This is a genomic window from Solirubrobacter phytolaccae (assembly GCF_027587195.1).
Lineage (GTDB): Bacteria > Actinomycetota > Thermoleophilia > Solirubrobacterales > Solirubrobacteraceae > Solirubrobacter > Solirubrobacter phytolaccae.
In genome coordinates, this window is sequence record NZ_JAPDDP010000038.1 from 1 (window position 1) to 53,615 (window position 53,615).

Annotated in this window: 60 protein-coding genes and 1 riboswitch; of the genes, 35 read left to right on the forward strand and 25 right to left on the reverse strand. The window is 71.0% G+C overall.

Annotated elements, in window-relative coordinates:
* Positions 1-52 precede the first annotated feature (52 nt).
* Together OJ997_RS19750 and OJ997_RS19755 are read right to left on the reverse strand one after the other, a co-directional pair.
* A complete protein-coding gene (locus OJ997_RS19750) occupies positions 53-1,027 on the reverse strand; it encodes an aminotransferase class I/II-fold pyridoxal phosphate-dependent enzyme (RefSeq protein WP_270026931.1) in 975 nt (324 codons plus the stop codon).
* The gene (locus tag OJ997_RS19755; RefSeq protein ID WP_270026932.1) at positions 1,027-1,500 is read right to left on the reverse strand and encodes a hypothetical protein; all 474 of its coding nucleotides are present in this window, start codon (positions 1,498-1,500) and stop codon (positions 1,027-1,029) included. Before OJ997_RS19755 ends, OJ997_RS19750 begins: the two co-directional genes overlap by 1 nt.
* A gap of 27 nt (positions 1,501-1,527) precedes the next feature.
* Between OJ997_RS19755 and OJ997_RS19760 the strand changes: the two genes are divergently transcribed.
* On the forward strand, positions 1,528-1,983 hold the full coding sequence (locus tag OJ997_RS19760) for a hypothetical protein (RefSeq protein ID WP_270026933.1): 456 nt from the start codon (positions 1,528-1,530) through the stop codon (positions 1,981-1,983).
* 24 nt (positions 1,984-2,007) lie between these two features.
* Positions 2,008-2,445, forward strand: a complete 438-nt coding sequence (locus OJ997_RS19765; protein ID WP_270026934.1) for a VOC family protein — start codon at positions 2,008-2,010, stop codon at positions 2,443-2,445.
* A gap of 29 nt (positions 2,446-2,474) precedes the next feature.
* On the opposite strand, the gene OJ997_RS19770 is transcribed toward OJ997_RS19765, so the two are convergent.
* Positions 2,475-2,771 (reverse strand): hypothetical protein, encoded by a 297-nt coding sequence (locus OJ997_RS19770; protein ID WP_270026935.1) that lies wholly within the window; start codon positions 2,769-2,771, stop codon positions 2,475-2,477.
* A gap of 318 nt (positions 2,772-3,089) precedes the next feature.
* Positions 3,090-4,337, reverse strand: coding sequence for an aminotransferase class I/II-fold pyridoxal phosphate-dependent enzyme (locus OJ997_RS19775; RefSeq protein ID WP_270026936.1), 1,248 nt, complete (start codon positions 4,335-4,337; stop codon positions 3,090-3,092).
* Positions 4,338-4,447: 110 nt separating this feature from the next.
* Here OJ997_RS19775 and OJ997_RS19780 point away from each other — a divergent pair, with 110 nt between their 5' ends.
* From OJ997_RS19780 to OJ997_RS19795, 4 genes are read left to right on the forward strand one after another with little or no spacing between them, the layout of a single operon-like run.
* Positions 4,448-5,479 (forward strand): GNAT family N-acetyltransferase, encoded by a 1,032-nt coding sequence (locus OJ997_RS19780; RefSeq protein WP_270026937.1) that lies wholly within the window; start codon positions 4,448-4,450, stop codon positions 5,477-5,479.
* Between the two features lie 10 nt (positions 5,480-5,489).
* The gene (locus OJ997_RS19785) at positions 5,490-6,104 is read left to right on the forward strand and encodes a sterol desaturase family protein (RefSeq protein WP_270026938.1); all 615 of its coding nucleotides are present in this window, start codon (positions 5,490-5,492) and stop codon (positions 6,102-6,104) included.
* A 12-nt stretch (positions 6,105-6,116) separates the two neighbouring features.
* On the forward strand, positions 6,117-6,407 hold the full coding sequence (locus tag OJ997_RS19790) for a hypothetical protein (RefSeq protein WP_270026939.1): 291 nt from the start codon (positions 6,117-6,119) through the stop codon (positions 6,405-6,407).
* Positions 6,408-6,409: 2 nt separating this feature from the next.
* Positions 6,410-7,480, forward strand: coding sequence for a DNA-3-methyladenine glycosylase family protein (locus tag OJ997_RS19795; RefSeq protein WP_270026940.1), 1,071 nt, complete (start codon positions 6,410-6,412; stop codon positions 7,478-7,480).
* Here OJ997_RS19795 and OJ997_RS19800 read toward each other — a convergent pair.
* From OJ997_RS19800 to OJ997_RS19810, 3 genes are read right to left on the reverse strand one after another with little or no spacing between them, the layout of a single operon-like run.
* The gene (locus OJ997_RS19800; RefSeq protein WP_270026941.1) at positions 7,395-8,480 is read right to left on the reverse strand and encodes an ABC transporter substrate-binding protein; all 1,086 of its coding nucleotides are present in this window, start codon (positions 8,478-8,480) and stop codon (positions 7,395-7,397) included. The genes OJ997_RS19795 and OJ997_RS19800 overlap by 86 nt on opposite strands.
* Positions 8,477-9,217 carry an ABC transporter permease gene (locus OJ997_RS19805; protein WP_270026942.1) on the reverse strand — a complete coding sequence of 247 codons (741 nt, stop codon included), beginning with the start codon at positions 9,215-9,217 and terminating at the stop codon, positions 8,477-8,479. Before OJ997_RS19805 ends, OJ997_RS19800 begins: the two co-directional genes overlap by 4 nt.
* Complete coding sequence (locus OJ997_RS19810) at positions 9,214-9,909, reverse strand: ABC transporter ATP-binding protein (RefSeq protein WP_270026943.1); 696 nt, start codon at positions 9,907-9,909, stop codon at positions 9,214-9,216. The genes OJ997_RS19805 and OJ997_RS19810 overlap by 4 nt, the downstream gene beginning before the upstream one ends.
* A gap of 44 nt (positions 9,910-9,953) precedes the next feature.
* Positions 9,954-10,069: riboswitch (TPP riboswitch) on the reverse strand.
* A 41-nt stretch (positions 10,070-10,110) separates the two neighbouring features.
* On the opposite strand from OJ997_RS19810, the gene OJ997_RS19815 reads away from it, so the two are divergent.
* The 4 genes from OJ997_RS19815 to OJ997_RS19830 are packed head-to-tail and all read left to right on the forward strand — an operon-like array spanning position 10,111 to position 12,638.
* Complete coding sequence (locus tag OJ997_RS19815) at positions 10,111-10,695, forward strand: hypothetical protein (protein ID WP_270026944.1); 585 nt, start codon at positions 10,111-10,113, stop codon at positions 10,693-10,695.
* On the forward strand, positions 10,695-11,126 hold the full coding sequence (locus OJ997_RS19820; RefSeq protein ID WP_270026945.1) for a nuclear transport factor 2 family protein: 432 nt from the start codon (positions 10,695-10,697) through the stop codon (positions 11,124-11,126). Before OJ997_RS19815 ends, OJ997_RS19820 begins: the two co-directional genes overlap by 1 nt.
* Positions 11,126-11,518, forward strand: coding sequence for a nuclear transport factor 2 family protein (locus tag OJ997_RS19825; protein ID WP_270026946.1), 393 nt, complete (start codon positions 11,126-11,128; stop codon positions 11,516-11,518). The genes OJ997_RS19820 and OJ997_RS19825 overlap by 1 nt, the downstream gene beginning before the upstream one ends.
* Before the next feature lie 19 nt (positions 11,519-11,537).
* Entirely contained in the window at positions 11,538-12,638 is a 1,101-nt protein-coding gene (locus tag OJ997_RS19830; RefSeq protein ID WP_270026947.1) for an adenylate/guanylate cyclase domain-containing protein, read from the forward strand.
* Here OJ997_RS19830 and OJ997_RS19835 read toward each other — a convergent pair.
* The 4 genes from OJ997_RS19835 to OJ997_RS19850 are packed head-to-tail and all read right to left on the reverse strand — an operon-like array spanning position 12,619 to position 16,048.
* The gene (locus OJ997_RS19835) at positions 12,619-13,221 is read right to left on the reverse strand and encodes an HAD-IA family hydrolase (RefSeq protein WP_270026948.1); all 603 of its coding nucleotides are present in this window, start codon (positions 13,219-13,221) and stop codon (positions 12,619-12,621) included. The genes OJ997_RS19830 and OJ997_RS19835 overlap by 20 nt on opposite strands.
* Positions 13,214-14,587: a vWA domain-containing protein gene (locus OJ997_RS19840; RefSeq protein ID WP_270026949.1), complete on the reverse strand. Its 1,374-nt coding sequence runs from the start codon at positions 14,585-14,587 to the stop codon at positions 13,214-13,216. The genes OJ997_RS19835 and OJ997_RS19840 overlap by 8 nt, the downstream gene beginning before the upstream one ends.
* Positions 14,588-14,591: 4 nt before the next feature.
* Positions 14,592-15,461 carry an AAA family ATPase gene (locus OJ997_RS19845; protein ID WP_270026950.1) on the reverse strand — a complete coding sequence of 290 codons (870 nt, stop codon included), beginning with the start codon at positions 15,459-15,461 and terminating at the stop codon, positions 14,592-14,594.
* A 5-nt stretch (positions 15,462-15,466) separates the two neighbouring features.
* The gene (locus OJ997_RS19850) at positions 15,467-16,048 is read right to left on the reverse strand and encodes a TetR/AcrR family transcriptional regulator (protein WP_270026951.1); all 582 of its coding nucleotides are present in this window, start codon (positions 16,046-16,048) and stop codon (positions 15,467-15,469) included.
* 93 nt (positions 16,049-16,141) lie between these two features.
* Between OJ997_RS19850 and OJ997_RS19855 the strand changes: the two genes are divergently transcribed.
* On the forward strand, positions 16,142-16,690 hold the full coding sequence (locus OJ997_RS19855; protein WP_270026952.1) for a YceI family protein: 549 nt from the start codon (positions 16,142-16,144) through the stop codon (positions 16,688-16,690).
* A gap of 5 nt (positions 16,691-16,695) precedes the next feature.
* The gene (locus tag OJ997_RS19860; protein WP_270026953.1) at positions 16,696-17,259 is read left to right on the forward strand and encodes an NADPH-dependent FMN reductase; all 564 of its coding nucleotides are present in this window, start codon (positions 16,696-16,698) and stop codon (positions 17,257-17,259) included.
* On the opposite strand, the gene OJ997_RS19865 is transcribed toward OJ997_RS19860, so the two are convergent.
* Genes OJ997_RS19865 through OJ997_RS19885 form a run of 5 tightly spaced genes read right to left on the reverse strand, consistent with a single transcriptional unit; the run spans position 17,234 to position 22,388 of the window.
* The gene (locus OJ997_RS19865; RefSeq protein WP_270026954.1) at positions 17,234-18,772 is read right to left on the reverse strand and encodes a globin-coupled sensor protein; all 1,539 of its coding nucleotides are present in this window, start codon (positions 18,770-18,772) and stop codon (positions 17,234-17,236) included. The genes OJ997_RS19860 and OJ997_RS19865 overlap by 26 nt on opposite strands.
* Before the next feature lie 56 nt (positions 18,773-18,828).
* Positions 18,829-19,572 carry a hypothetical protein gene (locus tag OJ997_RS19870; RefSeq protein WP_270026955.1) on the reverse strand — a complete coding sequence of 248 codons (744 nt, stop codon included), beginning with the start codon at positions 19,570-19,572 and terminating at the stop codon, positions 18,829-18,831.
* Positions 19,569-19,910, reverse strand: coding sequence for a hypothetical protein (locus OJ997_RS19875; RefSeq protein WP_270026956.1), 342 nt, complete (start codon positions 19,908-19,910; stop codon positions 19,569-19,571). Before OJ997_RS19875 ends, OJ997_RS19870 begins: the two co-directional genes overlap by 4 nt.
* On the reverse strand, positions 19,903-21,075 hold the full coding sequence (locus OJ997_RS19880; protein ID WP_270026957.1) for an ArsA family ATPase: 1,173 nt from the start codon (positions 21,073-21,075) through the stop codon (positions 19,903-19,905). The genes OJ997_RS19875 and OJ997_RS19880 overlap by 8 nt, the downstream gene beginning before the upstream one ends.
* A 14-nt stretch (positions 21,076-21,089) precedes the next feature.
* Positions 21,090-22,388: a D-glucuronyl C5-epimerase family protein gene (locus tag OJ997_RS19885; protein ID WP_270026958.1), complete on the reverse strand. Its 1,299-nt coding sequence runs from the start codon at positions 22,386-22,388 to the stop codon at positions 21,090-21,092.
* Between the two features lie 82 nt (positions 22,389-22,470).
* Here OJ997_RS19885 and OJ997_RS19890 point away from each other — a divergent pair, with 82 nt between their 5' ends.
* The 5 genes from OJ997_RS19890 to OJ997_RS19910 all read left to right on the forward strand — a co-directional run bounded on the left by OJ997_RS19890 (position 22,471) and on the right by OJ997_RS19910 (position 27,476).
* Positions 22,471-23,328 carry a hypothetical protein gene (locus OJ997_RS19890; protein ID WP_270026959.1) on the forward strand — a complete coding sequence of 286 codons (858 nt, stop codon included), beginning with the start codon at positions 22,471-22,473 and terminating at the stop codon, positions 23,326-23,328.
* A gap of 361 nt (positions 23,329-23,689) precedes the next feature.
* Positions 23,690-24,820 (forward strand): calcium/proton exchanger, encoded by a 1,131-nt coding sequence (gene cax / locus OJ997_RS19895; protein ID WP_270026961.1) that lies wholly within the window; start codon positions 23,690-23,692, stop codon positions 24,818-24,820.
* A gap of 57 nt (positions 24,821-24,877) precedes the next feature.
* Positions 24,878-25,543 carry an HAD family hydrolase gene (locus OJ997_RS19900; protein WP_270026963.1) on the forward strand — a complete coding sequence of 222 codons (666 nt, stop codon included), beginning with the start codon at positions 24,878-24,880 and terminating at the stop codon, positions 25,541-25,543.
* Positions 25,540-26,826 (forward strand): aminotransferase class III-fold pyridoxal phosphate-dependent enzyme, encoded by a 1,287-nt coding sequence (locus tag OJ997_RS19905; protein ID WP_270026964.1) that lies wholly within the window; start codon positions 25,540-25,542, stop codon positions 26,824-26,826. The genes OJ997_RS19900 and OJ997_RS19905 overlap by 4 nt, the downstream gene beginning before the upstream one ends.
* Positions 26,826-27,476 (forward strand): GntR family transcriptional regulator, encoded by a 651-nt coding sequence (locus tag OJ997_RS19910; protein WP_270026965.1) that lies wholly within the window; start codon positions 26,826-26,828, stop codon positions 27,474-27,476. The genes OJ997_RS19905 and OJ997_RS19910 overlap by 1 nt, the downstream gene beginning before the upstream one ends.
* Here OJ997_RS19910 and OJ997_RS19915 read toward each other — a convergent pair.
* Positions 27,451-28,095: a TetR/AcrR family transcriptional regulator gene (locus tag OJ997_RS19915; protein WP_270026966.1), complete on the reverse strand. Its 645-nt coding sequence runs from the start codon at positions 28,093-28,095 to the stop codon at positions 27,451-27,453. The genes OJ997_RS19910 and OJ997_RS19915 overlap by 26 nt on opposite strands.
* Positions 28,096-28,163: 68 nt before the next feature.
* On the opposite strand from OJ997_RS19915, the gene OJ997_RS19920 reads away from it, so the two are divergent.
* Positions 28,164-28,817 (forward strand): DUF4386 domain-containing protein, encoded by a 654-nt coding sequence (locus OJ997_RS19920; protein WP_270026967.1) that lies wholly within the window; start codon positions 28,164-28,166, stop codon positions 28,815-28,817.
* Here OJ997_RS19920 and OJ997_RS19925 read toward each other — a convergent pair.
* Together OJ997_RS19925 and OJ997_RS19930 are read right to left on the reverse strand one after the other, a co-directional pair.
* Complete coding sequence (locus OJ997_RS19925) at positions 28,814-29,128, reverse strand: hypothetical protein (protein ID WP_270026968.1); 315 nt, start codon at positions 29,126-29,128, stop codon at positions 28,814-28,816. The genes OJ997_RS19920 and OJ997_RS19925 overlap by 4 nt on opposite strands.
* A gap of 10 nt (positions 29,129-29,138) precedes the next feature.
* The gene (locus OJ997_RS19930; protein WP_270026969.1) at positions 29,139-29,411 is read right to left on the reverse strand and encodes a hypothetical protein; all 273 of its coding nucleotides are present in this window, start codon (positions 29,409-29,411) and stop codon (positions 29,139-29,141) included.
* A gap of 90 nt (positions 29,412-29,501) precedes the next feature.
* Between OJ997_RS19930 and OJ997_RS19935 the strand changes: the two genes are divergently transcribed.
* Positions 29,502-30,662, forward strand: a complete 1,161-nt coding sequence (locus OJ997_RS19935; RefSeq protein WP_270026970.1) for an acyl-CoA dehydrogenase family protein — start codon at positions 29,502-29,504, stop codon at positions 30,660-30,662.
* On the opposite strand, the gene OJ997_RS19940 is transcribed toward OJ997_RS19935, so the two are convergent.
* Together OJ997_RS19940 and OJ997_RS19945 are read right to left on the reverse strand one after the other, a co-directional pair.
* Positions 30,659-31,393 carry a dienelactone hydrolase family protein gene (locus OJ997_RS19940; RefSeq protein WP_270026972.1) on the reverse strand — a complete coding sequence of 245 codons (735 nt, stop codon included), beginning with the start codon at positions 31,391-31,393 and terminating at the stop codon, positions 30,659-30,661. The genes OJ997_RS19935 and OJ997_RS19940 overlap by 4 nt on opposite strands.
* Positions 31,394-31,404: 11 nt before the next feature.
* Positions 31,405-31,989 carry a hypothetical protein gene (locus OJ997_RS19945; RefSeq protein WP_270026973.1) on the reverse strand — a complete coding sequence of 195 codons (585 nt, stop codon included), beginning with the start codon at positions 31,987-31,989 and terminating at the stop codon, positions 31,405-31,407.
* Positions 31,990-32,025: 36 nt separating this feature from the next.
* On the opposite strand from OJ997_RS19945, the gene OJ997_RS19950 reads away from it, so the two are divergent.
* The 6 genes from OJ997_RS19950 (at position 32,026) to OJ997_RS19975 (ending at position 39,413) form a co-directional block, all read left to right on the forward strand.
* Entirely contained in the window at positions 32,026-32,898 is an 873-nt protein-coding gene (locus tag OJ997_RS19950; protein WP_270026974.1) for a DUF8832 domain-containing protein, read from the forward strand.
* Positions 32,899-32,909: 11 nt separating this feature from the next.
* Entirely contained in the window at positions 32,910-33,485 is a 576-nt protein-coding gene (locus tag OJ997_RS19955) for a DUF1775 domain-containing protein (RefSeq protein WP_270026975.1), read from the forward strand.
* The gene (locus tag OJ997_RS19960; RefSeq protein WP_270026976.1) at positions 33,482-35,119 is read left to right on the forward strand and encodes a copper resistance CopC/CopD family protein; all 1,638 of its coding nucleotides are present in this window, start codon (positions 33,482-33,484) and stop codon (positions 35,117-35,119) included. Before OJ997_RS19955 ends, OJ997_RS19960 begins: the two co-directional genes overlap by 4 nt.
* 157 nt (positions 35,120-35,276) lie before the next feature.
* On the forward strand, positions 35,277-37,556 hold the full coding sequence (locus OJ997_RS19965) for an LVIVD repeat-containing protein (protein WP_270026977.1): 2,280 nt from the start codon (positions 35,277-35,279) through the stop codon (positions 37,554-37,556).
* 67 nt (positions 37,557-37,623) lie between these two features.
* Positions 37,624-38,787 (forward strand): branched-chain amino acid ABC transporter substrate-binding protein, encoded by a 1,164-nt coding sequence (locus OJ997_RS19970; RefSeq protein WP_270026978.1) that lies wholly within the window; start codon positions 37,624-37,626, stop codon positions 38,785-38,787.
* Positions 38,788-38,801: 14 nt separating this feature from the next.
* The gene (locus tag OJ997_RS19975) at positions 38,802-39,413 is read left to right on the forward strand and encodes a hypothetical protein (protein WP_270026979.1); all 612 of its coding nucleotides are present in this window, start codon (positions 38,802-38,804) and stop codon (positions 39,411-39,413) included.
* Here the strand turns inward: OJ997_RS19975 and OJ997_RS19980 are convergent.
* A complete protein-coding gene (locus OJ997_RS19980; protein ID WP_270026980.1) occupies positions 39,408-39,962 on the reverse strand; it encodes a hypothetical protein in 555 nt (184 codons plus the stop codon). The genes OJ997_RS19975 and OJ997_RS19980 overlap by 6 nt on opposite strands.
* A gap of 257 nt (positions 39,963-40,219) precedes the next feature.
* On the opposite strand from OJ997_RS19980, the gene OJ997_RS19985 reads away from it, so the two are divergent.
* The 3 genes from OJ997_RS19985 to OJ997_RS19995 are packed head-to-tail and all read left to right on the forward strand — an operon-like array spanning position 40,220 to position 42,910.
* Positions 40,220-40,663, forward strand: coding sequence for an SRPBCC family protein (locus OJ997_RS19985; RefSeq protein ID WP_270026981.1), 444 nt, complete (start codon positions 40,220-40,222; stop codon positions 40,661-40,663).
* Positions 40,664-40,673: 10 nt separating this feature from the next.
* Positions 40,674-42,146 (forward strand): 3-hydroxyacyl-CoA dehydrogenase/enoyl-CoA hydratase family protein, encoded by a 1,473-nt coding sequence (locus tag OJ997_RS19990; RefSeq protein ID WP_270026982.1) that lies wholly within the window; start codon positions 40,674-40,676, stop codon positions 42,144-42,146.
* Entirely contained in the window at positions 42,131-42,910 is a 780-nt protein-coding gene (locus OJ997_RS19995) for an SIR2 family NAD-dependent protein deacylase (RefSeq protein ID WP_270026983.1), read from the forward strand. The genes OJ997_RS19990 and OJ997_RS19995 overlap by 16 nt, the downstream gene beginning before the upstream one ends.
* Here the strand turns inward: OJ997_RS19995 and OJ997_RS20000 are convergent.
* Both OJ997_RS20000 and OJ997_RS20005 read right to left on the reverse strand, forming a co-directional pair.
* Positions 42,872-43,675: a hypothetical protein gene (locus tag OJ997_RS20000; RefSeq protein WP_270026984.1), complete on the reverse strand. Its 804-nt coding sequence runs from the start codon at positions 43,673-43,675 to the stop codon at positions 42,872-42,874. The two genes, OJ997_RS19995 and OJ997_RS20000, sit on opposite strands and share 39 nt — an antisense overlap.
* A 23-nt stretch (positions 43,676-43,698) precedes the next feature.
* Positions 43,699-46,191: a lytic murein transglycosylase gene (locus tag OJ997_RS20005; RefSeq protein ID WP_270026985.1), complete on the reverse strand. Its 2,493-nt coding sequence runs from the start codon at positions 46,189-46,191 to the stop codon at positions 43,699-43,701.
* Positions 46,192-46,417: 226 nt separating this feature from the next.
* Here OJ997_RS20005 and OJ997_RS20010 point away from each other — a divergent pair, with 226 nt between their 5' ends.
* The 7 genes from OJ997_RS20010 to ftsH all read left to right on the forward strand — a co-directional run bounded on the left by OJ997_RS20010 (position 46,418) and on the right by ftsH (position 53,166).
* Entirely contained in the window at positions 46,418-46,912 is a 495-nt protein-coding gene (locus OJ997_RS20010; RefSeq protein WP_270026986.1) for a hypothetical protein, read from the forward strand.
* A gap of 16 nt (positions 46,913-46,928) precedes the next feature.
* Positions 46,929-47,579: a hypothetical protein gene (locus OJ997_RS20015; RefSeq protein ID WP_270026987.1), complete on the forward strand. Its 651-nt coding sequence runs from the start codon at positions 46,929-46,931 to the stop codon at positions 47,577-47,579.
* Positions 47,580-47,581: 2 nt separating this feature from the next.
* Complete coding sequence (locus OJ997_RS20020) at positions 47,582-48,007, forward strand: SCP2 sterol-binding domain-containing protein (RefSeq protein WP_270026988.1); 426 nt, start codon at positions 47,582-47,584, stop codon at positions 48,005-48,007.
* A 16-nt stretch (positions 48,008-48,023) separates the two neighbouring features.
* Positions 48,024-49,202, forward strand: a complete 1,179-nt coding sequence (locus OJ997_RS20025) for an adenylate/guanylate cyclase domain-containing protein (RefSeq protein ID WP_270026989.1) — start codon at positions 48,024-48,026, stop codon at positions 49,200-49,202.
* Positions 49,199-50,488 (forward strand): tRNA lysidine(34) synthetase TilS, encoded by a 1,290-nt coding sequence (tilS, locus tag OJ997_RS20030; RefSeq protein ID WP_270026990.1) that lies wholly within the window; start codon positions 49,199-49,201, stop codon positions 50,486-50,488. Before OJ997_RS20025 ends, tilS begins: the two co-directional genes overlap by 4 nt.
* Positions 50,489-50,499: 11 nt before the next feature.
* A complete protein-coding gene (gene hpt / locus OJ997_RS20035) occupies positions 50,500-51,030 on the forward strand; it encodes a hypoxanthine phosphoribosyltransferase (protein ID WP_270026991.1) in 531 nt (176 codons plus the stop codon).
* A 138-nt stretch (positions 51,031-51,168) separates the two neighbouring features.
* The gene (gene ftsH, locus OJ997_RS20040) at positions 51,169-53,166 is read left to right on the forward strand and encodes an ATP-dependent zinc metalloprotease FtsH (RefSeq protein WP_270026992.1); all 1,998 of its coding nucleotides are present in this window, start codon (positions 51,169-51,171) and stop codon (positions 53,164-53,166) included.
* Between the two features lie 105 nt (positions 53,167-53,271).
* Here the strand turns inward: ftsH and OJ997_RS20045 are convergent, their stop codons facing one another.
* Positions 53,272-53,490 carry a hypothetical protein gene (locus tag OJ997_RS20045; protein WP_270026993.1) on the reverse strand — a complete coding sequence of 73 codons (219 nt, stop codon included), beginning with the start codon at positions 53,488-53,490 and terminating at the stop codon, positions 53,272-53,274.
* Positions 53,491-53,615 lie beyond the last annotated feature (125 nt).

A 53,615-nucleotide genomic window follows, 5' to 3' on the forward strand; every position in this document is an offset into this window, starting at 1 on the left:
TGGCCTCCGACTTGCCCGGCCCGGCGCGCGCGGCCCGCCAGGCGCGGCGCGACTACGCGGCGCCCAGGGCCGCGAGCAGCCGCGTCGTCGCGGCCTCGTCGCGCAAAGTCACGCGGACGTGGCGGTCTGAGCCCCATGCGCTGCCCGGCGCGACGTAGATGCGCGCCGCGGCCAGCGCTTCGGCGTTTGCTTCGAGCCAGACGTAGGGACCGACACCGTCGACGACCCGTGGGCCCAACGCGTCGACCAAACGCGCGCGTTCGCGCTCGACCTGCTCGCGTCGGCGGGCCACGCCGGGCGCGCCGTTCTCCACCGCCCAGAGCGCGCCCGCGACGGCGGCCGCGCCCACGCCGAGCACGGGCGCCAGGGGCAACTCGACGCCCGTGCCGACGATCGCGTAGCCCACTCGGAAGCCGGCCATCGCGTGCGCCTTCGAGAACGAGCGGACCTGGATCACGCGCGGGTGGTCCACGATCTCCGCGCCGCCCGGGAGGAAGTCGGCGAGCGCCTCGTCGACGATCAGCCAGTCGTCGCCCGGCTCGAGCGCGGCGACGGCGCCGGTCGGGTCCGCGGGACGCGTGAGGACCGTCGTGCGGCCCGGCTCCGCGCGCTCGACCGGTACGGGTCGCGCGCCCGCCTCCTCGACGAGCGCCGGCAGCCACTGCCAGCCGGGCCAGACCAGCGCGACCTCGCCCGTCGCGACCGCGCGCACCGCGGCGCGCAGGAGCTCGCTCGCGCCGTGGCCGACGACGACCCGCGCGGGATCCACGTCGTGCGAGGCGGCGATCGCCTGCCGCAGCGGCCCCACGTCCGGGTACTCGTTGACCGCGCGGCGCAACGCGAACGTCGCGGCGTTGACGATCTCCGGATGCGGCGGGCCGTGCCAGGCCGCTCCGCTCAGGTCCAAGGCCGGTTGCTCGACCACGTCGCGCGCCCGCTCGTCGTCGCGCCGGGCGCGCAGCTCGGCGGAGACCTCGTCCGGGGAGAGCTCGTCGAACTGCCGGTAGTAGCCGAAGAGCTTGCGCATCAGCCGGGCGCGAGCGAGGGCGCCGGACCTTCGAGCACGAGGAACCAGACGCCGAAGGCGATCAGCGCGACCACGGCGGTGACGGCGAAGATCCGGGCCACCAGCCCCTCGCGCTGGTCGTGACCGGCGGCACGGCGCAGCAGTCGCCACACGCGATCCAGGCGATTGGCCAGCGCCAGCGTCACCAGCAGCGACGCCAGGATCCCGAAGAACGCGACGACGATCCCGAGGAAGTCGTTGTCGGCGTGGTAGGAGACCTGCGACGCGATCCACAGCCAGGCCACCGGCTGCGGTCCCCACACCGACAGGCACAGCAGCGTCTCGACCACGAGCACGAGGAACGCGAGCAGCCCGTCCAACCGCCGGCGACCGGCGCCGCCGCGCTGAGGATCGCCGCGGTAGTGCAGCGGCCCGGTACCCGGACGGCGCCCGATGAAGAGCCCGCCCGTGTCCGTCGGATCGTTGCGCGCCACGACGCTGAGGATACGATCAACGACCGCGTGAGCCGGCACAACAAGAGCAAGCGCCGGGCCCGCTCGAAGGCGACCGCGCCGCAGGTGCCGCCGCGGCCGCCGCGGCGCGTCGACGAGCGTCCGGACCGGGTCAACGCGCCCTGGCATCCGTTCCCGCTGGTCGAGATCAGCGTCCTGATCGGGATCGTCTGCATCGTCCTCGGGCTCTTCCGCACCGACGAGACGGGTGGTCGCGTGCTGCTCGCGCTGGGCGTCGCCCTCGGCGCGCTCGGCGGGCTGGACACCAGCCTCCGCGAGCACTTCGCCGGCTACCGGTCGCACGCGCTCGTGCTGGCGGCGTTCCCGGCGGTCGCGACCGCCGCGATCATCGGCCTCGCGCACGCCCCGCTGTACGTGATCGTGCCCGTGATGCTGGGCGTCTTCCTGGTGGCGTTCGTCGCCCTCAGACGCGTCTGGGAGCACAAGCAGCGCGTGCCCGCGTAAACGAAGCGCCTATCCTTCCGCCGCGTGTCGGACGACAAGCGCATGCGGCTGCGTGGGTTGCACCACGTCACCGCCATCAGCAGCGACATCGAGCGCACCATCGCGTTCTACCGCGACACGCTCGGCCTGCCGATCGTGCACGACGCCGTTTCGGATGACGACCCGGATGCCCGCCACGTGTGGGTCGACGCCGGCGACGGCAGCTACCTGAGCTTCATGGAGTACGCCAGCCTGCCCGAGGGCGTCGTGGGCACGGGCTCGACGCATCACTTCGCGCTCCGCGTGGAGACGAGCGACGAGCAGGAGGCGTGGCGCGACTATCTGCGCGAACGCGACGTCGACTGCACCGACGTGCTCGACCGTGGCTCGTTCCGCTCGATCTACATCCGCGATCCCGACGGCCACGTCGTGGAGATCGCCACCGCCGGGCCCGGCTTCGGTGCCGGCGGGCCGTCCGCGTAACGGACGAGCTCGCCGACACCGCAACCTTCCTAGGCCGCCATGCGGTCCTGGTCGCCCGTGAGGCGACCGGCCAGCTCTTTGCGCTGACGCTCGGTCATCGAGCCGATGGTCTTGGTCTCGAGCATCGAGATCGAGGTCAGGAACCGCCGGCAGCGCGAGCGCCCCCAGCGATGCTGGCTCATCAGCAGATCCGCGATGTTCATGCTCTCGGCCTCCCACGGGCACTCGAGCACGATTCCGGCAACCGTCGCCTCACCATCCGCCACCTGGCGCTTGAGCTCGGCGCGCGCCAGGCGCACACGGTTGGCCTGCTCCAGCGCCCGCATGTGCTGCGGCGGCGCAGGGGCTATCGCAGATGTTCCCATCGAACCTCCCCGCTAGTAGTCCGCCCGCCGCGATTCAGCAGGCGTCCATTCGTTTTACGTACGTTCGGTCGATCGCGCGCGCAGACCAGTCTGACAACGCCCGACAGCGTCGCCCGACCTCGTCGGCCCGTTGAGTGTCCCGATCAACGGGCCCCGCGTGCAGCATCCAACCGAGTCAGCAGGCTAGCCGCGCTGCACCCGATCCGGCAACGCTCAACCACCCTCAAAATCAGCAAAGAGCATGGTTTTTAGTCGCGATGTAACCGTCCGGTGAATGTGCTATGCGCCTGGTGCGGGCAGCGCGCCATGCTCGGATTCGAATTTCTGCTTGACGTTTTCGAACGCGTCCAGCGCTCGGTCGAGCACGGCCTTGTCGTGGGTGGCCATGACGCTCGTCCGCAGCAGCGCGCCGCCGGGCGGGACGGCCGGATGGATGGCGACGTTGACGTACACGCCGGCGTCGTAGAGCGCGCGCCAGAGCAGCACGGCCTTCCAGTCGTCCTCGACGAGGACGGGCACGATCGGCGTGATCGCCGGCTCGCCCCGCACCACCCGGAACCCCAGCGACTCCAGGCCGCGGCTCAGGTACTCGCCGTTGTCAAGCACGCGTGACAGCAGCTCCGGGCCCTCGTCGGAGCGGATGATCCGCAGCGCGGCCAGCGCGGCGCCGACCGCCGCCGGCACGCCCGACGCCGTGAACAGGAACGCTCGCGAGGAGACGCGCAGGAAGTCGATCACCTCGTGCGAGCCGGCGATGAAGCCGCCGCACGACGCGAGGGACTTGCTGAACGTGCCCATGCGCAGGTCCACGTCGGCCTCGACGCCGAACAGCTCCGAGACGCCCGCACCGCGCGCCCCGAGCACGCCGGCCCCGTGCGCCTCGTCGACCATCAGCCGTGCGCCGTAGGCCTTGCACAGCTCGACGATCCGCGGGAGCGGCGCGATGTCGCCCTCCATGGAGAAGACGCCGTCGACGACCACCAGGACGCCGCCACCGTCCTCCACGGCGCGTCCGAGCATCTTCTCCAGGCGATCCAGGCGCCCGTGCTTGAACGGGCGCAGCTTGGCCTTGGAGATCAGGCAGCCGTCGAGGATCGAGGCGTGGTCGGCGCTGTCGACGATCACCGTGTCGCCCGGGCCGAGGATCGTGCCGAGCGTGCCGACGTTGGCCTGGTGGCCGGTCGAGAAGACGATCGCCTCCTCGGTGCCCATCCACTCCGCGAGCTCGGCCTCCAGCTCCAGGTGCAGGTCGAGGGTGCCGTTGAGCAGGCGCGAGCCGGTCAGGCCCGTGCCGTACTTGTCGAGCGCGTCCCGGGCCGCGGCCTGCACGCGCGGGTCGGCGGTGAGGCCGAGGTAGTTGTTGGAGCCGAGCATGATCCGCTCGGCGCCCTCCATCTCCACGATCGGCCCCGCAGGGCCTTCGAGGCGCCTGAAGTAGGGCAGCAGGTCGGCCTCGCGGGCGGCGCGCAGCTGCTCGGCGCGCTCGTGCCCCCGGACCTTCGCGAAGACATCGATGGCTGTCGGCATTGCTAGGGTCCGCCTCCGTGAGCGTGGTCGTCCGTCCGGTCTCCTCTTGGCGAGACCGCCGGGAGTTCGTCGAGCTCCCGTACCGGCTGCACTCTAACTCTCCGGTGTGGGTGCCCCCGTTGCGTCTGGAGCGGCACATCTTCCTGCTGCGCTCGCAGAACCCGCTGTTCAAGCACGGTGACGCGCAGCTGTTCCTCGCCTGGCGCGACGGCCGCGTCGTCGGTCGCATCAGCGCCCAGTTCGACGAGCTCTACAACGCCCAGCACGAAGACCTGACGGGCATGTTCGGCTTCCTGGAGTTCGAGGACGCGCCGGACATCGTCGCGCCGCTGCTGGAGGCCGCCGCCTCGTGGCTGCGGGCCCAGGGCCGCGACCGGATGATCGGCCCGATGGACTTCACGATGAACGACGAGTGCGGCGTGATGGTCGACGGCTTCGAGCGGATGCCGTTCGTCAAGCAGCCCTGGCACCCGCCGTACTACGGGGTCCGGTGCGAGGAGGCGGGGCTCGAGAAGGCCGTGGACCTCTTCATGTACGAGCTCGTGATCTCCGACCGCTCGAAGATCCTGCCGGTCGTCTTCAAGCTCGCCGAGCGCGTCCAGAAGCGGCACAAGATCACGATCCGGCGCATGTCGCGGCGCTCGCTGCGGCGCGACATGGACGCCTTCGCGGCCGTCTACAACGAGGCCTGGAGCGACAACTGGGGCTTCGTGCCGTACACGAAGCCCGACCTGGACGCCTACGCCCAGGAGCACCAGCTCGTCTTCGACCGCAACTGGTACATGGTCGCCGAGACCGAGGAGGGCGAGACCGCCGCGGTCGCGATCACGGTGCCGGACATCAACCAGGTGCTGGTGAAGATGAAGGGCCGCCTGCTGCCCTTCGGCTGGTTCCACTTCCTGCGCAAGAAGTGGATCATCGACCGGGTTCGAGTCGGCTTCCTCGGCGTCAAGCACGCCTACCAGCACACGGGCGTGGCCGCGGCGCTGTACGTCGAGCACTTCGACACCGCCTCGCGCACGCCGCAGAAGTGGGGCGAGATGGGCTGGATCCTGGAGTCCAACCACAACATGAACAAGGCGATGGAGGCGATGGGCGGCCGCGTCGTGCGGCGTTTCCGGGTCTACGAACGGGCCTTGTAAGGTTCCCCTTATGGATCGTTCGGAGTTCTTGAAGGCCTCTCCGCCGATGTTCAAGTCGGGGCTGTTGGACAAGTTCACCCGTGTCCATCACTTCGTCCCGATCGTGATCTTCCTGCCCGCGATCGTCGTGCTCTTCGCGTTCGGCGTCGATCGCCTCGGGCTCTTCCGCTCGCTCGGCTTCGTGGTCGGCGGCTACTTCTTCTGGACGCTCGCCGAGTACTGGATCCACCGCGTGGTGTTCCACTTCGAGCCCGAGTCGGGCGTCGGTGCACGCCTGCACTGGATGGTCCACGGCGTCCATCACGACCATCCGAACGACCCGCTGCGGCTCGTGATGCCGCCGGGCGCCTCGGTGCCGCTGGCGCTGATCTTCTACGCGCTCTTCTGGTTCGTGCTGGGCGCGGACCGCGCGTTCGCCTTCGGCGCCGGCTTCCTCGGCGGTTACCTCGCTTACGACATGATCCACTACGCCCTGCACCACCACACGCCGAAGTCCCGCTTCGGAAAGTGGCTGCGGGAGCTGCATATGCGTCATCACTTCCAGGACGACGAGCGCGGCTTCGGCATCAGCGCCCCGTACTGGGATCGCGTGTTTGGCACGATGCATGTCCGCCGGGGACGGTAGTGTCTCTCCTTCGTGGTTGAGGAAGACGGAGAAGTCGCTGAGGGCGAGGTCGTCGACGGCCTGCCGGTCGTCACGGACGCCGGCGTAGTGCAGGAACCGGCTCCCGCGGGCGCGCTCTCCGTGCCCGGCGTGCAGGCCGCCGCACTGGCAGCAACGGGTTTTGTCGCGGGCGCCGCGACGGTCGCCGTCGTCAAGCGTCACCGCTCCAAGAAGGCGGCGAAGAAGCGCAAGTCGGGCCCACTCGGTGAGATCGTCGGCTCGAACTCGTTCCTCATCGACGTCCACCTGCTCCGCCGCAACTAGTCGTGTTGCAGCCGGCCGCGCACGCCGGACGGGGCGCCGCGCCCGTCCGTGCTCGCCGTCAGAGCGCGTCGCCCGCGGCGCTGCCCGTGCTCGTGCGGGAGGTCGTGGAGCCGCGCTGGCCGCACTTCCGGCTCGGGCCGCCTTCGCTGGACGGCCTCACGCGCCGCCGCGGGAACGGGCTCATCCGGCTGCTGCACGTGGACGGGGCGCCGGTGCTCGTCGCCGTGTCGGGCACGGTGTTCGCGGCCCGCGCGGTGGATGAGGCGTCCGCGCGCGAGGGCATCGCGCGGATGCGCTTCGCGACGGGCATAGACGACGACCTCGCAGAGTTCCACGCCCGCTTCCGCGACGACCCGGTGCTCGGTCGCGCGATCCGCGCGCGGCCGTGGCTGCGCGTGCGACGCAACCCGACGGCGTTCGAGTCGCTCGCGTGGGCGATCACCGAGCAGCTGATCGAGGTCGTCCGCGCCAACGCGATCCAGCGCCGCCTCGTGGCCGCCCACGGGCGCCGCCACGGCCTGTTGCGAGACTCGCCGGAAGCCGAGACCGTCGCGGGCCTCGCCCCGGCGGAGATCGACGCGTGCGGGCTCGCGCCGAAGCGCACGCTGGCGCTGCGCCGGGCCGCGCGCGAAGTCGCCGCGGGAAGGGTCGCGCTCGCGCGCCGGGCGGAAGGAGCGCCCGCGGCGACGGCCACGCCCGCGCGCACCGCCCGGCTGGCCGACGGCCCGCGGGCCGCGCTCGTCGCCGGGGCCCACGGGGCGGACTTCGCCCGGTTGCTGGCGATCCCCGAGATCGGGACGTGGACGGTCGAGATGCTCGCCCTGCACGGGCTCGGGCGCCTCGACGTGGTTCCCGCCGGAGACCTCGGCTACCTCAAGCTGGTCGGCCGGCTGCAGACGGGCAACCCGCGCGCCATCGCCGACGAGGACGAGGTGCGCGGGTTCTTCTCCGCCTACGCGCCGTACGCGGGGATGGCCGCCCAGTACCTCAGCGGTCCCGCGAGGACTCTGCCAGCCCCTCGCCGGGCAGGAACTCGTTGGTCAGCGGGCTCGCCTCGGACGGCGGCCGCGTGAGCAGGTTCTCGCTGCGCATCCAGCGCTCGTAGTTCGCCCACACGATCGGCTCCTGCCAGCCCCAGGGCAGATCCTTCACGTTGGCCGGCGGGGTGATCGTCGTCGGCGCGGCGCGGTCCTCCGGGTCGGGCGGCACCGGGAAGAAGACGGGCAGTGTTGCCTTGATCGCCGCCTCCTGGAGCCCGGCATCCAGCCCCTTGTCGGCCTTGAGCAGCGCGTCCACGCCCGCCTTGGGGTTCTGCTTGAGCAGTCGGTGCCCGGCGGCCGTCGCGCTGAGGAAGCGCCGCAGCCGGGCGGCGCCGGCCTCGTCCAGGTCCTGGCGGCGCGCGACGAAGATCAGCTCGTTGTAGGTCGGCACCCCGATGTCCTCCATGCGCAGGATCGTCGGGTCCTCGTCGCGGCGTTGTAGGTCCACACCCTCGTAGTTCCAGAACGAGCCGAGCGAGGCGTCGGCCTTCTTGGACAGCATCGCCTGCGTGAGGTTGAAGCCGACGTTGATCTCCTTCACGGAGGTCGGGTCCACGTCGGCGTTCGCCAGGATCGTCTTCAGGTACGCGCTCTGGTACGGGATGCCGGACGTCGCGACGTTCTTGCCCGCGAGGTCCTTCGCCGTCTTCACGCCGCCGCTCGGCAGCGCGATCAGCGACGTCAGCGGCTTCTGGACCAGCGCGCCGACGGAGACGATGTCTTCCTGGCCGCTGTCGCGCGCGAGCAGCAGCTCGGGCGTGTAGGAGATCGCCAGGTCGGCCTTGCCCGCGGCAAGCAGCTTCAGCGGCGCGGACGGGTCCGGCGGCGCCTGGAGCTTGACGTCCAGCCCGGCCCGTTGGTACAGCCCCGCGTCGAGCGCGGCGTACAGGCCGGCGTGATCGGCGTTCGGGAAGTAGTCGAGCATCACGGTGAACGGCTCCTGGCGCGGCAGCTCGGAGCCGGTCGGCTCGGCCTTCTCGCCGCATCCGGCAACCGTCACCGCGAGCGCGGCGAGCAACAACAAACGTTTCATGAGACCGTCCTTGGCGACCAGGAGACAACCCGCCGCTCCAGCGCGCTGAACAGCACGTAGAGAGCGACGGCTTCGAAGACCAGCAACGCGGTGGCGGCGAAGACGCGCGCGCTTGCGAGTTGGGCGTTGGCGGTGATGATGAGGTGCCCGAGGCCCGCGGTGGAGCCCGCGGTCTCGGCCAGCACCGCGCCGATCACGGCCACGGCGGCCGCGATCCGGAGCCCGGTGAACCCGGCGGGCAGGGCGGACGGCGCCTCGAGGAAGCGCAGCCGCTGCCAGCGGGAGGTGCCGAGGGCGTTGAGCACCCGGCGCGCGTCGGGGTCGACGTCGCGTAGCCCGTCGGCGACGTTGACGACGACGGGGAAGAAGCAGATCAGCGCCACGACGACGATCTTGGGCGCGAGCCCGAAGCCGAGCGCGAACACGATCAGTGGCGCGAGCACCGGGATCGGCACGGCCTGCGAGCCCACCACGAGCGGACGCAGCGCCCGGTCGAGCATGGGCACGAGGTGCATCGCGACCGCGAGGACGATCCCGAGCACGAGCGCGGCGAGCAGGCCGAACACGACCTCCTGGGTGGTGACCGCGAGGTCGGGCCCGAGGATCGCCCGGTCCTCCCACAGCGAGGTGGCCACGGCGCTCGGCGCGGGCAGCAGCAGCGGGTCCACCCAGCCGGCCTGGCAGATGAGCTCCCAGCCGCCGATCAGCACGGCGAGGACGATGAGCGGCGGGATCACTCGGCCACCCCGAGCGCGGCGAGCGCTCGCTCCCGCAGCTCGACCACCGCTTGTTCCGTGCGCGCACGCGGGCGCGCGAGGGGCACGTCCAGCACCGACACCACGCGCCCCGGCCGCTGGGAGAGCAGCACGACCCGGTCGGCCAGCAACACCGCCTCCTCCACGTCGTGCGTCACCAGCAGCACCGTCCGCGGCTCGCGCGCGAGCGCTTCGGCGAGCCACGTCTGCGCCTGCGTGCGCGTGAGCGCGTCGAGCGCGCCGAACGGCTCGTCCAGGCACAGCAGCGGCCGGCCGGCGAGCAGCGTGCGCAGGAACGCGACGCGCTGGCGCATCCCGCCCGACAGCGTCGCCGGCCGCGCCTTCTCGAAGCCCTCCAGCCCGAACCGCACGAAGTGCGCGTGGGCGGCCTCGCGTGCCGCGGCCTTCGACGCGCCTGCCACGCGCAGCGCGAGCGCCGCGTTGTCCAGCGCGCTCAGCCACGGCAGCAGCCCGTCGCGTTGGGGCATCAGCGCCGCCGCGGGCGCCTCGACCGTCCCGGCGTCGGCGGGTTCGAGCCCGCACACCAGCGACAGCAGGGTCGACTTGCCGCACCCGCTCGGCCCCACGACCGCGACGAGCTCACCCGCGGCCACCCGCAGGTCTACGCCGTCGAGCGCCACAACGTCCCCGTACGCCTTGCGCACGCCGGACACCGACACTCCCGTCCCTACGCGAAGAGGCCCTGACAGAGCCTCGACCTCAGCCACCATTCGCTCCCTCCGCGGGCATTACCCCGACCAGGTTCGAAGGGTCAGCGCCGGAGCGGGGCGCTATCTCAGCCGGGCGTTCCTCCCAGCCCCCCTGTTCAACAAAAACTGCCACGAGAGCGTACCGCCCGCATAGGATCGCCCGCGATGTCCAACAAAGTGGCCCTGCTCATCGGTGGCGCGGTCGGCGTCGTGTTCGGCGTCGTCCTGATCACGCTCGACGCCCCGCCCATCGCCATTGCGCTGGTGACGGTCCCCTTCCTGGCGTGGTTCGTGGGGTGCAAGCTCTACCTTCGGCACGCGGCGGCTCACGCCGTGCGCAAGGCGCTGCTGCGCCACGTCGATCCCACGGCGACCGCGCCCGCCGGCGCGCAGCCCGCGGACAACCAGCTGATCCGGCGCCTGAACGCCACGTTCGACTGGGAGGTGGCCCGCCCGCTGATCACGTCGGACTTCACGATGGTCGACGTGCGCGGCCGCCGCTTCAACCAGAGCATCTACAAGCGCTCGCTGGCGGTCTACGAGTCCGCCTTCTCGCAGATCGAGAACCAGATCGAGGAGCTTTACGCGGACCCGCACGAGCCGGACGTGTTCCATGCGCGGGAGCGGCTGGTCGGCCGGCCGCACCGCGGGCCGGACCTCGACGCCACGACGTGGTCACGCTACGTGCTCACCCCCGACGGCCAGCAGGTGCGCCAGGTCGAGTGCACCGCCGTGGTCAGCGTCGCCTGATGCGCCCGGAGGACGTGCGCGACGCGTTCGCGTGGATGGAGACCGTCGTGGCGCTGCCGCCGGCGACCGCGGTCGAGGTCGAGTGCGAGCTCGTCCACCGGCTCTACACCACGCGTGAGTGGGAGCGCACGCGCCCGATGCTCGCCGACGACTTCGTGCTGGTCGGCCCGACCGGCCGCGCGGGCCTCGAGGCGCTGCGGCGCACGAACGAGCTGATGGCGGACGCCTACGAGGACCTGCAGGCGGAGATCGAGACGATCGTGTCCGACCCGGCCGCGCCGGACGTCCTCTACGTGCGTGACCACTCGCGTGGACGCCCGCGGGACGGCTCGCCGGCGCTCGACGTGCGCGCCTGGTCGCGCGTCGTCCTGACCGCCGACGGTACGCAGGTGCGCGAGCTCGGGCCCTCCAGCGTCATCCAGTCCGCTTGATGCTCCCGCCCGAGCACGCCGTCCCGGTCGAGAGCCCGTTGATCGAGCGCTTCTACGCCGCGCACGACTGGTCGGTGACCGCGACGATGCTCGCGCCCGACTTCGTCTGGATCGACCAGGACGGCAAGGCCCGCAAGGCCAAGCACCTGCGCTCGCAGTCCCAGTGGTTCGAGGCCGCCTACGACAACGCGCACGCCACGCTGGACGCGGTCGTGGCCGACCTCGGCGAGCCGTCCGTGCTCTACGTCCGGGGCGTCACGCACGCCCGCGCGCGCAATCGCTTCCAGGAGCCGGCGCGGATCGACGTCGCCGTCTGGACGCGGTTCGTGATCACCTCCGACGGGACCCGGATCCGCCAGATCGGGCCATCCAGCGTCATCGACGGCGCATGAGAGGTACCGTCCCGCTCTGATGGACTGGGACGCCGAAGGACTCTTAGAGGGCCTCGAGGACGACCGCGCGCGGGATGCGCGGCGCCGCCTGCTCGACGAGCTGCACACGCAGGGGATGGGCCTGGAGGAGCTACGGCGCGTGGTCGCCGAGGACAAGCTCGTGCTCGCGCCGGTCGCTCGCGCGCTGAGCTCGGAGGCGCGCTACACCGCCGGGGAGATCGCCGAGCAGGCGAACATCGAGCTCGAGATGTTCACCGCCAGCCGGCGCGCGCTCGGGTTGCCCGTGCCCGGCGACGAGGAGCGCGTGTACGGCGAGAAGGACCTCGAGGCCGCGCGGCTGGGCACCGCGCACCGGCAGGCGGGCTTCGCCGACGAGGACGCGCTGGAGGTCGCCCGCGTGCTCGGCCAGGGCATGGCGCGCTACGCGGAGTCCACCAAGGCGCTCGTCGCGCGCACGTTCCTGGAGCCGGGGCTGGACGAGTACGAGCTCGCGCACCGCTACCGGGTCGTGGCAGAGCAACTGATGCCGCTTGCCGGCCCGTGGCTGGAGCACGTGTTCGCGCTCCACTTGCAGCAGGTGCTGCGCAGCGACGCGATCACGCAGGAGCAGCGGCGCTCCGGCAAGGTCGACGACACCCAGCAGGCCGTCGTCGCGTTCGCGGACCTCGTCGGCTTCACCGAGCTGGGCGAGCAGCTGCCGGTAGAGGAGCTCGGCAGCGTCGCCGGGCGCCTCTCGCACCTGGCGGGTGAGGCGCTCGAGCCGTCCGTGAAGCTCGTGAAGCTGATCGGCGACGCGGTGATGCTCGTCTCGCCCGAGCCCGGGCCGATGGTCGAGAGCACGCTGCGGCTGGTGGAGATCGCCGAGCGCGACGCCGGCTACCCGCCGCTGCGGGCGGGCGTGGCGTGCGGTCAGGCCGTGCACCGCTGGGGCGACTGGTTCGGCACGCCCGTGAACCTGGCGAGCCGCCTGACCGCGCGGGCCCGCCCGTCGACGGTGCTTGTCTCGGCCGAAGTGCGCGACGGGATCGACGGCGCGCCCTTTGAGTTCTCCGACGCGGGCAAGAAGAAGCTCAAGGGCTTCTCCGCGCCCGTGCACGCGTTCAGAGCTCGGCGCGCCTGAGCTCGTCCATCGAGCCGTAGACCGCGTCGGCCTCGTGCAGCGCTTCCGCGCCGTGCGAGGTCGTCAGCGCGACCACGCGCATCCCGGCGGCCTTGCCCGCCGCGATCCCCGCGGGCGCGTCCTCGATCACGAGGCAGTCCTCGGGCGCGACGCCGAGCCGCTGAGCGGCCTTCAGGTACGGCTCGGGGTCGGGCTTCCCGCGCGTGATGTCGTCGGCGGAGACGAGCACGTCCGGGATCGGATGGCCGACGGCGTTGAGCCGCCCGAGTGCCAGCTCGCGCCCGCCGGAGGTGGCGATCGCCCAGCGCGGCGCGGCCTCGATCGCCTCGCGCGCGCCCGGGACGGCGGTCAGCCGCGCCTCCTCGGCCATCTCGTACGCGGTGATCGTCGCGACCTCGTGGTCGGCGTCCAGGTGCGGCGCGAACTCGTGCACGAGCTCCCGCCCGGGCCGGCCGTGCAGGACCGGCAGCAGCGCGTCCCAGTCGACGTCGCGCTCCTCGGCCCAGCGGTTCCAGGAGGCCTCGACGACGGGCGCCGAGGCGACGAGCACGCCGTCGAGGTCGAAGAGGACGGCGCTAGGCATGCATCGGCCGCGTGAGCGCCTTCACGAAGGTCTCGAGCTGGGGGGTCGTCCAGCACTCGTAGGCCTCGCAGTAGGGCTCGTAGGCGGAGATCACGGAGTCGCCGTAGTTCCAGTAGAGCTTCGGCTCCGGGTTCAGCCAGAAGGTGCGGCCGGCGCGCTCGGACACGCGGGCGAAGATGTCGGCGCGGGGGTCGCGGCCGTTGGTGCGGGCGTCGCCGAGGACGATCACCGTGGCGCGCGGATGCAGGTCGTCCTCGACGGACTCGAGGAACTCGCGCCAGACGCGGCCGTAGTCGGTGTAGCCGCTCACATCCGCCACGCCGGCGTCCTTGGAGATGGCTTCGTTGACGGCCTTGAAGTCCCGCTCGCGGCTGAAGACGTCGGTGACCTCGGAGATGCGCTCGACGAAGACGAAGGAGCGCATCTTGCGGAACGAGTCGTGCAGCGCGTGGAGCACGCTCAGGAAGAAGACGGACGCGCTCGTCACTGAGGTCGAGACGTCGCACAACACATAGAGCTCGGGGCGGCGGGGCCGCTTCGGCTTGTACTTGAGCACCACCGGCACGCCGCCGGTCTCCAGCGACGCCCGCATGGTCCGGCGCACGTCGACGTGGGCGTGCCGCGCGTGCCCGCGCGCCTGGTGGCCCTGCGAGGCCAGCCGGCGCTTGAGCTGCATCACGACGCGGTGCACGGCGGCCAGGTCCTGCGCGGGGCCGGACGGCAGCGCGCGGTCCAGCTCGTTCAACGGCCGCGCGGCGGGCAGCGTCTGGGTGCGCTCGATCTGCGCGCGCTCGAGCTCCCGGCGCAGGTACTGCTCGAACTTGCGGATCTGGTCGCGGCTCAGCGGATACTCGACGGACGAGCCTTCGCCCTTGACCATCTGGCCGGGCTCGGACTTCAGGCCCAGCGCGCGGCGGATGCGCTGGACGTCGACGCCGAGCACGCCGGAGCCCTGGCCCTGGCGCCCGAAGGCCGCGATCGCCAGCCGGGCGAGATCGCGCAGCGCGGCCTCGTCGCCGGCCGCGATCGCCTCGAGGATCTGCTCCCGCAGCGCCTCGTAGTCGATCCGGTCGCCCTGCTCGCCGCCCATGCCCTCGGCGGCCGCCTCGCTCTCGCGGATGCCGGCCTGCAGCGCGGCGCCCTCCGCGGCACGGAAGAAGTAGCGATCGAAGACGAGGTCGAAGACGCGGCGGTCGTCCGGGGACTTCGCCAGCGTCGCCGCGAGCGCCTCGCGGAACGGCCCGGGGGCGGTCCAGCCGACCTCACCGAGCGCGGCGAACGCGTCGTTGAGCTCGGAGGTGCCGATCGCGACCCCCTCACGGCGCAGCTCGTCGCCGAAGCCGACGAGGTGCTGCGGCAACGACATGGCGCTAGGCCGCCAGCCGCACGCCGACCCGCTCCGCGACGGTGTCGAGATCCGTGCGGTGCTTGACGATGATCGACATCGTCTCGCGGAAGGTCTGCTGGTCGATGTCCTCGGCGCCGAGGAGCAGCAACGCGCGCGCCCAGTCGATCGACTCGGCGATCGAGGGCGGCTTCTTCAGGTCCAGCTCGCGCACCATCGACACGACCTCGACGAGCCGCGCGGCGACCGTCTCCGGCAGCTCCGGCGCGTGCAGGCGGACGATCTCCAGCTCGCGCTCGGGCGTCGGGTAGTCGAGCCACAGGTACAGGCAGCGGCGCTTCAGCGCTTCGGTCAGCTCACGCGAGTTGTTCGACGTGAGCAGCACGACCGGCATCGTCTTCGCCTCGATGCGGCCCAGCTCGGGGATCGAGATCTGGAAGTCGCTGAGCAGCTCGAGCAGCATCGCCTCGAACTCCTGGTCGGTCTTGTCGATCTCGTCGATCAGCAGGACCACCGGCTCCTCGGAGGCGATCGCCTGCAGCAGCGGTCGCGAGAGGAGGAACTCCTCGCCGAAGATGTCGTCCTGCACGGCCTGCCAGCCGGCGTCCTCGGCCTCGGTCTGGATCCGCAGCAGCTGCTTGCGGTAGTTCCACTCGTACAGCGCCTTGGCCTCGTCGAGACCCTCGTAGCACTGCAGACGCACGAGGTCGCGGCCCAGATACTCGGCCAGCTTCTTGGCCAGCTCGGTCTTGCCGACACCGGCGGGACCCTCGACCAGCACGGGCTTGCCGAGCCGCGTCGCCAGGTAGGACACCAGCGCCGTCGACTCACCGGGGAGGTACCCGGCAGCCTGCAGGCCGCTCGTGACGTCGTCGACAGACCCAGGGACGATCATCCCGGTCAGTCTATGAGCCTCGCGACCAAGTCCTCATACGCGCGGGTCAGCTCCTCCAACGAGCGCTCGCGCACATCGCGCTGGTAGAGGAACGCGGGGGCGGCCAGCGGCGCCATCAGCACGTCGGCCAGGTACTGCGCGGAGTCGCCGCAGCCGGCCTGCTCGAGCAGCAGGGAGACGTGCGTGCGATAGAGCGCGTACGGCTCGCTGAGCAGCCAGGACGCACCTTCCGCGGTGGCGAGCAGCCGGCCGTGCACCTCGAGGAAGCGCAGGTACGCGGCGCCGAACGCGATCAGCCGCTCCCGCGCGGGCGCGCCCGGCCCGAGCGGCGGCGCGCCGCGGATGAGGTCCTCCTGCAGCTGGATCTCGGTGTCGGAGATGAGCGCCCGGACGAGCCCGGCGCGGTCGCCGAAGCGGCGGAAGACGGTGCCCTTGCCGACGCCTGCCTCGGCCGCCACGGCCTCCATCGTCACGCACTCCGGGTTGCGCGCGAACAGCCGCCCCGCGGCCTCCAGCACGAGCTTGCGGTTGCGGGCGGCATCCGCGCGCTCGGGCGGTTCGGCGTTGAACACGGGGAGCGCGGACATACCCACAGGATAGCTAACTGGACCATGGTCCGTTTCGTGTGCTACCTTTCCGCCAGCAAGCAAACGGACCACGGTCCACTTACGGGAGCGACCATGACCGCCATCGCCCAGAGCACCATCCCCGCCAACAGCACCTGGACCGCCGACACGGTCCACTCGACCGTCGGCTTCGCCGTCAAGCACATGCTCGTCTCGACCTTCCGCGGCCGGTTCGAGAGCTACGACGCGACGCTCACCGCGGCCGAGGACGGCACGCTGCGCCTCACCGGCTCCGTCGCCGCCGACTCGATCCTCGTCAAGGACGACAACCTCGCCGCCCATCTGCGCGCGCCCGACTTCTTCGACACCGAGCGCTTCCCGACCGTCACCTTCGACTCGACGCTGATCCGCAGCGAGGACGGCGAGCTGATCGTCGACGGCACGCTGACGATCAAGGGCACCTCCCGCCCGATCGAGGCCCGCGGCACGATCACGGACCCGGCGATCACGCTCGGCGACGTCGAGAAGCTCGGCCTGGTGCTCGAGGCGATCGTCGACCGCCGCGAGTATGGCCTCGACTGGAACGCGCCGCTGCCCAAGGGCGGCTTCGCGCTGGCCAACGAGGTCAAGCTGACCGTCGAGCTCGAGCTGGCACGCGCGTAACGGCGATGAAGATCCTCGGCCTCTCCGGCAGCCTGCGCGCCGGCTCCCACAACGCCAAGCTCCTCCGCGCCGCGGGCAACCTGCTGCCGCCCGACGTGCAGCTGGAGGTCTTCGACGGCCTGAAGGCGATCCCGCCGTTCGACGAGGACGACGAGCACACCCGCCCCGACGCCGTGCAGGCGCTCTGGGACGCGATCGCCGGCGCGGACGCGGTGCTCGTCGCGACCCCCGAGTACAACCACTCGCTCCCGGGCCAGCTCAAGAACGCGCTGGACTGGCTCTCACGCCCGCTCGCCGAGTCGCCGCTGCGCAACACGCCGACGGCGGTCATCGGCACCTCGACCGGCCTGTTCGGCGCGGTCTGGGCACAGGCCGAGGGGCGCAAGGTCCTGGCCGCGATCGGCGCGCGCGTGATCGACCGCGAGCTGCCGATCGGCCTCGCCGACGACGCCTTCCACCCACACGGTCACCTGACCGACGACGAGCAGGCGCTCGCGCTGGCAGGCATCCTCGCCGAGCTGGTCGGCGAGGTCGACCAGACGCTTACGCCAGCTCGAGCTGCTTCGTGAGCTCGGACAGCGCTTCCGACTGAGCGGAGAGCTGCGACACCGAGGACACGATCTCCTGGGTGGACGCGTTGGTCTGCTGCGTCGTCGCCGACATCTCCTCGGCCGACGCGGCGGTCTCCTCGGCGTACTCGGCGATGTCGCTCGTGAGCTGGCTCATGCCGCCGAGCTCGAGCGTGATCCGGCCGACGGCGCCGTCGATCTCCTCGAGGGCGCTGCGGGCGCGGTCGGAGGCCTCGGTGCCGGCGTGGGTGCGGCTCGCGGCGTCGCGGACGAGCTGGACGGCGTCGTTGGTCTCGGCCTGGATGCCGGCGATGATCCCGCCGGCGTCCGCCGCCGACTGCGCGGCGCGCTCGGCGAGCCGGCGCACCTCCTCGGCGACGACCGCGAAGCCCTTGCCCTTCTCACCCGCGCGGGCGGCCTCGATCGCGGCGTTGAGCGCGAGCAGGTTGGTCTGGCTGGAGATCTCCTGGATCGCCTCGACGATGCCGCCGACCTGCTCGGAGCGGGCGGCGAGCGCGGTGATCGCGGTCGCGGCGTCCTCGATCCGGGTGCGGGCGTCGGCGAGCGACGTGGTCGCCTCGATCGCGGCCTCGATGCCGTTGCGGGAGAGGTCGGTGGCGCCGGACGCGGCGGCGCTCGCCTGGTCGACGGCACTGCGGCCCTGGGTGGCGACGTCGGCTTGGCGCGCGGCGCCCTCGGCCACGCGCTGGGCGCTCAGCGCCAGCTCGTTGACGGCCTGGCCGGTCTCGCTCAGGGACCGGTTCATGCCCGAGCACATCTCCTGCACGACGAACGTGGAGTCGTTGAAGCTCTTGAGCGTGTCGTGCATCGTGTTGCGCACGTCGGCGAACAGGTCGGAGATGTCCCGGCCCGGGCCGGCCTCGCCCATCGTCTTCAGGTTCACGCCCATCGAGGTGAACGTGTCGTAGTAGAAGGACTCGACGATCGCCTGCGAGTCGTAGTTGAAAACGCGGCTGATCGCGCGCTCGGCGTCCGCGAGCAGCGCGATGTCGACGCCGTCGGTGGAGCGGCGGCCGAAGCTCTTCTTGGCCTGGCGCGCGGGCTCGGGCACGTCGGCGAGCATCGCCGCGTGGACGAGGTCGATGAAGACGGGGTAGGTGCCGAGGAACCACTTCAGCGGCAGGTTGATGCGGCTGTGCAGCGCGCCGACGCCGAGCAGCGCCTCGAAGTAGGAGACGCCGAAGCCGCCCGGCTTGGCCGCCTCGGAGAAGATCGCCTTGAAGTGGCCGGCCTGCGCCGCGCCCCAGCCGCGCTTGAGATCGGCGACGCGGATGCCCTTGCCGTTCGCGTAGTCGGCCAGGAACTGGCCGGCGGAGGCGTGCCCGAAGGTGTGCTCGGCGAGTGCGACACCGATGGCGTCGGCGTTGCGGTCGGCCCAGGCTTGCATGCTGCCCAGGAGCGTGAGCTCCGCGGGGGTCATGCCCATATAGGTGCGGCGCAGCTCGAGTCCGCGCTCGTCGATCTGGTACAGGGAGGCGGCTGAAGGCTTCATCTCACCATCGGTGATCGACCGATTGGTGGAGAAGTTGACTGGACCGATCGGCCCGCTTACTCGTCGTCCCAGAGACGTTCGGTCGCCTCCGGGCGGCGTTCCCTGCGCGTGGGTGCTTCAGACGGGTCTTCGGGCAGCTTGGTGGTGGGTGCGTCGTCGAGCCGAGTCGTCGGTGCGTCGTCCAACCGCGAGGTGGGCGCGTCCGCGATGTCGCCCTCCCACGAGGGGCGGTCGCGCAGGAACTCGGTGACGGCGGTCGCGTCGCGCGGGCGGCGATCCGGCGTGCGCTCGCGCTCCCGGCGCGGCGGCGCGACCCAGCCCGTCTCGTCCGCGGCGGGGTTCGGCGGCTCGGGCGCGTCGATCGCCTTCACGCGCAGACCGGCGGCGATCAGCAGGCCCGCGGCGAGCATGGCGCCGAAGATGCCCCACTGGATGCCGATCGTGGCGCCCACGCCCTCGCCCTGGATGCCGGGCTTGTCGAAGAGCCGGTAGACGAGCAGCAGCATCGCCCAGCCGCCGGCGATGACGATCGCCGTTCCGTCGCCGCCCGGCAGGTGGAACGCCTTGTTCTGCCGCCGCGTCCAGACGAGGAACACCACCGCGATGGCGACGAGCAGGATCCCGGCCTCGACGAACGAGAACGCTCCGAGCGCGCTGACGTTGGACTGGACGGGCCGGCCGTCCGGGAAGATCGCCTTCTGGTACCAGGGCAGGACGAAGGAGAGCACGAGGAGCACCGCCGCGGCGGCGGCGAGCTGCAGCTCCTTGGGCAGGCCCAGCGGTTCTCGGCGTGGGCTCATGAGATCGGGATGTCCTCCACGTCGCGGGCGGGCGCGGGCGGGCGCTCCAGGCGCTCGATCGAGTAGTCGATGACGGCGCGCAGGGCGAGCAGCAGCTCGCGCAGCGCGTCCGCGACCTGGCGGAGCAGCTCGGGCGGCAGGTTGTCCTTGGCCGCGTCGAGCAGCGCGAACAGCGCGTTGAAGTCCGGCGTGGCGGCCTTGGGCGTCTCGCCGGGCGTGGCCCAGCCGTTCGGCGGCGCGCTCGCCTCGGCGGCGCGCGCGGCTTCCTCGGCCCGCGCGTGCGCCTCGCGGACGAGCCGCTCGGCGGCCGCGTAGGCCTCGCGGTCGGGCTCAGCCATGCTCGAACCCCACGGTCAGCGCGCCCTCCTCGAGCGTGGCGGACGTCGGCTTGTAGCCCGCGAGCGCGCCCGGCAACACGATCGTGCGCTTGTGCGTGTCCACGCGGACGATCAGCTCGAGCCCGATCTTCTTGAGCTGCACGTCGCCCTTGGCGGCGAACGGGAGGTCCAGCCGCAGCGACGCGTGCCCGTTGCTCACCGACAGCTCCTGCGCGAGCCGGTCGTGCAGCACCGCGGCCGGGTCGTGGTCGGCGAACAGCGCCGCGCCGAGCTCGTCCAGGCGCTCGTCGCCGATCACCTCGGCGGCGTAGTACGGCGCGTGCAGCACCGGAACCGGCGCGAAGCCCGCGTCGACGAGCTCGAGCTGCTCGCGCTGGACGGCGTGCCAGGCGCCGAAGTAGCCCTCGGCCAGCTCGTCGGGGAAGACGCGGTTCACGATCACGGCGTCCGTGAGGTACCCGTAGAGGTTCAGGTACGTAAACGTCCGCATCGCCTCCGCGACGACCATCCGGTCGGGCGTCATCACGAGCCGCATCGAGACGCGCTCGGCGTCGCGCAGCAGCTCGTGCATCGCGACGAGGTTGGCGACGAGCTTCTGGATCTCGGCGACGACCTGCTCGTCGGGGAGCTGGACGTCGAGGAACATCCGGGCGAGCGGGCGCGCGGCGGAGAGCATCGACTGCTCCTTGCCGACCACCTTGTCCAGCCACCAGCGGGCGGCGTCGGGGAAGCTCAGCAGCCGCAGCGTCTCGCCGGTGGGCGCGCAGTCGACGACGATCACGTCCCACTCGCCGGACTCCACGTGGCCCTTGAGGACGAGCAGGCTGAAGAGCTCGTCACCGCCGGGCGGGACGGTCAGCTCCTCGGCCGCGATCCGCTCCACGCCGCGCTCCATCAGCAGCGTGCCCATCCACTCGCTGACCGCGCTCCAGTGGTGCTCGAGCTCGTCCTGCGCCTGCACCTGCTGGGCGAACAGACGCTCGGAGACCTCGGTCGGGGAGCCCTGGACGGGCGTGTCCAGGACGTCGGCGAGCGAGTGCGCGGGGTCGGTCGAGATGACGAGCGTGCGGGCGCCCGCGGCCGCGCACCGGCGGGCGGTGGCCGCGGCGACCGAGGTCTTTCCTACCCCGCCCTTGCCTGTGTAGAGGATCGTCCGCGCCGCCATCCGGACTGACGACTCTACCCACGCTTCTTGACGGTGATCACTCCAGTCGTGGTGGCGGTGTTGTTGGCGAGGTCGGTCGCGGTGACCGTGACGTCGTAGTCGCCGGACTTCTTCGGCGCGGTCCAGGCGACCGACTTGCTCCCGTAGCCGAGGACGCCGGGGGTGAGCGTGGCGACCGCCTTGCCGTCGCGCGTGATCTTCAACGTGACCCGCGAGATCTTCGAGAGCTTGAAGCGCACGGTGCCGAGCTTGCGGGCGGTGAGCGTGCTCTTCAGCGGCTCCAGGGTCGGCGGCAGCGTGAGGTACTCGGTGAAGTGCTGCTCGGCGGCGCAGTACTCGACCGTGGTCGTGCGCGAGCACAGCGCCTTGAGGAAGTCACGGAGGAGCTTGTGGTAGCCGAGGTCGGACTCGCGGGTGACCGGCGCGCCGCGGCTGTAGAGGCTCCACGCGCCCGTGTCGAACGTGCCGATCTCCTGGCGGGCGGCGCGGTCGCCGTCCTCGAACAGCGACTGCGCGGTCGGGTCGCCGGTCAGGTTGGCGAAGTCGTAGAGGCCGACCAGCGACTGGATGAAGCCGTTCGCGACCTTGAAGGTCGGCAGGCCGGAGTACTGCAGGTAGTGGGCGCCGGTACCGGACGGGATCCGCACGCCGGACGGCGGCGCCGCGGTGAAGATCGACAGGCCGGCGAGCGCGACGGGAAAGACATCCTCCTGGCGGTTCAGGCGCGTGGCCGAGCGGGCCATCGCCTGCAGACCGGTGCCCTGGGCGAGCGAGGAGACCCACGGCGGCGACTGGCCGTCGAACGGGAACAGGTACTCCCACGCGAGCCCGCCGGCGCGCTGGGCCGAGAGGCCCTTGATCTCGTCCAGCAGGGCGCCGGCGCGCACGTCGTAGCGCTTGCCGCCGCTCCAGTAGCCGTTGAGCTTGCCGAACGTGCCGAGCCACTGGATCTGGATGCCGTGGCCGGGATAGAACTGGAAGACGAGCTCGGAGCCGGTGAAGGAGACGCGCTCACCGGCGTTGAGGAGGCGCTGCGTGGTCCACCACTCGACGTTGCGCTGCAGCGTGAGGAACAGGCTCGGGAGGCGGCTGGCCGTGAACTGCTTGCGCGCCGCCATGCCTTCGAGGTCCGTGATCACGCCGCCCAGCTGGACCTTGCGGGCGCCCGTCAGCTTCTTCACACGCGCGCGAGCGTCGGTGTAGGTCGCGCGGTAGCCCGAGATCGCCGCGGGGTCGGCGCCCGCGGCCTGCAGGCGCTTGAGCTCGGCGGCCACCGTGACCTTCTTCTGGGCCTGTGCCGGACTGGCCGCCAATACGAAAAGGCTGCACAAAATCGGCACAAAAGCTGAACAAAACGTGCGTCTCACGCGGAATCTCCGATGGTAACTTCGACGTATGCGCTTCCTCGGTGTTCTGCTTGCAACCGCTCTACTGGCCGCAGGTTGCGGTGCCGACGGCTCAGAGCGGGCGAGTGCAACGTCGGATGCACGTGAGCTGCTGAGCGCGACGGTCAACAACCTCGGCTCGCTGCAGTCGGCGACGTTGGACGCCAAGCTGGACGCCGCCGCCGGCCAGCAGGAGACCCAGGTCGCCGTCCGCGGGCCGTTCGAGGTCGGCAAGAAGGGGGAGACGCCGCGCTTCGCGGTCTCGGCCGACGTCACCGCCGCGGGGCAGAAGCAGACGGTCGGCGCCACCTCCACCGGCGAGTCGGCCTTCGTGACGCTGCAGGGCAAGACCTACGAGGTGCCGTCGATGCTCGCCGGCCAGCTCACCGCCGGCCTCGAGCAGGCGCTCGGCCAGGGCGGCCCGCTGATCAACATCGACCTCAAGCGCTGGGTGCCGAACCCGGTCAACGCCGGCACCGCCGAAGTCGGCGGCGTGGAGACGATCAAGCTCACCGGTCCGGCCGACGTCCGCAAGGTGATCGCGGACGTCAACCTGCTCGCCGGCCAGCTCAGCGCGCTGCAACTCCCGGGCGCGGGCACGAACGGCAAGCTGCCGAGCAAGATCCCCGCCGAAGCGGCCGACGAGGTCAAGGACCTGACGGTCACCGTTTACACCGGCGCGGAGGACCAGGTGCTGCGCCGCCTCGTCGTCGAGGGCACCGCCGCGACCGGCAACGGCCGCGCGCTGCTGGACCTCACGCTCACGAAGGTCGGCGAGGACCAGGACATCGCGGCGCCCAAGGGCGCCCGTCCGTTCGCCGAGCTGCTCGCGCAGCTGCAGGCCGGCGGCAGCGTCTTCGGCGGCTGAACGTCAACGGCTGACCACACCCACTAGCGCCGCGTCAAACAATTCATGCCCCGGCGTGGGCGGAGCGCGGCGCGGTCGTCAGGAATTGCTTGACCCGTCGCGGCGGGTGTGGTGTGTGGGGGTGGGGAACCAAAGTCCCGCTATGCGGGAGTTTGGTTCCTCGCCCCCTCGCGACGTCGGCCTGAGCCTTACGAGCAGGGGAACGCACGGCGTTCCCACAGTCCGGGAACCGGACCTCATTTGCCCACAAGCGCGCCGGCCGCGGCGCCCGACGGTGTGCTCGCCGTAGCCGTGGCCGTACCGTCCCTGCTCGGACCTCATAAAACACTCATGTATTAGTGGCGCCTAAGCTGCGCTGCCGATGACCTCGGCGGCTCAGCCCTTCAACTTGCGGCGTTTCCTGTTCAGCGGGTCCGGTTGGCCGTATCTGCTGCTGCCGTTCATCGTGATCGCGGTCGTGCTCGACCTGCTCGAGGCGGACCCGATCCTGGTCTTCTTCGCGAGCGCGCTCGGCGTCGTGCCGACCGCGGCGTTGATGGGGCGGGCGACCGAGGAGCTCGCGCATCGGGCGGGCCCGGGCATCGGCGGGCTGCTGAACGTGACGTTCGGCAACGCGCCGGAGCTGATCATCGCGTTGTTCGCGCTCGAGAAGGGGCTGCAGGAGGTCGTGAAGGCGTCGATCATCGGCTCGATCCTCGGCAACCTGCTGCTGGTGATGGGTGCGGCGTTCCTGATCGGCGGCTGGGGGCGCGAGCGCAACAAGTTCGTGGCCGAAGCCGCCAGCGCGCAGGCGACGATGCTGCTGCTCGCGGTGGTCGCGCTCGTGCTACCGGCGATGTTCCTGATCGCCCAGGGCGGCGAGCTGCCCAAGCTCGGCGAGGAGGCGACGAACTTCCCGGCGAGCGTCGAGCACATGTCGTTCGCGGTCGCGATCGTGCTGCTGATCTCGTACTTCGCCGGGTTGTGGTTCTCGCTCAAGACCCATCACGACGTCTTCAACCCGGACAGCGAGGACGACACGCCCGAGGACGCGTGGAGCGTCAAGCGCAGCGTGGGCATGCTCGCGGGCGCCGGCGTCGCGGTCGGCGTGATGTCGGAGATCCTCGTCGGCTCGATCGAGGAGGCGTCGAAGGGCATCGGGCTCTCGCCGTTCTTCGTCTCGCTGATCATCGTCGCGATCGTCGGAAATGCCGCCGAGCACTGGGTGGCCGTGTACTTCGCCGCCCGCAACAAGATGGACATCGCGATCGGGATCGCGATCGGCTCCAGCGCGCAGATCGCCCTCTTCGTGATGCCGGTCCTGGTGCTGCTGAGCTTCGTGCTCGGCCCGTTCCCGCTCGCGCTCGAGTTCAGCTCGATCGAGATCGGCGCGGTGCTGCTCGCGGTGCTGATCGCCGCGCACGTATCGCAAGACGGCGAGTCCACGTGGTTCGAAGGCGTGCAGCTGCTCGCCGTCTACGTGGTCCTCGGCATCGTCTTCTACTTCGTCTAGCGCGCGTCGGCCGGCGCGGGTTGACGTAGGCCTCCGCATTCAGTTCAATTGTCGACAATGCAACGAAGCGACGAGCGCTGGATCACCTTCGACTGCTACGGGACGCTGCTGGACTGGCAGACGGCGTTCCGCCGGATCCTCGAACCGGTCGCCGACGGGCGGATCGAGGACCTCGTGCACGCGTTCCACGCGGTCGAGCCGGAGGTCCAGCGCGACGCGCCGACCGCGTCCTACAAGGCGATCCTGCTCGAGGGCGTCGCGCGCGCCTCGCAGCGCATCGGGCTCGACCTGGCCCCGGCGGACCAGGAGCGGATCGTCACGGAGTGGGGCACGATCGAGGCCTTCCCGGACACGCCCGGAGCACTGGGCGCGCTCCGCGACGCCGGCTGGAAGCTCGGCATTCTCACCAACTGCGACAACGACCTGTTCGAGTCCACCCGCGCCGCGCTGGGCGTCGAGATCGACTGCGTCGTGACCGCCGAGGAGATCCACAGCTACAAGCCCGCGCTCGGCCACTTCGAGGTGTTCGAGGCGCGGACCGGCGTCGACCGGGCCAACTGGGTCCACGCCGCCGTCGCCTGGTGGCACGACATGGTCCCGGCCCGCGACCTCGGCCTGCGCCGCGTCTGGGTGGACCGCGAGCACTCGGGCCACGACGCCTCGATCGTCACCGCCCACATCCACGACATGGCGAGCCTGCCCGCCACGGTGGCGTCGCTGTGACCGCGCGGGAAGAGCGCGGTGGGGTGGCCGCGGGCGGCGAGACCGCTGTGGGCGGCGGCGGGTCCGTGGTGGGTGGCGACGCCGTGGCCGGCGCGCTGCGCGACGCGGTCGCGCGGTACGTCGCCGCCAACCCCGCCAGCGCCGCGCGGGCCGAGCGCGCGGCGGCCCACCTGCCCGGGGCGAACACGCGCAGCGTCCTGCACTTCGATCCGTTCCCGCTCGCGTTCGCACGGGCGGAGGGCGCGCACCTGTACTCGCTCGACGGCCGCCGCTACACGGACTTCCTCGGCGAGTTCACGGCCGGCCTCTACGGCCACTCGCACCCCGTCATCCTCGACGCCGTCCGCGGCGCGCTCGACCGTGGCCTGAACTACGGCGGCAGCTCGGAGCTCGAGGGCGAGCTGGCTGAGCTCCTGTGCGCGCGCTTCCCGGCGCTGGAGCTCGTGCGCTTCACCAACTCGGGGACCGAGGCGAACCTGATGGCGCTCGCGCTCGCGCTGCACCACACCGGGCGGCGCGAGGTGCTCGTGTTCAAGGGCGGCTACCACGGTGGCGTGCTGGCCTTCGGCGGAGGCGAGCCGAGTCCGGTCACCGTCCCGCACGCCTGGGTGCTCGGCGACTACGACGACGTCGAGGGCACGCGCGCGCTGATCCGCGCGCACCGCTTCGGCGCGATCCTCGTCGAGCCGATGCTCGGGTCCGGCGGCTGCCGTCCCGCCTCGCGTGCGTTCCTGCAGATGCTGCGCGAGGAGGCCACGAAGGCCGGCGCGATGCTGATCTTCGACGAGGTGATGACCTCGCGGCTCGGCCCGCGTGACACGCCCGGCTACGACGGCGTCGTGCCGGACCTGATGACGGTCGGCAAGTACCTCGCGGGCGGGATGTCGTTCGGCGCGTTCGGCGGCCGCCGCGACCTGATGGCCGCCTACGACCCGACGCGGCCCGGTGCGCTGTTCCACGCCGGCACGTTCAACAACAACGTGCTGTCGATGAGCGCGGGCATCGCGGGCCTCACCCAGGTCCTCACCGACGACACGCTCCGAGACCTCAACGCCCGCGGCGACCGCCTGCGCGCCGCGCTCGACCGCGTCGTCACCACCACCGGCCGCGGCTCGCTGATGACGATGCATCCAGCCACCGACGACCTCAAGCAGCTGCTCTTCTTCGAGCTGCTGGACGCGGGCTACTGGATCGCCGCGCGCGGCATGATCGCGCTCAGCCTCGCGATCACGGACGAGGACTGCGAGGCGTTCGCCGCCACCGTCGAGAAGATCCTGGCCTGATGTTGAGCCGGACGCTTCCCACCCAGGTCGCCGACCACATCCGCGAGCGGATCCTGTCCGGCGAGCTCGCGCCGGGCGAGCGGATCATCGAGACCGACCTCGCGGCCGAGTTCGAGGTCAGCCGCCACACGCTCCGCAGCGCGCTGCAGACGCTCACCCACGAGGGCCTGCTCGAGCAGAGCCAGTTCAAGAGCACGCACGTCACCCGCCCCACGGCCGACGACGTGTTCGAGATCTACACGCTCCGCAACGCGCTGGAGGCGATGGCCTGCCGGCTCGCGGCGCAGCGCGCGGGCGACACCACCGGGATGGACGCCGCCGTCACGCGCATGCGCAACGCCGCCCAAGCCGGTGACACACCCGCGATGAAGGTCGCGGACTTCGACTTCCACACCGCGGTGATCGAGCTCGCGGGCCACACGCGGCTGCGCGAGCACTACCGCGCGCTGCACGCCCAGACACGGCTGTACCTGAACCTCACGGCGACCGTCGGCTACGAGCTCGACGAGATCGCCGCCAAGCACGCGGAGCTCGCCGACGCGATCCGCACCGGTGACGCCGCGCGCGCCGAGCAGCTCGGCGGCGGGCACAACACCGCCGACGGCGAGCGCCTGGTCGCGCTGCTCACGGCTCCAGCCCCGCAAGGATGAGCTCGAGCCCGAACGCGAACTCGGTCGCGTAGTCGTAGCCGGCCGTGGCCATCTCGGTCATCACCTCGACCAGGTAGGGGAACGGCGTCATGTCCGGGATCGCCGCCTGCTTGACCTCGATCACCGCCCCGTGCTCCTCGGGGGTATCGAACGGCAGGCTGCGCTCCTGCAGCGCGAAGCCGTAGATGTAGGCGTCGAGCACCGAGGAGGCGTGCACCGCCTCGCGAAACCCGAAGCCCGCTTCGCGCAGGCACCCCATCGTCGCGTTGTGGAAGCGCAGGTTCTCCGGCCCCGGCGCGACCCGTGACTCCATCAGCCCGACCGCCCAGCGGTGGCGGTTAAGGACGTCGCGCATCGAGTGCGCGCGGCGCCGCAGCGCGTCCTTCCAGTCCGCAGCGCCGGGCTCGGGCGCCTCGAGCTCGCCGAAGACGATGTCGACGAGCCCGTCGAGCAGGTCCTCCTTGTTGGCGACGTGGTTGTAGAGCGACATCGCCTCCACGCCGACCGCCGCCGCAACCTTGCGCATCGACAGCGACTCGAAGCCGCCGCCGTCGGCGAGCTCGAGCGCGGCGCCCAGCACGCGCTCGCGGGTGAGTGGCTCACGTCCTCGTGGACTCATCGACTTGACAACCTTACGGCGTAAGCGTACCTTACGCCGTAAGCATACAGCGTAAGTAAGGAGTCGCCATGACCTCGTCCCTCCGCCCTGGCCGCCTCGTCGGCATCCTCTTCGCCCTCACGTTCATCACCGGCATCGCGGCGGTGATCTTCTACGGCGACGACCCGCGCGCCGCGTCCGACACGCGCCTCGGGCTCGGCGCCGTGCTCGAGCTGCTGCTGATCGCCGCCAACCTCGGCACGGCGCTCGCGCTCCTCCCGCTGGTGCGCAAGCAGCAGGCCCTCGCGTTCAGCTACGTCGCCGCACGCGTGATCGAGTGCACGTTCATCGCGATCGGCCTGCTGAGCCTGCTCACGCTGACAAAGACGAGCGACGCCGGCGTCGCGGGCGCCCTCGTCGAGATCAAGAACTGGACGTTCCTGCTCGGCCCGAACCTCGTCGTCGGCATCGGCAACGGCCTCATCCTCGGGACGCTGCTCTACCGCGCCGGCCTGGTCCCGCGCGGGATGGCGCTCGTGGGCATCATCGGCGGCCCGTTGCTCACGCTGGCGGCGGCGGGCGTCATCGTCGGCGTCTTCGACGAGCTGCCCAAGGTGGCCGCGCTGCCCGAGATCGTCTGGGAGGGCTACCTGGCGACGTACGTCGCGATCAAGGGCTTCAAGCTGACGACGGCCGGCGCCCGGGACCGGGCGCCGCTCGTCCAGACGGCGGTCGCCGTCTAGTAGTCGTCGTCGGGATCGGGCTCGAGCTCGTCTTCCTCGACGTCCTCGTCCTCGTCCGGGTCGTCAGGAGCGGAAGACCGGGCACGGCGGGTCTCGAAGGCCTCGACGAGCTCGTCGCGCTTGTGCTCGTCGATCGCGGGGTCGTCGCCGAGCAGGATCCACTCGGAAGCGTCGTCCTCTTCGTCCTCGATCAGCTCGAGGTCCACGTGGGCCGAGTCATCCACGATGAGGACGATCTCGGTCTCGGGATTGAAGTACGTCCCGGGGCGGGTGAGGAGCTCGTCCACGTCGAAGCGTCGGAGGGCTGGCATGGCCGGGAGGCTACCCATCCTGGCGCGTCAGACGCCGCTCGACCTCGGCTTCCACGTCGAGCGGCGGCTCGCCGCGAGCGATGCGGCGGGCGTTGGCCGCCTCCACGAAAGCCCGAACTTCGGCGCGTAGGTCGTTCGTCGAGCGTGGCGCCTCATGGTCGAAGGTGATGTCCGAGCGGCCGATCTGGTCGTAGGTCCCGCGTGCGCCGAACGCCAGCGCCACGGCGACCACCCCGGCGAGTGCCGCCACGGCCACGACCACGATCGGGAGCAGATCCTGCACGAAGGTCAATTGTGCCGTTCGTCTCCAGACCGGGTACTCTTAACCCCTGTTGACTGACCAGTCAATCTGGAGATTTGGCAAGGAGAGCGAATGGTCGATTTCACGCTGACCGACGAGCAGATCGCCCTGCGCGAGATGGCGCACGACTTCGCGGAGAAGGAGATCCGGCCCGTCGCCTGGGAGTTCGACAAAGAGGGCACCTGGCCGCAGGAGATCCTCGAGAAGGCGTGGGAGCTCGGGCTCATGAACGCCCACGTCGAGGAGCAGTACGGCGGCCCGGGCGTCTCTTATCTCGAGGGCTGCCTGATCGAGGAGGAGCTCTGCTGGGGCTGCTCGGGCATCGCGACCTCGATCGGCGCGAACGGCCTCGCCACCGCGCCGCTGGCGATCGGCGGCTCCGAGGAGCTCAAGCGCAAGTACTTCGGCTGGCTCACCGAGGAGCCCGTCTTCGCCTCCTTCTGCCTCACGGAGCCCGACGCCGGCTCGGACGTGTCCGGCATGCGCACCACGGCGACCCGCAAGGGCGACAAGTGGGTCATCAACGGCTCCAAGTGCTTCATCACCAACGGCAGCCACGCGTCGTTCTTCACCGTCTACGCCAAGACGGACAAGGAGCAGGGCCACCGCGGCATCTCCTGCTTCATCGTGCCCAAGGACGACACGGTCACGGTGGACAAGAAGGAAGACAAGATGGGCCAGCGGGCCTCCAACACCGCGACCATCACCTTCAACAACACCGAGATCCCGCTCGATCACCTCATCGGTGAAGAGAACAAGGGCTTCAAGCTGGCGATGATGACCCTGGACCGCACGCGCCCCGGCGTGGCGGCGATGGCCACCGGCATCTCGCGCGCGGCCTTCGAGTTCGCGACGAACTACTCCAAGGAGCGCGTGCAGTTCGGCGTCCCGATCGCCATGCACCAGGGGATCCAGTTCATGATCGCCGACATGGCGACCAAGGTGCACCTGAGCCGCCTCGCCGCCTGGCACTCCGCCGTCCTGCTCGACCAGGGCAAGCGCAACACGCTCGAGTCCTCGCACGCCAAGCGCTACGCGGCCGACTCCGCGATGGAGGTCACCACGGACGCCGTGCAGGTCTACGGCGGCTACGGCTTCATCAAGGACTACCCGGTCGAGAAGCTCATGCGCGACGCGAAGATCATGCAGCTGTACGAAGGCACGTCGCAGATCCAGCGCCTCGTCATCGCCCGCGAGACGCTGCTCCCGCGCCGCGTCGAAGTCGCCGCCTAAGCGGCTTCCAGCTTCGAGATGAATCCCAGGATGCGTTCCCACGCGTCCTGGGACTCGCTCGCGTACTGCTCCGCGCGCCGGTCGAAGAAGGAGTGCGGCGCGCCCGGGTAGACGTGGATCTCGTGCTCCACCGGCAGCGCCGCGTCGAACGCGTCGATCTCGTGCTGCGGGATGCTCTCGTCGTCGCCGGCGAACAGCCCGAGCACGGGCACCTTGGCGTCCGGGGCGCGCTCGATCACGCCGCGGCGGCTGAGGCCGCCGTAGAAGCCGACCGCGCCGGCGAGCCCGGCGTGGCCTTCCGCGGCCTGGTGGAACGACATCGAGCCGCCGAAGCAGAAGCCGACCGTGACGACGCGCTCGGCGTCCAGCGCCTCGATCGCCGCCGCGACGTCCTGCGCGACGTGCTCCGGCGTGGACTGCTCGATGTGCGGCCGCCACTCGAAGGCCTCGTCGCGCGGGCCGAGACCCGCCGTGCGGCCGAAGTAGTCGAATGCGATCGCGGGGTGCCCGGCGGCGGCGAAGCGCTCCGCCAGCTCTTCGTAGAAGCGGAACAGGCCGCGCACGTCGGGGAGGATCACGACGCCGGTCGGGCCCTCGGCACGGGCGAGGTAGGCCGAGAACTCGGTGCCGTCGGTGGAGGTGAGCGTGAGGCGCTCACCGGCGGCGCCGCCGCCGATGACCTGAAAGCCGGGCGGGAGGTCGGGGACGATCGCGTCGAACGGGAAGCACATGGCAAGGCACCTTACGGGCGAGGGGGAAACGCGAAGGACGCGTGCGGCTCCACGTACCCGCCGATCTCGATCACGATCTGCGCTTCGTCGGTGAGCGGGAGCGTGGCGGGATCCTGCTCGACGCGCTCGCCGGCGACGAAGGCCTGGACCGTGCCGGTGAACGAGAGCAGCCGGTGATCGCCGAGGCGCTGACCCCAGACGGCGAACAGGTCGGCGACCGTGAGCCCGCGCTCGTCGAACTCGACGACGCCCGTCGGCTCGAGCGTGCGCACGCGGGCGCGGCAGTCGGCGGCGACGATCCGGTTGTTCTCGTCGCGGCGCGGTGCCTTCAGGCCGATGCCGGCCGGGATCAGCACCGCCTGACGACGGGCGAACAGCTCGACGTGCGCGCGAAAGCGGCCCTGGACCGGGCCGGCCGTGCACGGCTCGGAGGTCGGGCCGGCGGGCGGTGAGAAGCGCGGGCCCGCGCCGATCGGGACCGGGAACACGCCCTGGGCGGTCGGGACGCCCCCGGGCGGGTCGCGCCACTGCTCACGTGGCGTTCCTCCACAGCCCACGAGCAGCACCACGGCGGCCAGCACTGGACGGATTGCCATGGACCGGCGAACGGGCACGGGGCTAATCTTGCCGCGATGGGGTGGAGGTCACAGCGGCTCGCCGCGGTGCTGGTCGCTGGCGCGATGGTCGTCGTCGCGGGCTGCGGCGGCAGTGGCGAGGGCGGTGCCCCCGCGGGTGAGCTGCCCGCGCCGCCGCCGGCCAAGACGTTCGCGATCGCCGACCTGGAGCCGGCCGGCGCGATCGGCGAGGGCGACAAGACCGAGGTCTCGTTCAACGTCCGGCAGCCGTCGGGCAAGCCGCTCACCGGGTACGCCACCGGCGACGGGCCGCACACCGGCGTCCACGTCATGTACGTGCGCAGCGACCTGTCGGAGATCATCCACCGCCATCCGCCGATCGCCCCCGACGGCACGATCGACGACAAGGTCACGTTCAAGGACACGGGCCGCTATCGCATGGTCGTCGACGCCTACCCGAAGCCGTCCGGCGCGCTGAAGAACTTCCAGCTCTTCCGCTGGCTCGACGTCGGCGAGAAGGCACAGGACGAGCCGCTCCCCGCGTTCAAGGCCGAGCAGAAGGTCGACGGCTTCACGGTCCGGATGGAGAGCGCGCCCGACCTGGAGGCGCTCAACGCCTCGCTGATCGACGTCACGGTCACCGATCCCAAGGGCCGCCCGGCCGAGTTCACGCCGTACTACGGCGCGCTCGCCCACGCGATCTTCTTCCGCGAGCAGTCGCTGGACTACTTCCATACGCACGTGTGCGCGCCCGGGACACCCGGCTGCACGAGCACGCTCGGCGGCGCGCAGGTCACGGGCCAGACGGGCGCGCCCGGCAGGCTCTCGGTCGGCGTGCTGCTGCCGGTCGCCGGCACGTGGCGTCTGTTCATCCAGGTCCGCGCGAACGGCAAGCTGTTGACCGCCCCGTTCACGCTCACCGTCAAGTGAGGTACTAGACCATGCCCAGGTGGCTCGTGCCGCCGCTGGCGGTCCTCGCCGCGCTCGTGATCTGCGCGAGCGCGTTCGCGCACCCCAGCCTCAGCCCGCCGCTCGTCGAGCAGGGCGTCAGCCAGCTGTTCACGCTCGCCGTGCCGACCGAGAAGGACGGCGTGACGACGACCCAGATCGAGCTCACGCCGCCGGAGGGCTTCGCGATCGAGGCGTTCGTGCCCGCGCAGGGTTGGAAGCGGACGGCGGACCAGTCGGGCAGCGGCGAGGACGTCGTGATCCGCAAGGCGACGTTCACCGGCGGCGCGACGCCGTCGGGCGAGGCCGCGGTGATCCAGTTCGTCGGCTACGCCACCGAAGCCTCCGCCTACGACTTCCGCGTCCGCCAGACCTACTCGGACGGGACGGTCGTGAGCTGGACGGGCGAGCCGAGCTCCGAGACGCCCGCCGCGCGGGTCGAGGCGAAGGCGCAGATCGGCGGCGGCAGCGGCTCGCTCGCGATCATCGCGTTCGTGATCGCCACCGCCGCGCTCGTCGCCGGCGCGATCGCACTCCTGCTGCAGGCTGGGAACCGCGACCTGGCGTGAGGCGCGCGGCGCTCATCGCGCTCGTCGTCCTGCTCGCCCTCCCCGCGGCGGCGTTCGGCCACGCCACGCTGATCCGGAGCACCCCCGGGTCCAGCGGCGTCGTCAACACGCCGCCGAGGACCGTCACGCTCGAGTTCTCGGAGCCCGTCGAGGCGCGCTTCGCGTCCGTGTCGGTCACCGACGCGCCCGGCAACCAGCTCCGTGACGGGCGTCCGACCGCCGAGGGCAACACGCTCGTCGTCCCGATCAAGGAGGTCGGGGAGGGCTGGTACCTCGTGTACTGGCGCGTCGTCTCCACGGACGGGCACCCGATCCGCGGCGCGTTCACGTTCGCGGTCGGCCCGAACCCGGGCCCGTCGCCGGAGTTCAAGATCCCCTCGATCTCGGAGACCGCCGCGACGCCCGGGCTGGTCACGGCGCGCTGGATCGTCCTGCTCGCCGCGATGGCCGCGATCGGCCTGTTCGTGTTGCGCCTCCTGACCGCCCGGCCGGCCGGGGATCTGCGCAACGTCACGAAGGCGTTCGGCGTGGCGAGCGCGGTCGCACTCGTGGTCGCGCCCGTCTACCTCGTGATGTCGACGGCGCAGTTCTCCTTGCGCAGCGCCTTCGACCTGGGCGAAGTGCTGCCGCTGCTCGACGGGACCGAGTTCGGCAAGGGCTTCATCCGGCTCGAGCTGTGCTTTGCGCTGTTCGTGGCCGCCGCCGGGATTGCGATCTGGCTCGACGACCCCGCCCGCCCGCGGCGCACGATCGCCGACCTGCTCGCCACGACCGGCGCGCTGCTCGCCGCGGCCGGCGTCCTGCTCATCCCCGGCACGTCCGGCCACCCGGGCACCGCCGAGCCGCGCGGGCTCGCGATCGTGCTCGACGCCGTCCACCTCGGCGCGGGGTCGATCTGGATCGGCGGGCTGATCGGGCTCCTCATCCTCTGGCGCAGCCGACAGCTCGCGCTCGCCGTCCGGCGCTTCTCAGCCGTCGCGCTGTACGCCGTCGGCGTGCTGGTCGCGACCGGCATCTGGGCGTCGATCGTGCATCTGCCGACGCTCGCCTCGCTGTGGGAGACGGGCTACGGGCAGGCGCTGCTGGTGAAGATGGCGCTGCTCGTGGTCGCGGTGGTCCTGGCCGCCGTGAACCTGCTGCGCACGAAGACCCGGCTGCTGGCCGGGGAGCGGCAGTCGCCGCGGTTCGTCGGCGGGGAGGTCGTGCTGATCGCCGGCGCCGTGTTCGCGGCCGCGATCGTGACGAGCCTCGCCCCACCCGCCAAGGCGATCGCCGAGATCGGCAAGCCGGCCGCCGAGGTCGGGCCCGGGCCGGTCGACAAGACGGTCGAGCGCGACGGCTACGAGATCACCTTCGGCCTCACTCCGAACCGGGCCGCGACGCAGAACCAGGTGAGCATCGCCGTGCGCAAGGACGGCAAGCCCGTGACCGGCGCGGCGGTGACCGAGAGCTTCGCCATGCTGGACATGGAGATGGGCCGCCAGGAGTACGAGCTGACCGAGACCGCGCCCGGCACGTACGGCCGCGAGACGTCCGCGCTCGTGATGGCCGGCCGCTGGGGCCTGACCGTCCGCGTGGAGCCGCCCGGCGCCGAGCCGTTCACCGTGACCGTCCTCGACCACGCCGACGGATGACCAAGAAACTGCTCTTCGCGCTGCTGGCGCTCGCCCTCGGGATCCTCGCGTTGACGCTGGCGTTGATGCTTGTCAACGCCGGGTTCCGTTGACCGGGCCTTTAGGTCCCAGTTAGTCTCGGTCCAAATCACCCGGGGTCAAACGGAGGGGGATGTACATGCGTAGTGCCTTGGGGGCGTTGCTGACGGCAACGGTCCTGATGGTGGGATCTTCGACGGCGCTGGCGGCTGGACCGCCCGCGACGCCTGCCGACGACGCGGCCACCCAGGCCAAGACGACGGCGGCGACCGTCGCGCGCGCCAAGGAGATCGCGGCCGATCTGAAGACCGCGTCCGACGCGGCCGCCGCCGCTTCCGCCGCGGATCCGGACAACGTCGACAAGCGGGCCGCCGCCGCCGCGGCCTTGGCCAAGTACGCGACGGCCGACGCCGACGCCAACGCCGAGCAGAAGTCGCTCGAGGGCGTCAACGGTGGCGTCGCGACCGAGGGGTCGATCGACCCGAAGCATCCGGCGGACGTGCACAACCCCGCCGCGGGTGCCGTCAAGTCGGACAACATCGAGTGGGTCTCGAACAGCCGCGGCCTGCCGAACCAGGTGCAGAAGCCGACCAACGCGAACGGCAACTACGCCGGCGCGACGTTCATGCACTACGAGGGCCTGGGCTACGACTTCATGCTCGGCGACGGCACGGGCGGCCTGTCGATCTGGTCGCTCAAGGATCCCGAGAAGCCGCTGTTCGTCGGTGGCGTGAACTCCAACGACCTACGCCAGCCGGCCGACGCGCACGGCCCCGAGGACCCGCTCCTCACCGACCCGGCCAGCAACACGCGCGGCTTCTACGAGGGTGAGAACCCGACGGTCGACTCGCGCCGCAAGCTCGCCTACCTGGCCCGGGACCCGCGCTCGTGGGGCGCCGGCCACCCGAACGGCCGCACCGGCCTCTACATCATCGATGTCAAGGACCCGTGGAAGCCGAAGGTCGTCACCTACCACTGGGTGCCCGCCGGCCACACCGCGACCTGCATCAACGACTGCCGCTACATCTGGAGCGTCGGCCCGGCCAACAACGGCTCCAAGGTGGGCAGCACGCCACAGGACGTCGCCGGCGTGCTCCACCCGGAGTGGTCGGGCGTCCCGGCGTTCGTGACCGACGTGCGTGACATCAACCACCCGTACACGTACGCCAAGCCGGTCGACGCGGGCCGTAACAACAACAAGACGGCCTACACGCACTCCGTCGACGTCGACCAGCACGGCCTGGCGTGGACGTCCGGCTTCGGTGGTGTCCGCGGCTACTACACGTCCGGCAAGCACCTCGACCCGACCACGGGCGTGGAGCGCCAGGCGACCGCGACCGACCCGATCCCGTACGCGGGTGGCTCGGTGCCGTCGCTCGAGACCCCGGCGCAGTACGCGCAGGTCTCGCTCGAGCACAACTCCTACCACCGCACGCAGGCGGCTTCGGACACGTCCTCGCCGACCGTCACGACCGCCTCCGGGCGCACGCTCAACAAGAGCGACCTGCAGTACGTCACGCAGGAGAACGTGATCACCTGCACCCGGACGGACGGCGGCGGCCCCGGCCGCTTCGTGATCGCCAACCTCGCCGGCTCCTACACCGGCAAGGCGTGGGACCCGACGCTCGACGCGGCCGACCCGAACAAGCGCTACTTCATCGAGAAGCTGGACGACTACACGCCGCTCGGCCAGCCGGGCGACCTGCCCAACGGCTCGTGCTCGGCGCACTGGTTCACGGTGCAGGGCGACATGGTCGCGATCGGGTTCTACGCCCAGGGCACGCGCATCCTCGACGTGTCCGACCCGACGGACATCAAGCAGTCCGCGTACCTGCGCATCCCGTCCGCGACCGGCCAGCTGGCCACCAACGCGTCCGCGGTGTACTGGCACAACGGCTACCTGTACGTCGCCGACTACACCCGCGGCATCGACGTCCTGCGCTACAAGGACCCGATCAAGGGCGTCGTCCAGCCGAAGGTGTGCTGGAACGCCTGCGACGACTCGCAGACGCCGGCCAAGACGACGAGCGTGACCACGCCCGTCGGAAACGGCCCGGGCGGCACGGTCCCGGCGACGCTGTCGCTGGCGCTCGGCACGCCGGCCGCGTTCGGCGCGTTCACGCCGGGCCTCGCGAAGGAGTACACGGCGAGCACCGACGCGACCGTGATCTCCACGGCCGGTGACGCGACGCTCGCCGTCGCGGACCCGAGCACGACCGCCAACGGCCACCTGGTCAACGGCGCGTTCGTCCTGCCGCAGCCCCTGCAGGGCCTGGGCACCGTGAAGACGTACACGGGCCCGGTCTCGAACGACAAGCCGGTCATCACGTTCAAGCAGGCGATCGGCAACACCGACGCGTTGCGGACCGGGACGTACAGCAAGACGCTGACGTTCACGTTGTCCACGAGCAACCCGTAGGTACCTTTGATGCGGGCCGCCTTCACGGGCGGCCCGCATCGCGTTTGGAGCAAGAGGAGAAGTGTTCATGCGTAGGAGCGCCATCGCGCTCGCGCTGATGGCGGCAGTCGTTGTCGCAGGATGCGGCGACAAGAAGGACAAGCCGGAAGCGGCGCAACTCAAGGGCGCCGTGGCCATCGGGGTGCTCGCCCCGACCTCGGGCACGCAGTCGGCGCGCGGCGCGGACCTCATCGACGGCGCCAAGCTGGCCGCCGGGGAGCTCAACGCCAAGGGTGGCGTGCTCGGGCACAAGGTCGAGCTGCAGCCCGTCGACGACGCGTGCGAGCCGTACATCGCGTACGAATCGGCCAAGACCTTCGTCACCGACGGGGGCGGCGCGATCGGCGTGATCGGGGGTGTGTGCGACGAGGTCGCCGAACGCGAGGTCTCGACGGTCGACGCGACCGAGAAGCCGTTCCTGGTCACCTCGGCGACGGCCGACGGGATCGTGAGCGAGAAGACCCCGTTCACGTTCCAGATGAACGGCACCCTCTACCAGCAGGCGCTGTCCTCGGTGTTCTGGATGAACTACGAGGAGACCGAGCGGCTGGCGGTCGTGCAGGACGAGTCGGCCGAGTCCAAGTCGATCGCCAAGCAGGCGATCGGGCTGCTCGAGGGGCAGCCGAAGCTCGTCTCGCTGCAGACCGTGGAGCCGAAGGGCCCGAAGGTCAAGACGATCGCCAAGGCCGCGATCGCCGCCAAGCCGGACCTCGTGCTGTGGACGGGCAGCGCTCAGGGAGGCGGCGAGCTCGTGGCCGCCCTGCGCGAAGCCGGCTTCAAGGGCAAGTTCACCGCGACGGCGGCGTCCGAGGCGCCGGAGTTTCTGTCCGCGGCCGGCCCGGCGGGCGAGGGCGCGACGGTGATGGCCACCGGCTCGCCCCAGAACACGCCGACGGCGGAGACGTTCCGGGCCGCGTTCAAGGCCAAGTTCAACCGCGAGCCCGGCTTCGACGCGCAGCAGGCGTACGACGCCGTGCAGGTGCTCGCCCACGCCGCCAATCGGGCCAAGAGCACGGACAGCGCGAAGATGGTGGCCAAGCTCACCGAGCTCGACCCGAAGTTCTCGAACGCCCTCGGTGTCGTGCGGTTCGCGCCCGACCACACGCTGCTCTACGACAACCGCGTCATCCTGAAGGTGAAGGACGGGAAGTTCACCTGGGACCGCTCGCTGCGCACCGATTCGCTGGGGTGAGAAGGCTCGCCGCGTTGGTCGCGGTTCTCCTGTGCTTGCCCGGCGGCGTCGCGTTCGCCGACGGTGACCCCGCCAGCGACGTGCTCGCCTCCGCGCGCGTGTTCTGGCCCTACAGCGTCAAGGTCCCGAAGGAGAGTCGCGAGCGTCTGAACGAGACGGTCAAGGCGGTCACCCGCAACGGCCTGCCCGTGCGCGTCGCGATGGTGCAGAACGAGTTCGACCTCGGCTCGGTCGGCGTGCTCTTCGGGCACCCGCAGGACTACTCGAAGTTCCTCGCCCAGGGGCTGGCGAACTTCAACCGTGACTGGGTGATCGTCGTGATGCCCGGCGGCTACGGCGTCTACCACTGCGTGCCGATCAAGCGGGCCGAGGGCTACCTCGACCCGTGCGAGAAGGAGCTCCCGACCGGCGCAGACCAGAAGCGCCTGCGGACGCTCGCGCCGGTCTCGAAGTCGGGGGTCGACATGGCCACAGCCGCCGAGCAGGCCGTGCGCACGTTCGCCGAGGGCCGCGGCGTGTCGGCGGACAGCGGTGGCGGTGTCGGCGTGGTCGCGCCGGTCGCCGGGTCCATCGTCGGGATCCTGCTCGCCCTGGCGTTCTTCGCGCGCCGCGGCGTCAAGTCATGAGGGCGGCGCGGCGACTCGTGTGATCGCGAATCGATTGCGTGGCGCGTCGGTGACCGTCCACGTCCAGCCGCCGGACGTCTGGGTCGCCCGAACCCAGCCGGCTCCGAGTGATGTGTCGACCACGACGCCGCTCTCGAGCTCCACGCGACGGATCGACCGGTTCGCGTCCGGCTGGTCGGCGGGGTCGAAGCCGTAGTAGGCGAATCGCCCGTCGATCGACGGGCCCAGGAAACCCGCGCCGCCGCGTGGCGCGTCGCAGTCTTCGTCGAGCACGTGCAGCTTGCGTGGGTTGAGGTCGTAGAGCGCGATTGCGGACTTGGGGAACACGACGCTCGACCGGTTGCCGCAGGCGTCGGGCTCGGGGAGGTACGCCCAGCCGACGATGGCGCGGTCCCCGACAGCGTCGATCGTGCGCGGACCGACGTTGCCCTCACCGACCTGCGTGTGCGCGAACCCCCGCGGGCGCGGGAGCCGTTGCTCGCGGTACCGGTGGAGCGTCGCCGAGATCAGGTGAGGCAGCTGTCCGCGCCGCTCCTGGCGTGCGAACACAAGCCGGTGACGAGCCGCCCGCGGGCGTCGAGGCCGAGGTCGGCATCGAACGGTGCTGGACGGGACCGGTTGGCAAGGTCTCCTTGCGGCCGGCGTGCCAGAGCACCAGCCTGAACGCGCGGCCGTCGAAGTGGCTCCAGGCGGCGTAGCCGGCGTGGGTTGTGATCGGCGTGATCCGCTTCTCGAGCGCGATTCGCTCGGCCCGGGCGGGCGGCGCGGCGCATGCCCAGACGAGCAGGTTCGCTACAACGGCGGTCGTGAAAGTGGTGCGCGCGGTCATCGTGGTGGAGTCGTCGGGCATCGAGGCCGAGCAGCTCTGGCACGATCGTTCCCGCTGGGCGTCCTGGATAGACGGCTTTGCGCATTTGGAGAAGCTCGAGGGCGAGTGGCCGGAGGTGGGCGCGCGGCGCGTGTACTCCTCGCACGTGACCGGGCGGGCGCTCGTGTCCGAGAAGGTCATGCGGCTGGAGGCGGGCTCCGGGCTGACACTGATCGTCGAGGACGAGCGGACGACCGCGACGCAGCGCGTGCGCTTCGAGAGCGACGGCGCGCGCACGCGGATCACGGTCGAGGTCGAGGCGCAGCCGAAGGAGAAGATGCCGCCCGGGCAGCGCTGGTGGTGGCGGCGCAAGTGCGGTGAGTCGCTCGCGCGAACGCTGCAGCGGTTCTCGTACGAGTTGGCGGCCGACGCGGATCGCTAGGGTCGAAGCCATGTTCGTGTTCAAGGCGGCGGTGGTCGGGACGGGCGCGCTGGGGGACGAGATCGCGGGCGCGATCGAGGCCGCCGGGGTGCCGGTCGTGCACGTGGAGACCGGGTCCTACGACGGGCTCGGGGACGTCGACTTCGTGATCGAGGCGGGCGAGGACGACCTCGGCGCCAAGCACGAGGCGTTCGCGTGGCTCGATGCGCGGACGGCGGGCCGCGCGGTCTTGGCGTCCGCGACCGCGGGGTGCTCGATCACCGAGGTCAGCGGCGTCACGTTGCGGCCGGAGAAGGTCGTCGGCTTCCACTGGTTCCCGGGCAAACGCCTGGTCGAGGTCATCGAGGGTGACGACACGTCCGAGGCGACCGTGCAGGCCGCGCTCAGCTTCGCGCAGACGCTGCGCAAGACCGCGGTGCGGTGCGCGGACACGCCCGGCCAGATCGTCGCGCGGGTGACGGCGGCCGCCGAGCCGCTGGTCGAGGCGTGCGCGGTGGTCGAGGAGGGTGTCGCGGGCGTGCGCGAGGTCGACACGGCGCTCGCGCTCGGCGCGGACGTGAAGCCCGGCCCGTTCGCGGCGGCCGACCGGGAAGGGCTCGACGAGGTGCTCGCGCGGCTGCCCGACCCTCCCGTCCTGCTCCGCCGGCTCGTCGCCGCGGGGCGGCTGGGCCTGGTCTCCGGGCAGGGCTTCTACCCGTACCCGCAGCCGGCGAAGGGCTACGAGGACGCGGTCGTCAAGCTCGAGTGGCGTGACGACGTCGCGGTCGTCTGGCTCGCCAACCCGCCCGCGAACTCGCTGGCGCCGGCGACGATCGCCGCGCTCCGCCGCGCCTGGAACGACCTGCGCGACCGGGCACGGGCGATGGTGCTCGCGTCCGCGAACCCGGCCCTGTTCTGCGCGGGCGCGGACATCAAGGCGTTCACGACCTGGGACGCGGACAGCGCCCGCGCGCACCTGGAGGAGATCCACGCACTCGCGCGTGAGTGGGAGCGCTCGCCGGTCGTGACGATCGCGGCGGTGAACGGGCTCGCGTTCGGCGGCGGCTGCGAGATCGCGATGGCCTGCGACTTCCGCCTCGCCGCGTTCTCGGCCACCTTCGGGCAGCCCGAGGTCAACCTGGGGATCATCCCGGGCTTCGGCGGCACCCAGCGGCTGGCGCGGCTCGTCGGCCCGGCCAAGGCGCTCGAGCTGAACCTGCTCGGCGAGCCGATCTCCGCCGAGGCGGCGTTCGAGCACGGTCTGGTGAACCGCGTCGTCGACGACCACGAGCTCTTCGACACCGCGCTCGCCTGGGGCCGCAAGGCCGCCGGCCAGGCCCCGGTCGCGCTCGCGCAGATCAAGCGCGTGTCCGCGCACGCGGACCTCGACGCGGGCCTCGCGGCCGAGGTCGACGGCTTCGTCGAGGCGTTCACTTCGGACGACGCGCGCGAGGGCATCGGCGCCTTCATCGAGAAGCGCAAGCCGGAGTGGCGCGGGCGGTGACCGGGGCGGAGCGGCTGGCCGAGCTGATCGGCACCTCCGGACCGGTGGTGGCGCTGACCGGCGCGGGCATCTCCGTGCCCTCCGGCATCCCGGACTTCCGCACGCCGATGACCGGCCTGTGGGAGAACGTCGACCCGATGGAGGTCGCGCACATCTCCGTCTGGCGTCGCGACCCCGCGCGCTTCTGGTCCTTCTACGGCCAGCGCTTCGCCGCGCTCGACGGCAAGCAGCCCAACGGCGCCCACCGCGCCTTGGTGGAGCTGGAGCGCCGCGGCCTGCTCACTGGCGTCATCACCCAGAACATCGACGGCCTGCACGCCCGCGCCGGCACGGCCGACCCGGTCGAGGTGCACGGGTCGATCCGCACCGCCTCCTGCCTGCGCTGTGGCCAGTCGTTCTCCCTGGAGGAGACGCGCCGCCGCCTGGACGAGGAAGCCGACGGCGTCCCTTTGTGCGACTGCGGCGCGCCGCTGAAGCCCGACGTCGTCCTGTTCGGCGAGTTCCTCCCGGAGGACGCGATCAACCAGGCCACCGCCCTCGCGTCGACGGCGGGCCTGATGCTCGCGATCGGCTCGTCCCTGGAAGTCCACCCGGTGGCGGGCCTGCCCGCGGACACCCTCCGCAACGGCGGCCGGTTGGCGATCGTCACGATGGGCGCGACGCCCTACGACGACGAGGCGACCGTCAAGCTCTCAGGTGACGTCGTCGCCGAGCTCGATGCCGTTCTAGCCGCCCTCGGCGGCGTAGATCGCACGAGCGCGTAGCGCCGCCTCCAGCCGTTCGAGCGCGTCCGAGAGCCCTTCGAGCGCGGTCGCCTCGAGCGTCCCCTCGCGGGCGGACGCTGCAGCCTGAGCGACGGTCTCGCGCAGACCATCAAGCTCCACTAGACGCTGAGACATGTCTCCCTGCTCGCGCCAGCCGGCCAGCTCGGCGAGCGCCGTGATGAGCGCCGCCTCCAGCTGGAGCGCCGTCTCGCGGACGCGACCAAGGTCCAGGTCCTGGCGCGCCCGAAGGGTCAGGTCTTCGCAGGCGAGGATCGCGTCGCGGCCCGAGAGCAGCGCCGCCAGGCGATCGGTGGGGCGGTGCTTGGAGCGCTTGGAGCCACGCTGGCGCGGGGTGGGCGCGTCGAGCTCGCGCGCCTCGGTCCACTCGCCGTCGGCGACCTGCTCACCGCTGCCGTAGCCGACGCGGGTGCGCCAGGCGCGGGACAGATCGAGGTCGGCGAGGTACGGGTCGGCGGAGGCGACGCGGAACGAGCGGACCAGCCGGTTGAGGGTCTCGGGGCCGAACGACGGGAGGCCGGCGGAGCGGAGCCACTCCGAAGCGGTCGCGTCGTCGAACAGCGGGTCCGCGTCGATCACCGTCACCCGCGTCACGGGCACGGTGTCGCGTGGTTCGCGGCGCCCCACGCGGCGGGGCGCCGTTCCTTCCGAGATGACGACGACCGCCTGCGCGTCGTCACCGGCGTAGCGGCGGACGACGTAGCGGCCGGGTGGCGGCCCGAGGCGGCCGGGCCACTCCCACTGCACGAAGCGGAAGCGGCGCTCCTCGATCAGTCCGTGCCGGTCGGGTCGACTTTGAGGGCGGACTTCGACGGGTTGAGCGGGACGATCGGGTTGTCGATCTCGCCCAGGCGCTCGATCAGGCGGCCCCACTGGTCCGGCTTGAGGACCGCCGTGAGCTCCTTGGACGCCTCGGAGTTCGGGCCGTGCTGGGCCGCGAACCCGACGTGGATGTGATCGTCGTGGTCGCCCATGGCCAGGGTGTTGTCCGCGCCCTCGAACTTCATCAGGGAGATGATCTGGTGCGGCTTCATGTTGCCCTGGAGGGTCAGGAGCGACTGGATGACCTGCTCGGTGATCGAGCCCTTGCCCTGGGTGCTCGGGGAGATCGTCGTGCCGTTGATCGCGGCGATGTCCATCGCGCTGCCGATCGAGTGCTCGGACACGTTCCCCGAGGCGGTCAGGTAGGAGTGGCCGCACTGCAGCGACGAGATCGTCGGGTTGAAGCCGTTGGCGACGAGGAACTCGAGGGTCGCGAGCACGCGGCGGTCGATCGCGCCGGCCTGGATGTCCTGGCGCCCGCAGCCGTAGATCGTGATCTTCGGGTTGTTCAGGACGCGCTGGATCAGCGAGTCCTTGCTCATCAGCAGGATCTGGCCGACCGTCGGCGCGGCGGAGTCGGTGGCGACGAACGGGTTCTCACCCTGCGCGCGGTAGATCGCCGTGGACTCGAGCAGCTTCCAGCCGTCGAGGATCGGCTTCGGGTCGATGCGCGGGGCGCCGCTGCCGGCCGGGCGGATCTCGAAGCGCACGTGCGGGTGCGTCTTCGAGGACGCGGTGCCGATGCGGCCGAGCACCGTGCCGGCGGGCACCTGCGAGCCGACCTTGAGGTTCTTGATGACGATCTGGTCGCGCCCGAGGCCGAGCGCCTCGGCGGGCGTGAGCGCGCCGTCGACGCGGCCCGTGCGCAGGAACTCCTGCTGGGCGCCGCCGGCGACGGAGGCGTTCACGCGCGTCGGGTTCGCGAACAGGCGCTGCTTGACGGGCGCCGCGGCGGCGGGAGCGATCGCGTCCGTGGCCGCCTCGAGGCCGGACGAGGCGTCGGCCTCGATCGTCTTGGACTTCGGCGCGGGACGGTCGGTGCTGGAGGCGGCGACCGTCGGCTTCTTGTCCTTGGGCGCTTCGGCGAGCATCCGCTTGACCTCGGCCGGGTCCACCTTCTGCGGCTTGGGCGCGGCGTAGCGCTGCGAGACCTTGGCGAGGCGGCCGTACGTGTACGTGTTGCCGTACGCGTCCTGGACCTGGATGAACCGACCGAGGCGCTCGGAGACGCCGATCTTGGTCACCTGCACGTCGCTGACCGCGACGACCGGGGCGCCGGCGTCCGCATAGATCGACAGGCCCGTGCGGTTCGCGTTGCCCTCGACGACGGCCTTCTTGCCCGTCTTCTTCGAGAGGTTCTCGGTGTCGACCTCGTTGGCGTACGTCGCCTTCGACGCGACCGGGAAGCGGCCCTCGGTCAGGCCCGTGAGCGAGGAGACGAGGCTCTCCGGCATGCCGCCGATCACCTGCGCGCGCAGGAGGACGGAGTCCACGTACCAGTCCGCGTGGTTGTAGGCCCACACGGCGGCGCGGAGGTCCTTGTCGGCGCCCGCGGCCTTCAGGTAGCGCGCGGCGGAGAAGATCGCGTCGACCGGGTTGTACGGATCGGCGAGGCCGTCCTTGTTGCCGTCCACGCCGTACGCCTTCCACGTGGCGGGCATGAACTGCATCCAGCCCTCGGCGCCGGCGCTGGAGGTGACGCCGTTCAGGCGGCCGTAGTTCGTCTCGATCTCGTTGATCGCGGCGAGCACTTCCCAGCGGATCCCGTACTCGGTGCCGGCCGCCTGGTAGATCGGCAGCAGGAACGGCGGGATCTTGAACTTGTCGATGAAGAAGTTCGGCACGCCCGCCTTCGCGGCGCCGGGCTCGGCGACCGACAGCGACGGGTCGTCCGGCGACGGCGGGTCCACCTGGTCGTCCGGGACGGGCGTGGGGGTCGGCGTGGGCGTCGCGACCTTGCCCGCGAGCGACTCCGTGTTCGCCTCGCCGGTGCCCTTGTTGGCGTCCTGGTCCGCGGGCTCGTCCGCTTCCTGCTTGTCGTCCGCCGGCTTGTCCTTCTTGCCGGTGTCGTAGTCCGAGTCCTTCTTGCCGCCGCCCTTGCTCGAGTTCGGCGCGGGCGTCGTCGTCGGGTTCGGCGCGGGGGTGGGCGTCGCGGTCGCCGTCGGCACCACGGTCACGACCGGCGGGGCGGTCGCGGTCGGCGTCGGGGTGCTGTCCGTCGACCCGAGGTCCACGATCGAGGCGATCGGGGCCGGCAGACCGGGGATCTGCAGCTGGTCGACAGGCGTTCCGGGCGGGATGTCCACCGTGATCGTGAGCTGCTGGCCGGTCACCAACGTCACACGCACGTAGTGCATCTCGGCGTGGGCGCTCGTCACGAAGATGCCCGCGTAGAACGCGGACGTAGCGAGAGCGATGGCGAACGGGCGGCGTGAGTTCATGAACCGGCGGCCGGGGACTGGACACCCCGGAGTGTTGGGCAAGCTAGCGGCATCTGGTGTCTGCAACAACGAAGAACGGGTAATCGTGACGATTCTGTTGGTCGCGAGTCGCAGTTCGCGTTGCCACTTTGTGTAGTGTCAACCTCGGGTAGAGGCTTAGACACATCAGATGACGCTGCCTAAGGTACCTTCCGCTACATACACGTTCGATAAGGAGTTGCTTGGGATGGCAGACGATGGCTTCCGCGACCGGGTGTCGCGGCAAGGCGAGGAAGCGCTCGGCAAGCTCGCGACGGACCTGCTCGAGAACCCGCTGGTCAACTCTGCAATCACGCGTGCATTCTCCGCTCGCGAAAAGGCGGTGCAGGCGCAGGAGGCCGCGATGGGCGCGCTCAACCTGCCGTCGGCCGCGGACATCGACCGGCTGACGCGCCGGCTGCGCACCGTGAGCACGCGGCTCGAGGGCATCGAGGAGTCGATCGACCGCCTGCAGGACGGCGTCGACAAGCTCTCCGCCAAGCTCGGCAGCGAAGCCGCGCTCGTCGAGCGCCTGGCCGCGCTGGAGGGCCAGCTGTCCAAGCTCACCCACGACGTCTCGCACGTGTCGGACGCGATCGACGCGGTCCCGCCGCCCGTTCCGCGCGAGCAGGAGCGGCTGGCGGTCGACACGCCAACACCGAAACCCGCCCGCAAGCGCGCGGCAGCGAAGAAGAAGTCCTAATAAGGTTCGTGTGAATATGAGCAAGAAGGACAAGGACAAGAAGAAGAAGGACAAGAAGGGCGCCGACGATCCCGTCGCCGCTCTGCGCGCCGCCGTCGAGAGCACGCTTCGTGCTTCCGCAGAAGGCGCCAATGTGACCCGCGAGCGCACGCGCGAGATCGTCGAGGAGATCGCCGCCGCGGCCGGCCGGGTCCGTCACACCCTCGAGGACCTGCGCGTCCTCGACGAGGTGAAGAGCCTGCGCAGCGAGGTCGAGGCGCTCGCCTCCCGGGTCGCGTCGCTCGAGATCCGGCCGAAGGGGGCCAGCAAGCCGGAGGCGGTCACGCCGACGGTGCCGGCGAAGAAGCCGGCAGCCGCGCGCAAGCGCAGCGCCGCCCGCAAGCCGGCGGCCGCGAAGAAGCCGGCGCCCGCGAAGCCCAAGCCCGTCGCCAAGAAGCCGGTGGCGGCGAAGCCCGCCGCAGCGGCGAAGAAGCCCGCGGCGGTCGCCAAGAAGCCGGCCGCGGCGGCCAAGAAGCCGGCGGCCGCGCGCAAGCGCACCCCGGCCCGCAAGCCGACGGCCCCGGCGAAGAAGCCGGCCGCCGTGACCAAGCCCGTGGCGAGCACCCCGGTGGCGCCCGCCCCCGCGAAGCCCACGCCCGCTCCGCCCAAGCCCACCCCGTCCTCCTAGGCATGAGCGTCTCGTTCGAGTCCGCCAAAGAGCTGCGCGAGGTCATCGACGCGGTCTTCACGATGATGGACTCGGACGAGGAGATGGGGCCCAAGCTGCGGGATGCCGACACGCCTCAGCAGTTCGAGTTCAGCGACTTCGACGTCGTCGTCAACATCCGTGCGGCCACCGACGGCGAGGAGGGCAACCTCCACTGGGAGTGGTCCGACGACGTCGACTGGAAGCCGAAGGTCAAGATGACGATGTCCTCGGAGGTGGCCAACCGCTACTTCCAGGGCAAGGAGAACGTCGCGATGGCCGTCGCGCGGCGCCGGATCAAGACGGGCGGGGACATGAAGGCCGCGCTCGACCTGATCCCGCTCACCAAGCCGATCTACGCGCAGTACCGCGACTACCTCGAGCGCGAGAAGCCGCACCTGCTCGTCTAGGCCTCTGGCCGTCGCGATGGCCGACTCGCTGACCGACGTCGCCCGCGCGCTCTCCGTCTCTCCCGCCACCCTGCGCCGCTGGGTGGCGGAGGGGATCGTGCCGCTGCGGGACGGCGAGTGGACGCCGGCGGCGCTCGCGCAGGCCCGGATCGTCGCGCGCATGCGGGCGCGTGGGCACTCCCTCGCGCAGCTCCGCGGCGCGGCCAAGCAGGGCCGGCTCGCCTACGGCTACCTGGAGGACCTGTTCGGCGACGAGGGCGGCGGTGCGCCGCGGACGCTCGAGGAAGCGGTCGAGGAGACCGGGATGGAGGCGGAGCTGATCCGCCGCATCTGGGCCGCGGCGGGGTTCCCGGCCGCGTCGCTGGAGGCGCTGAGCGACGATGACGTCGCGCTGCTGCGCTCGTTGGGCACCGTGCTCGACTCCGGGCTGCCGCTCGTGGCCTTCCTGCAGATCGTGCGCGTGTACGGGCAGGCGCTCGCCCAGATCGCCGACGCCGAGGTCAAGCTCTTCCACCTCTTCGTGCACGAGCCGATGATCCGCGACGGCGCGCCCGTGCTGGAGATGGCCGAGGAGCTCAGCGGCCTGGCGAGCGAGCTGCTGCCGCTGTCGGGGCCGATCATGGAGTCGCTGCACACGCGGCTGCTGCGCCACTTCCTCGAGCAGGACGTCGTCGGGCACCTCGAGCTCGTCGCCGACGACGCGCAGCTCGGGCGGATGCGCGTCGCGATCTGCTTCGCCGACCTGGCCGGCTACACGCGGCTGACCGAGGAGGTCGGTGAGGAGGAGGCGCTGGAGGTGGTCGAGCGGTTCGTCGAGCAGGTCACCGAGACGCTCCCCGACGACGCGCGCGTGATCAAGACGATCGGCGACGAGGTGATGGTCGTCGGCACCGACCTGGGCGCGCTGGTCGACTGGGCCGTCGGGTTCCAGGCGCTGCAGACCGAGCGCCCGCTGCCGCGGATCGGCCTCCACGCGGGCTCGGTGCTCTACCGCGACGGCGACTACTACGGCCGCGCCGTCAACCTCGCCTCGCGGGTCGCCGCACGCGCGACGGGCGGCGAGGTGCTCGTGACGCGCGAGGTGCGCGCGGTCGCGGGTCGCCACCTCGCGTTCCAGCCGATCGGCGAGGTCAAGCTGAAGGGCTTCGACGAGGCCACGGAGCTGTTCCTGGCCCGCTCGGCGGCGGGGAGATGACCCGGCGCGGCGAGGGCGAGGCGGGCGGCGGCGAGGCGCGCGAGCGCGGCCCGGTGGCGGGCGGGCACGACTCGCATCGCGCGGCGAACGGCGTGGCCGACTCGGTTGAGGCGCGCGTCGCCGCGACCGGCCTGCTCGCCGGCCCCGTCGTCGTGCTCCTCTCCGGCGGGCGCGACTCCGTCTGCCTGCTCGACCTCGCCGTGCGGCTCGCCGGGCCCGTCAGCGCGCTGCACGTCAACTACGGGTTGCGCGACGCGGCCGACGCCGACGAGGCGCACTGCGTCGCGCTGTGCGAGCGGCTCGGCGTGCCCCTGGTCGTGCGCCGGGCGGGTGCGCCCGCCGGCAACGTGCAGGCCTGGGCGCGGGACGTGAGGTACGCGGCGGCCCACGCGCTCGACGGCACGATCGCCACCGGCCACACGGCGACCGACCAGGCCGAGACGGTGCTCTACCGGCTGGTCTCCTCGCCGGGGCGGCGGGCGCTCCTGGGGATGGCGCCCCGCCGCGGGCGCGTGGTCCGGCCGTTGCTCGGCGTCACGCGGGCCGAGACCGCCGCCTACTGCGCCGAGCGCGAGCTGCCGTACGTCGACGACGCGACCAACGCGACCTCCGCTCGGGGCCGCATCCGTGAGATCCTGGAGCTGCACCCGGCGGCGGAGGCCAACGTCGCGAGCACGCTGGACCAGCTGCGCGACGAGGCGGAGGTGCTCGACGCGCTGATCGACCCCGACGCCGACCTCACGACGCTCCCGCCCGCGCTCGCCCGGCTCACCGTGCAGCACGTGGTCGGTGCCGCGCCCGCCCGGTACATGGACGAGATCCTCGCCCTGGCCTGGCGGGGCGGGACCGGCCACGTCGATCTTCCGGGTGCGCGGGTGACCGTCGAGTACGGGCGGGTGCGTCTCGCCTCGGAGACGGCCGCTCCGGAGCCGGCGACGCTTGCCGTGCCCGGCCGGGTCGCGTTCGGCGCGGGGGAGCTGACGTGCGAGGTTGGCGCGTTCGACCTCGCGGACGGGACGCTCGCCGCCGACGCGCTCGCCCCGGCGCTCCAGGTACGGGCCTGGCGGCCCGGCGACCGGATGCGGCCGCTGGGGCTCGACGGCACGAAATCCCTGCAGGACCTGTTCACGGACCGCAAGGTGCCCACGGGCGCTCGCCACCAGCTCCCCGTGGTGGTCTCGAACGGCGAGATCGCGTGGGTCCCGGGCGTCGCGACCGGTGCACGATTTCGTGTAAACGCGGCCACGAAGCTCCACGTTCGCCTGCAATGGCATCCCGGGTCTTAGACTGCGGCGGCGTGAGCGAAGAGATCGGCGAGATCCTCGTCCAAGCTGACGAGCTGCAGCACAAGATCAAGCAGATGGCGGAGGAGATCACCCGCGACTACGACGGGAAGAGCCTGCTGCTGATCGGCGTCCTCAAGGGCGCCGTGCTGTTCCTGGCGGACCTGATGCGCCACCTCGACGTCAGCTGCGAGATCGACTTCATGGCGGTCTCCTCGTACGGGTCCTCGACCGAGTCGAGTGGCGTCGTGCGCATCCTCAAGGACCTGGACGCGCCGCTCGAGGGCCGTCACGTGCTGGTCGTCGAGGACATCGTGGACAGCGGTCTGACACTTCAGTACCTGCTCCGCACGCTCGAAGCGCGCGGGCCGGCGAGCCTCGAGGTGTGCGCGCTGCTGACCAAGCCGAGCCGCCGCAGCGTGGACCTGCCCGTCCGTTACACCGGCTTCGAGATCCCTGACAAGTTCGCCATCGGCTACGGCCTGGACTACGCGGAGCGCTACCGCGGGCTGCCCTATGTGGCCGCCCTCACCCTCACCGACTGACGGGTGAAGGTTCCATTAGCCACCCCATAGGTAGCCGCACCACACTGCGCCAACCCCCTTTGGACCCGCGATTCCCCTGGTAGCCTTGATCCCCTTGACTCGCCGTACCACCCCTGCGCGCTGGAAGCGCGCTCACTCATGAGTCGTTTCTTCAAGAGCGCGGCCTTCCCGATCCTGATCGTGATCGTGCTGGCCTTCTTCGCCTCCAAGCTCATCCAGAGCGGCAACGAGGCGCCCAAGACGTCGTACAGCCAGTTCATCAAGCAGCTGGACGGCGGTCAGATCGACAAGGTCGTCCTGCGCACGAAGGACAACTCCGCCGAGGTGACCCTCAAGGGCGCCGACCCGAAGAAGTACACGACGGGTTGGGTCCAGGGCGACTCGGCGAGCGTGTTGATCAACCGCCTCCAGAAGGCGGAGGCCGACGGCAAGATCAGCTCGTACGACATCAAGCCCGCGCGCTCGAACGTGCTGCTGTCGCTGCTGACGTACGTGTTCCCGATCCTGATCTTCATCGGCTTCTGGATCTTCCTGATGAACCAGGTCCAGGGCGGCGGCTCGAAGGTCATGTCGTTCGGCAAGTCCCGCGCCAAGCGCATGAGCGTGGACTCGCCGAAGATCACCTTCCGCGACGTGGCGGGTGCCGACGAGGCGGTCGAGGAGCTGCACGAGATCAAGGAGTTCCTCGAGAACCCGAAGAAGTTCCAGGCGCTCGGCGCGCGGATCCCGAAGGGCGTGCTGCTCTACGGGCCTCCCGGCACCGGCAAGACGCTCCTCGCGCGTGCCGTCGCGGGTGAAGCCGGCGTGCCGTTCTTCTCGATCTCGGGCTCGGACTTCGTCGAGATGTTCGTCGGCGTGGGCGCGTCCCGCGTGCGCGACCTCTTCGAGCAGGCCAAGCAGAACTCGCCCTGCATCATCTTCATGGACGAGATCGACGCCGTCGGCCGCCACCGTGGCGCCGGCATGGGCGGCGGTCACGACGAGCGCGAGCAGACGCTGAACCAGCTCCTGGTGGAGATGGACGGCTTCGAGGCCAAGGACAACATCATCATGATCGCGGCCACCAACCGGCCCGACATCCTTGACCCCGCCCTGCTGCGCCCGGGCCGCTTCGACCGGCAGATCACCGTCGACCGTCCGGACCGCAAGGGCCGCGCGAAGATCCTCGAGGTCCACACCCGCGGCAAGCCGCTGGCGAAGGGCATCGACGTCGACACGCTCGCCGGCCAGACGCCGGGCTTCACGGGCGCCGACCTCGCGAACCTCGTCAACGAAGCCGCGCTCCTCGCCGCCCGCACGGGCAAGAAGGAGATCACGCAGACCGAGCTCGAAGAGGGCATTATGCGCGTGGTCGCCGGCCCGGAGAAGAAGACCCGGGTCATGGGCGAGAAGGAACGCCTGATCACCGCGTACCACGAGATGGGTCACGCGCTGGTCGGCCACTTCCTCGAGCACTCGGACCCGGTCCACAAGATCTCGATCATCAGCCGCGGCCAGGCGCTCGGCTACACGATCAGCATGCCGAGCGAGGACAAGTTCCTCACGACGCGCGCGGAGCTCCTGGACACGATGGCGATGACGCTCGGCGGCCGTGCCGCGGAGGAGATCATCTTCCACGAGATCACCACGGGCGCGTCCAACGACCTCGAGAAGGTCACGGCCACGGCCAAGCAGATGGTCATGCGCTTCGGCATGAGCGACAAGCTCGGCCCGCGCGTGTTCGGGCACGACCACGGCCAGCCGTTCCTCGGTCGCGAGTTCAGCTCCGAGCCGGACTACTCGGACGAGATCGCGCGTGAGATCGACGACGAGATCCGCCGGATCGTCGAAGGCGCCCACCAGGTCGCCAAGGACATCCTCGCCGAGCACCGCGACCACCTCGAAGTGATCTCCGAGCTGCTGCTCAAGCGTGAGACGATCGAGGCCGACCAGTTCGTCGCGCTGCTCGAGGGCAAGACCGAGATCGAGGTCTGGGGCGAAGAGGCCGAGGAGCTTCCGCCCGGCCCGGAGCGTCCCGAGATCCCCGGCACGGTCACGCGTGACCGTGAGCAGGCCAAGCGGGCGATCCCGCGTCCCGGCCTCGCCGGTGGCGCCGCGGAGTACCGCGGCCACCCGGAAAAGCCGGACCTGGCTTAGCGAGGCGCGGCGGCCCGCCGTCGCGCCCGCGAGTTCGCCAAGTGGCGCCGGGGCGGCGCGGCCTCGCCGCGAACTCGCCGAAGCATCGCCCTCTGGGCGATGCGACTAGCCCCAGTTGCGGCCGGAGAGCTCGCCACGGAACGTGGCCAGCTCGGTCACCGCGGCACCGACGTACGCGGCCTTCGAGCGCGCGATGTCGCGCTCCAGGTCAGCCATGTAAGAGGCGATGTTGGCGACGCCGGTCTCTTCGGCGAGGGCGCGCTCGGCGTGGAGCTCGAGGAGTTGGTTGTGGAGGTCGTGGGCGGACATCGTGGGGTAGAGCATCGCGCTCCGGCTCCTGATACGTGGGGGTGCGACCACGCCAATGGCGTGGCCGGTGGTCCCCCCGGTGAGGTGTGGCTAGCCCGACCAGGAGATCCGCGAAGCGATCTCCAAGCCGAAGAGGGCAC

Bases quoted from the DNA above. Each gene is read 5' to 3' on its own strand.
- tilS (WP_270026990.1), top strand. From the start codon at position 49,199: ATGACCCGGCGCGGCGAGGGCGAGGCGGGCGGCGGCGAGGCGCGCGAG.
- OJ997_RS20005 (WP_270026985.1), bottom strand. From the start codon at position 46,191: ATGAACTCACGCCGCCCGTTCGCCATCGCTCTCGCTACGTCCGCGTTC.
- OJ997_RS19970 (WP_270026978.1), top strand. From the start codon at position 37,624: ATGCGTAGGAGCGCCATCGCGCTCGCGCTGATGGCGGCAGTCGTTGTC.
- OJ997_RS19775 (WP_270026936.1), bottom strand. From the start codon at position 4,337: ATGCCGACAGCCATCGATGTCTTCGCGAAGGTCCGGGGGCACGAGCGC.
- OJ997_RS19940 (WP_270026972.1), bottom strand. From the start codon at position 31,393: ATGTGCTTCCCGTTCGACGCGATCGTCCCCGACCTCCCGCCCGGCTTT.
- OJ997_RS19850 (WP_270026951.1), bottom strand. From the start codon at position 16,048: ATGTCCGCGCTCCCCGTGTTCAACGCCGAACCGCCCGAGCGCGCGGAT.
- OJ997_RS19880 (WP_270026957.1), bottom strand. From the start codon at position 21,075: ATGGCGGCGCGGACGATCCTCTACACAGGCAAGGGCGGGGTAGGAAAG.
- OJ997_RS19830 (WP_270026947.1), top strand. From the start codon at position 11,538: ATGGACTGGGACGCCGAAGGACTCTTAGAGGGCCTCGAGGACGACCGC.
- OJ997_RS20045 (WP_270026993.1), bottom strand. From the start codon at position 53,490: ATGCTCTACCCCACGATGTCCGCCCACGACCTCCACAACCAACTCCTC.
- OJ997_RS19840 (WP_270026949.1), bottom strand. From the start codon at position 14,587: ATGTCGTTGCCGCAGCACCTCGTCGGCTTCGGCGACGAGCTGCGCCGT.
- ftsH (WP_270026992.1), top strand. From the start codon at position 51,169: ATGAGTCGTTTCTTCAAGAGCGCGGCCTTCCCGATCCTGATCGTGATC.
- OJ997_RS19750 (WP_270026931.1), bottom strand. From the start codon at position 1,027: ATGCGCAAGCTCTTCGGCTACTACCGGCAGTTCGACGAGCTCTCCCCG.
- OJ997_RS19925 (WP_270026968.1), bottom strand. From the start codon at position 29,128: ATGCCAGCCCTCCGACGCTTCGACGTGGACGAGCTCCTCACCCGCCCC.
- OJ997_RS19875 (WP_270026956.1), bottom strand. From the start codon at position 19,910: ATGGCTGAGCCCGACCGCGAGGCCTACGCGGCCGCCGAGCGGCTCGTC.
- OJ997_RS19935 (WP_270026970.1), top strand. From the start codon at position 29,502: ATGGTCGATTTCACGCTGACCGACGAGCAGATCGCCCTGCGCGAGATG.
- OJ997_RS19955 (WP_270026975.1), top strand. From the start codon at position 32,910: ATGCCCAGGTGGCTCGTGCCGCCGCTGGCGGTCCTCGCCGCGCTCGTG.
- OJ997_RS19820 (WP_270026945.1), top strand. From the start codon at position 10,695: ATGCGCCCGGAGGACGTGCGCGACGCGTTCGCGTGGATGGAGACCGTC.
- OJ997_RS19800 (WP_270026941.1), bottom strand. From the start codon at position 8,480: ATGAAACGTTTGTTGTTGCTCGCCGCGCTCGCGGTGACGGTTGCCGGA.
- OJ997_RS19900 (WP_270026963.1), top strand. From the start codon at position 24,878: ATGCAACGAAGCGACGAGCGCTGGATCACCTTCGACTGCTACGGGACG.
- OJ997_RS19945 (WP_270026973.1), bottom strand. From the start codon at position 31,989: ATGGCAATCCGTCCAGTGCTGGCCGCCGTGGTGCTGCTCGTGGGCTGT.
- OJ997_RS19990 (WP_270026982.1), top strand. From the start codon at position 40,674: ATGTTCGTGTTCAAGGCGGCGGTGGTCGGGACGGGCGCGCTGGGGGAC.
- OJ997_RS19785 (WP_270026938.1), top strand. From the start codon at position 5,490: ATGGATCGTTCGGAGTTCTTGAAGGCCTCTCCGCCGATGTTCAAGTCG.
- OJ997_RS20020 (WP_270026988.1), top strand. From the start codon at position 47,582: ATGAGCGTCTCGTTCGAGTCCGCCAAAGAGCTGCGCGAGGTCATCGAC.
- OJ997_RS19920 (WP_270026967.1), top strand. From the start codon at position 28,164: ATGACCTCGTCCCTCCGCCCTGGCCGCCTCGTCGGCATCCTCTTCGCC.
- OJ997_RS20025 (WP_270026989.1), top strand. From the start codon at position 48,024: ATGGCCGACTCGCTGACCGACGTCGCCCGCGCGCTCTCCGTCTCTCCC.
- OJ997_RS19855 (WP_270026952.1), top strand. From the start codon at position 16,142: ATGACCGCCATCGCCCAGAGCACCATCCCCGCCAACAGCACCTGGACC.
- OJ997_RS19870 (WP_270026955.1), bottom strand. From the start codon at position 19,572: ATGAGCCCACGCCGAGAACCGCTGGGCCTGCCCAAGGAGCTGCAGCTC.
- cax (WP_270026961.1), top strand. From the start codon at position 23,690: ATGACCTCGGCGGCTCAGCCCTTCAACTTGCGGCGTTTCCTGTTCAGC.
- OJ997_RS19845 (WP_270026950.1), bottom strand. From the start codon at position 15,461: ATGATCGTCCCTGGGTCTGTCGACGACGTCACGAGCGGCCTGCAGGCT.
- OJ997_RS19965 (WP_270026977.1), top strand. From the start codon at position 35,277: ATGCGTAGTGCCTTGGGGGCGTTGCTGACGGCAACGGTCCTGATGGTG.
- OJ997_RS19770 (WP_270026935.1), bottom strand. From the start codon at position 2,771: ATGCGGGCGCTGGAGCAGGCCAACCGTGTGCGCCTGGCGCGCGCCGAG.
- OJ997_RS19825 (WP_270026946.1), top strand. From the start codon at position 11,126: ATGCTCCCGCCCGAGCACGCCGTCCCGGTCGAGAGCCCGTTGATCGAG.
- OJ997_RS19950 (WP_270026974.1), top strand. From the start codon at position 32,026: ATGGGGTGGAGGTCACAGCGGCTCGCCGCGGTGCTGGTCGCTGGCGCG.
- OJ997_RS19815 (WP_270026944.1), top strand. From the start codon at position 10,111: ATGTCCAACAAAGTGGCCCTGCTCATCGGTGGCGCGGTCGGCGTCGTG.
- OJ997_RS19890 (WP_270026959.1), top strand. From the start codon at position 22,471: ATGCGCTTCCTCGGTGTTCTGCTTGCAACCGCTCTACTGGCCGCAGGT.
- OJ997_RS19860 (WP_270026953.1), top strand. From the start codon at position 16,696: ATGAAGATCCTCGGCCTCTCCGGCAGCCTGCGCGCCGGCTCCCACAAC.
- OJ997_RS19915 (WP_270026966.1), bottom strand. From the start codon at position 28,095: ATGAGTCCACGAGGACGTGAGCCACTCACCCGCGAGCGCGTGCTGGGC.
- OJ997_RS20015 (WP_270026987.1), top strand. From the start codon at position 46,929: ATGAGCAAGAAGGACAAGGACAAGAAGAAGAAGGACAAGAAGGGCGCC.
- OJ997_RS19865 (WP_270026954.1), bottom strand. From the start codon at position 18,772: ATGAAGCCTTCAGCCGCCTCCCTGTACCAGATCGACGAGCGCGGACTC.
- OJ997_RS20010 (WP_270026986.1), top strand. From the start codon at position 46,418: ATGGCAGACGATGGCTTCCGCGACCGGGTGTCGCGGCAAGGCGAGGAA.
- OJ997_RS19910 (WP_270026965.1), top strand. From the start codon at position 26,826: ATGTTGAGCCGGACGCTTCCCACCCAGGTCGCCGACCACATCCGCGAG.
- OJ997_RS19835 (WP_270026948.1), bottom strand. From the start codon at position 13,221: ATGCCTAGCGCCGTCCTCTTCGACCTCGACGGCGTGCTCGTCGCCTCG.